Annotated in this window: 24 protein-coding genes and 1 pseudogene; 18 read left to right on the top strand and 7 right to left on the bottom strand. The window is 42.4% G+C overall.

Translation table 11 applies throughout. From position 1 onward, the window contains the following. Positions 1-250 precede the first annotated feature (250 nt). From EJN84_RS11355 to EJN84_RS11405, 11 genes are all read left to right on the top strand, one after another. Positions 251-1,045 carry a ThuA domain-containing protein gene (locus EJN84_RS11355; RefSeq protein WP_129595534.1) on the top strand — a complete coding sequence of 265 codons (795 nt, stop codon included), beginning with the start codon at positions 251-253 and terminating at the stop codon, positions 1,043-1,045. Positions 1,046-2,285: 1,240 nt separating this feature from the next. Beyond that, a complete protein-coding gene (locus EJN84_RS11360) occupies positions 2,286-5,366 on the top strand; it encodes a SusC/RagA family TonB-linked outer membrane protein (protein WP_165004306.1) in 3,081 nt (1,026 codons plus the stop codon). Further along, entirely contained in the window at positions 5,344-7,257 is a 1,914-nt protein-coding gene (locus tag EJN84_RS11365; protein WP_129595536.1) for a RagB/SusD family nutrient uptake outer membrane protein, read from the top strand. The genes EJN84_RS11360 and EJN84_RS11365 overlap by 23 nt, the downstream gene beginning before the upstream one ends. Before the next feature lie 193 nt (positions 7,258-7,450). Next, complete coding sequence (locus EJN84_RS11370; protein ID WP_165004309.1) at positions 7,451-8,983, top strand: Ig-like domain-containing protein; 1,533 nt, start codon at positions 7,451-7,453, stop codon at positions 8,981-8,983. Between the two features lie 23 nt (positions 8,984-9,006). Further along, positions 9,007-9,765, top strand: coding sequence for a 3-keto-disaccharide hydrolase (locus tag EJN84_RS11375; RefSeq protein WP_129595538.1), 759 nt, complete (start codon positions 9,007-9,009; stop codon positions 9,763-9,765). 144 nt (positions 9,766-9,909) lie between these two features. Continuing rightward, entirely contained in the window at positions 9,910-11,076 is a 1,167-nt protein-coding gene (locus tag EJN84_RS11380; protein ID WP_129595539.1) for a Gfo/Idh/MocA family protein, read from the top strand. Positions 11,077-11,116: 40 nt separating this feature from the next. Then, the gene (locus tag EJN84_RS11385; RefSeq protein ID WP_129595540.1) at positions 11,117-12,121 is read left to right on the top strand and encodes a sugar phosphate isomerase/epimerase family protein; all 1,005 of its coding nucleotides are present in this window, start codon (positions 11,117-11,119) and stop codon (positions 12,119-12,121) included. A gap of 24 nt (positions 12,122-12,145) precedes the next feature. Then, entirely contained in the window at positions 12,146-13,456 is a 1,311-nt protein-coding gene (locus EJN84_RS11390; RefSeq protein ID WP_129595541.1) for a Gfo/Idh/MocA family oxidoreductase, read from the top strand. 139 nt (positions 13,457-13,595) lie between these two features. Further along, positions 13,596-15,173 (top strand): SUMF1/EgtB/PvdO family nonheme iron enzyme, encoded by a 1,578-nt coding sequence (locus tag EJN84_RS11395; RefSeq protein WP_129595542.1) that lies wholly within the window; start codon positions 13,596-13,598, stop codon positions 15,171-15,173. Positions 15,174-15,212: 39 nt separating this feature from the next. Further along, positions 15,213-16,601, top strand: coding sequence for a Gfo/Idh/MocA family oxidoreductase (locus EJN84_RS11400; protein WP_129595543.1), 1,389 nt, complete (start codon positions 15,213-15,215; stop codon positions 16,599-16,601). Positions 16,602-16,716: 115 nt separating this feature from the next. Continuing rightward, the gene (locus tag EJN84_RS11405) at positions 16,717-17,634 is read left to right on the top strand and encodes a sugar phosphate isomerase/epimerase family protein (RefSeq protein WP_129595544.1); all 918 of its coding nucleotides are present in this window, start codon (positions 16,717-16,719) and stop codon (positions 17,632-17,634) included. A 197-nt stretch (positions 17,635-17,831) separates the two neighbouring features. Here EJN84_RS11405 and EJN84_RS11410 read toward each other — a convergent pair whose 3' ends face one another. Next, positions 17,832-20,813: a PEP/pyruvate-binding domain-containing protein gene (locus EJN84_RS11410; RefSeq protein ID WP_129595545.1), complete on the bottom strand. Its 2,982-nt coding sequence runs from the start codon at positions 20,811-20,813 to the stop codon at positions 17,832-17,834. Between the two features lie 218 nt (positions 20,814-21,031). On the opposite strand from EJN84_RS11410, the gene EJN84_RS11415 reads away from it, so the two are divergent. The 3 genes from EJN84_RS11415 (at position 21,032) to tpx (ending at position 25,533) form a co-directional block, all read left to right on the top strand. After that, positions 21,032-22,009, top strand: a complete 978-nt coding sequence (locus tag EJN84_RS11415) for a lytic transglycosylase domain-containing protein (protein WP_129595546.1) — start codon at positions 21,032-21,034, stop codon at positions 22,007-22,009. Between the two features lie 76 nt (positions 22,010-22,085). Further along, positions 22,086-24,914 carry an excinuclease ABC subunit UvrA gene (uvrA, locus tag EJN84_RS11420; RefSeq protein WP_129595547.1) on the top strand — a complete coding sequence of 943 codons (2,829 nt, stop codon included), beginning with the start codon at positions 22,086-22,088 and terminating at the stop codon, positions 24,912-24,914. Positions 24,915-25,032: 118 nt separating this feature from the next. Further along, on the top strand, positions 25,033-25,533 hold the full coding sequence (gene tpx, locus EJN84_RS11425) for a thiol peroxidase (RefSeq protein ID WP_129595548.1): 501 nt from the start codon (positions 25,033-25,035) through the stop codon (positions 25,531-25,533). A 318-nt stretch (positions 25,534-25,851) separates the two neighbouring features. Here tpx and EJN84_RS11430 read toward each other — a convergent pair whose 3' ends face one another. The 6 genes and pseudogenes from EJN84_RS11430 to EJN84_RS11460 form a co-directional block, all read right to left on the bottom strand. Then, positions 25,852-28,698 (bottom strand): SPOR domain-containing protein, encoded by a 2,847-nt coding sequence (locus tag EJN84_RS11430; RefSeq protein ID WP_129595549.1) that lies wholly within the window; start codon positions 28,696-28,698, stop codon positions 25,852-25,854. Between the two features lie 111 nt (positions 28,699-28,809). Then, positions 28,810-29,388 carry a DUF4402 domain-containing protein gene (locus tag EJN84_RS11435; protein ID WP_129595550.1) on the bottom strand — a complete coding sequence of 193 codons (579 nt, stop codon included), beginning with the start codon at positions 29,386-29,388 and terminating at the stop codon, positions 28,810-28,812. Beyond that, the gene (locus tag EJN84_RS11440; protein ID WP_129595551.1) at positions 29,373-30,176 is read right to left on the bottom strand and encodes a fimbrial biogenesis chaperone; all 804 of its coding nucleotides are present in this window, start codon (positions 30,174-30,176) and stop codon (positions 29,373-29,375) included. Before EJN84_RS11440 ends, EJN84_RS11435 begins: the two co-directional genes overlap by 16 nt. Before the next feature lie 140 nt (positions 30,177-30,316). Then, positions 30,317-30,829, bottom strand: a complete 513-nt coding sequence (locus tag EJN84_RS11445; protein ID WP_129595552.1) for a DUF4402 domain-containing protein — start codon at positions 30,827-30,829, stop codon at positions 30,317-30,319. Positions 30,830-30,883: 54 nt separating this feature from the next. After that, positions 30,884-31,408 (bottom strand): DUF4402 domain-containing protein, encoded by a 525-nt coding sequence (locus EJN84_RS11450; protein ID WP_129595553.1) that lies wholly within the window; start codon positions 31,406-31,408, stop codon positions 30,884-30,886. A gap of 453 nt (positions 31,409-31,861) precedes the next feature. Then, a pseudogene (locus tag EJN84_RS11460) lies at positions 31,862-32,403 on the bottom strand (DUF4402 domain-containing protein). A 2,063-nt stretch (positions 32,404-34,466) separates the two neighbouring features. On the opposite strand from EJN84_RS11460, the gene EJN84_RS11465 reads away from it, so the two are divergent. From EJN84_RS11465 to EJN84_RS11480, 4 genes are all read left to right on the top strand, one after another. Next, the gene (locus EJN84_RS11465) at positions 34,467-37,007 is read left to right on the top strand and encodes an FtsK/SpoIIIE family DNA translocase (RefSeq protein ID WP_129595556.1); all 2,541 of its coding nucleotides are present in this window, start codon (positions 34,467-34,469) and stop codon (positions 37,005-37,007) included. Between the two features lie 99 nt (positions 37,008-37,106). Beyond that, positions 37,107-37,751 carry a LolA family protein gene (locus EJN84_RS11470; RefSeq protein WP_129595557.1) on the top strand — a complete coding sequence of 215 codons (645 nt, stop codon included), beginning with the start codon at positions 37,107-37,109 and terminating at the stop codon, positions 37,749-37,751. 186 nt (positions 37,752-37,937) lie between these two features. Beyond that, positions 37,938-38,879, top strand: coding sequence for a thioredoxin-disulfide reductase (gene trxB, locus EJN84_RS11475; protein ID WP_129595558.1), 942 nt, complete (start codon positions 37,938-37,940; stop codon positions 38,877-38,879). 308 nt (positions 38,880-39,187) lie between these two features. Further along, positions 39,188-40,843, top strand: a complete 1,656-nt coding sequence (locus tag EJN84_RS11480) for a SusC/RagA family TonB-linked outer membrane protein (protein WP_129595559.1) — start codon at positions 39,188-39,190, stop codon at positions 40,841-40,843. Positions 40,844-40,886: the final 43 nt, after the last annotated feature.

The following is a 40,886-nucleotide window of genomic DNA, read 5'->3' on the forward strand; positions in this document are numbered from 1 at the left end:
CTTTACAGTGTTTGGAATTACTATAAAGATACTGATAATCAGCTACTTAACCTTATTTTCTATGTTAAACTTTGTTACATAAAACATTGAATATTAATTAGTTAATTGAATATTTACCGAACTATTGGTATATGTATAAATCATTAAATATACGAATTCTTAAAAGCATCATAAAATCGTTTACATTCTCTTATTGGGTTTGTAAACGATTTAATGGTAACTTTTTCAAAAAAACATGTTATAATAAGTTATGAACATACACAAAAGATTAATAGTTGACTTTTCCCTGATAATCGTTGGACTTTTTATCTCTTCTTCAATCTTGGCACAAAAAACGTCAAACCCTTTAAAAGGGAAGAATATATTGTTTGTTTATGGCGGCTGGGAAGGACATGATCCGGTTTTAACCAGGGATATTTTTGTACCATGGATGCGGTCGGAAGGAGCCGAGGTCGTCGTATGCGACAATTTGGATTGTTATACTGATTCAACTTTAATGAGTAAGACCGATCTGATTGTTCAAACATGGACCATGGGTGAAATCACCAATGAGCAGGAACGAGGTTTATTGAAAGCTGTAAGGCGTGGCGTTGGACTGGCAGGCTGGCACGGAGGGCTTGGTGATGCATTCAGAAACAATGTCGAATATCAGTTTATGGTAGGTGGTCAATGGGTTGCTCATCCGGGCGGTGTTATTCCATATGATGTACATATTGTTGATCATAGAGATGAAATTACAAGCGGATTAAAGGATTTTCACATGAATTCGGAACAATATTACATGCATGTGGATCCGAGCGTAAAAGTTTTGGCAACAACAACTTTTAATGGTGATCATGCCTCATGGATAGACGGATGTGTTATACCTGTTGTTTGGAAGAAAATGTATGGTAATGGTCGGGTATTTTATTCTTCACTTGGTCACGTAGCTAAAGATTTTGATGTCCCAGAAGCATTGGAAATAATGAAACGAGGTATCAGATGGGCGGCGGTGAGTTTATATGAAGAGCCGGAGCCATGGATCAATCCGGTGTATGCTGATTAAAAAAATTTCCGGTAAAAATATTCGCTAAAAAAAGAAAGTGAATTCCACTCGGAAATTCTCCCTAAGGGTTTATTTTTACGGTTGCAAAACAAAAAATAATCAACACGCGCAAAGGTACAAATTTGAGCGGACAGCAGCTTAAACAGACAGGATATGAAGCGAAGCGGATTTACATCACAGATTTGACTTCGATAGCGTTGTTTAGGAACATCTCGAAGGAAGAAGGTTGGCGTCAAAGTCCATACCGTCATGCGTTAGGAAGATAACCGGCACTGTTTCATCCGTTAAGCGGAGGCTGAAAAACATAATCATCTTTTGCCAAAAAAGATAAATCTTCCCAAGATTTTATCTTCATCGCGGATGACGCTGATTCAGGGTTCCGGAAAGATGAGCAGATCGATCTGGTTTAAAGCAGCTGAGGCGGAACTTTCCCTTTGAAGAGCTAAAGGGTCGCCGGAAAGGAATGACCGACCGATATTCGCCTCAACGGGAAGAAGTGGTTTGCTTTTAAAAACTCACGAAAAACGGAGCTGAAATCTTCTTAAATCGCAACTACAAAAATAAACTGCCGGTTTACCGGACAACAGCGAAAGTTAAAAAGTGTCTATAACACTAACAAAAACTGTCAACTTTTTTCAGGACGAGACAGTTGTTGGTTTCTGTCTGGACTGTACCCTTTGTTATGGCTGTTGCCATCCTGATCGGGTTTGTGGTATTATTCCAAGAAAATAAGAAAAATGAATCTGTATAGTACACATGTATAACACACATCTTTAAATACTTTTTGCCTATGGATATATAAGTCAAGGAACTTCTTCAACTTCAAAAGGTGTAATAATTGTCATTGAGAACTTTTTTGTGAAATTAATTAAATCATTGAAAACATGAATAAAACATTAACTGCGAAAGAAATAAAAACTTACCGAGGAAAATTGTACTTCTAAATTGAACTTAAGACAAAACATCAAAAGAGAGATACGCATATTGAGGCATTTTATAGAAAAGTTCTTCACTACACCTTAATTTAAATTTTTAAAGCAAATTTAGTTTAAACTCAATTATTAATCTTACTTAAAACAAAAGAGTTATGGAAAACAATTATTGTAAAATTATTCCTGTTTTACCAAAAATCAGGGAATTAAAATCCTGTAAAAAAAGGATGAGGATAGGATTGTTTTTTCTAATGTTCAGCATTTCTTATTCCTTTGCGTTAGTAACTCATGCAACAACCTCAAGTCCAATGATGAACACAGAAAATCAACCTATTCAGAAAGCTTGGGAAATTGTTGAAGAAAAAAACATCAACCAACAACAGCGCACTATTTCCGGCAAAGTAACCGACCAAAACGGAGAACCACTACCTGGTGCAACCGTCATAATAAAAGGTACCACCCAAGGAACAGTAGCTAACGCTGAAGGAGAATACACTCTCACAAACATTCCCGAAAATACCACTTTAGTGTTTTCTTTTGTCGGAATGAAAACTCAGGAAATAAACGTTGGGAACCGCACAATTATTAATGTAACTATGGAAACCGAGGCCATCGGTCTTGAAGAAGTGATCGCAGTAGGATATGCTACCCAAAAGAGAGTGAATGTAGTAGGTTCTATAACTTCTGTAGGAGGAGAAAAAATTGAAGCAATTCCCGCTGCCGATATAACAAATACTCTCGCAGGACGTTTGGCGGGCGCTGTTATCATTCAACCCTCAGGAGAACCGGGACAAACTGCAGCAAGAATTTTAGTTCGTGGTCGGACTACGTTAGGGGATAATACCGGTCCTATGGTGGTTATAGATGGTGTACCCGGACGTTCGTTAAGCGATATTGATCCTGTAGATATTGAAAGCATTTCGGTATTGAAAGACGCTTCTGCAGCTATTTATGGCGCCACTGCAGCTAACGGTGTAATATTGGTAACGACAAAAAGAGGACAAACGGGCAAACCGCGCTTAAGTTATCAATTCTATCAAGGGTATGCCTCACCTTCTCTTCTTCCAAAGGTAACCAATGCGGGAGATTATGCCACAATGCTAAGCGAATATCAAGACTATGAAGGAAAACCACGAACATTTTCCGACAATGATATCGAATTATTTTATAGCGGTAGAGACCCTTGGGAACATCCCAACTCCGACTGGATGGGAGACTTGATAGCCAAGTGGAACGGCATAACTAAACATAATATTACTGTCGATGGTGGAACTGACAAAGGGATCAACTATTTTGTTTCGTTTGGCTATAAAAGTGAAGATGCAATTTATAAACAAGAATCGACTAAATATACCCAATATAATCTACGCGCCAATCTTGATATTCCCATAACGGAGTGGTTAAAAACAACCGTTCAATATGGTGGTTTTCTTAACAATGAACTCTATCCCGTAAAAAGCGCAGGGGATATTTATGGCCAAGCGACCCGATTATTGCCTACCCAATGGTCATTCTGGCCTACCGGTGAACCGGGTCCGGACATTGAATATGGTGATAATCCTGTAGTAACCTCAACTTTAGAAGGAGGGTACGATGATCAAAAATCTTACATTAATCAATTATCATTTAGCGGAACCCTTACTCCTCCGATGATTGAAGGACTATCAATCGGCGTGTCTTATAATTACGATGTTACAAATTGGCACAGAAAAAGATTTTGCAAACCATGGATACTTTACTTTCCCAAATGGGAAACTGCAGTCCGGGATTCGGAAGGATTTATCACAAGTATGGAGCTCGTTCCGACCGAAAGAGGATTTGAGGCACCCGAACTCAATGAAGAATATAATCGTAGCAGCAGAGAACTTCTCAATTTAAATTTTAACTATTCACGTGATTTTGGGGATCATACCATCAATCTGTTCGGAGCATTTGAGCAAATTGACGAAAATGGAAATAATTTCGGTGCATTTCGCAAGCATTATATCTCAGACGTAGTTCAGACTATAGATGCTGGTGGGGATACCGATAAAAATAACTGGGGAGGCACATGGATATATGCCCGTGAATCCTGGATTGCGCGTTTCAATTACGATTATCAAGATAAATATTTGTTAGAAGCTATTTTCCGAAGAGATGGTTCACTTAAATTTCCCCCAGACAGTCGATGGGGTAATTTCCCTGGTTTACTCCTTGGTTGGCGAGCGTCGGAAGAAGATTTTTGGAAAGAAAATCTCGGGTTTATTAATTATTTTAAATTGAGAACATCTTATGGCAAAATAGGAATGGATCCGGGAAATCCTTTTCAATATCTAAACAAATATACAAAAACAAGTGGATTAACGCTTGGTACCTCAAAAACGGTAGAGAGTGTCGTTCGACGTGAAGGGGTGGCTAATCCCAACATTACGTGGGAAAAACAAACCACGTACAATATCGGATTCGAGTCGCAACTTCTCAATAACTTGTTTTCTCTCGATGCAGACTTATTCTACAACAAACGTTCCGATATACTTGCAAAAAGAAATGCATCCGTTCCGGAGTTTACCGGACTAACACTGCCTGATGAAAATATTGCTGAAGTTGATAATCGAGGTGTGGAAATTGTAGCCGGATATCATAAAACAATAAGCAGCGATTTCCGCTTTGATATTTCGGGCAATTTTTCCTATAACCACAACGAGGTAGTGTTTATGGATGAACCGGAACGGTCAGTTCCCTGGCAACGGCAAACAGGTCACTCATATGGCGCAACATTGCTCTATAAGGCTATAGGTATTTTCCCCGACGAAGAGGCAGTGAATTCCTATCCTCATTGGGATGGGGCTAAAGCGGGTGATGTTATTTTCGAAGATGTCAGCGGGGACAAAAAAATAACCAGTGATGACCGAATTCTTCTCGATAGAACCGATGCTCCAGAGATATTCTACGGTTTATCGCTTGATGCTATGTATAAAAATTGGACATTGTCACTACTTTTCCAGGGACAAGGTACTTATTATCGCATAAGTACGCAAGATGACCGTCGAGGTGAAGCAGGGAACTATTTCCAATGGCATTTTGATAACCGATGGACTCCGGAAAACACAAAGACAAATGTTGCCAGAGCATACAACCGTAATGATCAGTACTGGGCATTCAGTGTAAATAACAGTACCTACTGGTGGGATAACATGGCTTATTTCCGATTGAAAAATGTAGTTATCGCATATGATATTCCTACTTCCTTTGTACAAAAAATCGGGCTGAAAAATGCAAATGTTTACTTTTCGGCAAACAATCCCCTATTAATTTACTCGGCCCAACGAAACTTTGATCCCGAAGTGGGAGCACCTATGACCTATCCTACTACTAAAACTTTTGCAATTGGCGCAAAAATTACGTTTTAATTTATTAAATGACGATAGAAATATGGAAAATTTAAAAAAATATTCAGTAATAATCGGGGCACTTTTATTCCTCACCATATCATGTCAGGATGTACTCGATCAAAAATCGGTCGATTCTTTCAATGAAGAATCTATTTTTGAAGACATTAATCTAACGAAAGCCTATTTAGGCAGATGTTACGATTATATTGGGGTAGACGATAACTTAGTACTGGGCCTTCGTGAAGATATACTTGCAGCTGCCACAGATGAAGTATTATGCATTCACCGCCCCGCATCTTTTACCTTTGTAAAAGGCACCTTGAGTCCTGATTATTTAGGGCACTTTGGGGATTGGCAATTCAATTGGATTTCTTGGTCATTATACAAAAATATCCAAAATGTGAATGTCCTCCTTGCAAATATTGACAATGTGCCTACACAAACTGCAACCGACGAAGCATTGCTATCAAGAATGAAAGGAGAAGCTTATTTTATCAGAGCATTCGATTACGCTAATCTGATGCGTTCATATGGTGGTCTTATTCTTATTGACGAACCTTTTGAGTTAGATCAGGATTTTTTGTCGATACAACGCTCATCAATTGATGAAACACTTGCATTCATTGTTGCCGACTGTGATAAAGCAATAGAACTTTTACCCACAAAAGATGGAATTGAACAAGGGCGTGCAACTAAAGGAGCAGCAGCAGCATTAAAATCGAGAATCTTAAGTTGGAGTACCGGAATCCTAATGAACGGGGGATACGAACCGAATAATCCACTGGTATCATTTCAAGAAGGAACGAGAAAAGAAAGGCTTATTGCTGCAAAACAAGCGGCGAAAGATATAATCGATGGGAAATATGGGAACTATGAACTTGCCGGAACCACTGCTGATCCACCAGCGAATATGACGGAAGAAATAATCATGCAATATGCCGATAATTTTTTCAATATTTTTACTCAAAAAGGAGAATGGAATGATGAAGTTATTTGGGGTATTCAGTATTTACAATCGCAAGGGAATGCGACCACACAAAATCGATGGTGGGGACCCAATGGTTATCATAACTGGGGTAATAACGGACCCAACGAATCTGTAGTGAGAAAATTTGAAATGGCAGACGGTACACCTTTTATTTGGGATAAATATGATCCCGGCAACATGTACGTTCGTGATTTTACTGCAACCCAATTAGAGGAAGACCCTGAAAAAAATCCTTATGTAGGGCGTGAACCGCGATTCTACGCTACAATTCTATTTGATGGAGCAAAATGGCAAGAACGTCCAACTGATGCCCAAGCAATTGATCCGGAAGGGCGTATACAAACGGGTTACTATATAACCGCCGCTGGCGATACAACAGCAGGTCTCGATACCCGCCAGAGTTTCATTGAATCGTGGAACGGTACGAAAAACGGTTACTATCTCAAAAAATATCTTGACCCAACTGTTGTAGGTCAACATTATAATAATGAAAATTCATGGATTGAAATGAGATATGCCGAAGTCCTTTTAGACTTTGCGGAAAATTGTATAGAACTCGGAGAAATTCAGGAAGGCTTAGACGCCCTTAACATGGTGCGCAATCGAGCAGGGCTTCCCGACAGAGTTACGAACGATCAAAATCAAGCAAGGGAATGGTGCAGAAAAGAGCGACAACTCGAATTCTTTGCTGAAGGAGATCGATGGTATATGATACGCAAATGGATGATTGCTGACGAAGTAATCGAAAATGTGTATCTCATGAAAATATATCATTATTCCAACGGAAGAACTAAATGGGTTTATGACACCACAAAAAGTGTCGACGACAGGAAATGGAATCAGGCAAATTATTGGTTACCTATTAAAAGAACCGAAATTAACAGAGCACCCCAATTACAGCAAAATCCGGGTTATAACTAACTTGCAATATTTTTAGATTCAAAGAGAGTGGCCCACGTTCAATATGGGTCACTCTCTTTTAAAAAAAATGCCAAAATTATTCATAGCTCAATGTATTTCCCTAATGAAAAATTGTCACAAACGAAATCAAGCCACCCTATATGTAAGCAAAACTTATTCCAAAGGCAAAAAGGTAATATACGTTATGCTTTTTATGGCTTTAACAATAATCTTCGGTTTTCCCCGGCCTCTAATTACAGCCAATATTTACGTATATGATTCACAGCAGCTTGCTGCCATTGTAATTTCCAACGATGTTGCCGACAAAACCATGAGTTTGGTCTCGGATAACATCTCTATAGTAACCATGGATAAGAATGGGCCGGTAACAGATATTTCGCAAGGTAACGCTAAAACAACAGCAACTACCCGAGAAAACTGCCAGAAAGCGAGTTGCACAGTCACGGTCAAACCATGTGAAGAAAACATCATTCCGGTTACTGCAGCTATTCCCGTTAATGACTTTTTGAACAGCATCGGGGCATGTTCCGCCATATCCAGACGTGGGGAAAATTTACAAAGCACCATAGCCTGTGCAAAATATCTGGGTATCCGCTGGTTTAGAGCAGGCTACGAAAGCGACATCCCTGTGTCTGACCTTATCGAACTCCATCATCAGGCCGACGTTTGCTTCAGCTATGGACTGGGAAGCGGAGGCAATGATTTGCAAAGGCTGCTTGATGGAGCAAAGCAGTTGGCTTCGGCAGGGGCATTGCTTGCCCTGGAAGGAAACAATGAACCGAATAACTGGGGGGTTACCTACCAGGATGAAACAGGCGGAAGAGATTTATCGTGGGTGCCAATAGCTAAATTGCAGCGTGATTTATACCGATCGGTAAAAAACGATCCCGCTTTAAAGGATTATCCGGTCTGGAACATCTCTGAAAGTGGCGCTCAAACCGATAATGTAGGCCTTCAATTCCTGACTATTCCGGAAGGAGCAAATACTTTCATGCCTGCTGGTACCGTGTATGCAGATTACGCAAATTGCCATAATTATATCGTCCATCCCAGCTGGCAGGGAATCCATGATAACCAGACATGGATTGCCTCTGATCCCGGTCCGGAATGTAAGGTAGATGGTCTGTACGGAAACTACGGATTGACATGGCTGAATAAATATCCCGGTTATTCAGTTTCAGAACTTATGACGCTCCCCAGAATTACAACTGAAACGGGTGTTGCCATTGATACCTATGGTGTAGACGAAGAATTACAAGGCAAACTTTTTATGAATTTATATTTATCTCAATTCAAACAAGGTTGGAGCTACACATCTATATACTTGCTCAGGGATCGTACCGACGAGAGTGGTAATCAGCAATATGGTTTCTACAAACCCGATTATACTCCACGCCAAGCAGCACACTATCTTCACAATCTGACCACAATCTTGGCTGATGCTGGTTCAATCTCATCACCCGGCGTTCTTAATTATTCCATACCCCGCCAACCAGTTACCGTGCATGATATGCTGTTGCAGAAAAGCAACGGAAAGTTTTACCTGGTACTATGGGGTGAACAATATTCTGGCGGTTCAAACAATGTCAGCATCAACTTAGACGCCACGTATTCCTCTATAAATATTTATGATCCAACCATCGGAACATCAACGGTTCAGACCTTAAACAATGTCAGTTCGGCAACAATAAGCGTAACCGATCATCCTTTAATAATTGAAATTTAATTTAAAGAAGAAAGGGATATAAAATGAAAAAAATTAGCATTTTAGCGTTCACCTTGTCAGCCATTGCTTTAAGTGTGTCCGCACAAACAAAACAGCCTATGGAAATGAAACCGGAAATGACCGAAATCTGGGAACCGGAAGTTCCTGTCGTTACTCCCGGTCGAACTGCAGCTGATGCTCCTTCGGATGCCATCATCCTATTCGATGGCAACGACCTCTCCAATGAATGGACAAATGCCGAAGGCGGCCTGCCCGGATGGAAAGTAGCCGACGGATGCGTTACCGTTGTCAAAGGAGCCGGGATCATCAAGACAAAAAAAGTTTTTGATGATTGTCAGTTGCATATCGAATGGCGAACACCGACCAAAGTTGAAGGCGAAAGCCAAGGTCGCGGAAACAGCGGCATATTCATGCAGGAACGCTATGAGGTTCAGGTGCTCGACAGCTATAACAACCGAACTTACAGGAACGGTCAGGCAGGAAGTATTTACAAACAATACGCGCCGCTGGTTAACGTTTGCAAAGCGCCCGGTGAATGGCAATCATACGATATCATCTACACTGCACCCCGTTTCAACAACGATGGCACTTATTTTACCCGCCCTGCTATTACCATCTTGCAAAATGGCGTTTTGATTCAAAATCATGTCGAATTGCGCGGTCCCACGCAATATATCGGAATTCCGGAATATTTTGTCGAAAAGCACGGTGCAGCCGGTATTGTTTTGCAGGATCACGGCAATCCGGTAAGTTTCAGAAACATCTGGATCAGAAAATTATAAAAGCTCATTTTAATAAAATAGAAAATTCTCAAAAAATTTATCGAAATTCAAGCTTATTTTTAGGAGGAAAGTTGTTTTCCTTTAAAAGAATAACTAATTTTAGAGCCGAAAATATCATCAACAACACTAAATGTACCTTGTATCATGAACAGAAAACTCAAAATGGGAATGGTAGGTGGGGGAATCAAAGCATTTATCGGTGCCGTTCATCGTCATGCCGCTTTAATGGACAATCACATTGAACTGGTATGTGGCTGTTTCAGTTCAAACCCCTCCATTTCTAAGGAATCGGGGAAACTTTACCATCTCCCGGATAACCGGATTTACGAAACTTATCAGGAAATGTTTGAAAAGGAAGCGCAACTTCCGGAAGGTGAAAAAATGGATTTTGTTTCGATTGTTACACCTAACTCCGTGCATTTTGGACCGGCTATAATGGCACTGGATAACGGATTTCATGTGGTAATCGACAAACCCATCACATTTACGCTCGAAGAAGCGCTGAAACTGAAGGATAAAATCGAAGAAACCGGACTTATCCTGGCACTTACCCATACCTATTCGGGATACCCTGCCGTAAAACATGCCAGACAAATGGTAGCAAATGGCGAGCTCGGAAAAATTCGCAAAGTATATGTAGAATATCCACAAGGTTGGCTTGCAAGTGATGTTGAAAATCAAGGTAATATCCAGGCAGCGTGGCGTACCGATCCAAACCGATCGGGAAAAGCAGGGTGCATGGGAGATATAGGTACTCATGCCCATCATTTGGCTGAATACATTACCGGCCTGAAAGTAACCGAGATATGCGCCGAACTTTCTATTTTTGTACCCAACAGAAAACTCGATGACGACGGTGCAGCTCTCTTGCGTTTCGATAACGGGGCTACAGGAGTCTTAATGGCAAGTCAAGTAGCCGCAGGAGAAGAAAACGCCCTCAAGATACGAGTTTACGGCGAAAAGGGAGGCCTTGAGTGGTTGCAACACGATCCAAACTCGCTTATCGTAAAATGGACAGACAAACCCTTGCAGGTACTGCGTGTAGGCACCAGCATGAATAGTTCTGTAGCCCTTCATAATAGCCGTACACCCGGAGGTCATCCCGAAGGTTACATCGAAGCTTTTGCCAATATCTACCGAAACTTTGCATTAACGCTAATGTCCAAAATGGACGGAAAAGAACCCTCACCGGAAATGCTGGATTTCCCCGGAGTGGAAGATGGTGTCCGGGGAATGCAATTTATCGAAACTATGGTAAAAGCCGGTTACGACGATACAACCAAATGGGTGAAATTTCCTGATTTACAGTAAAGAAATTATATAGTACAACATTTTTAAATTTTCAATCGATATGTCAAGACCCGTAACACTATATACAGGACAATGGGCTGATCTACCCATCGAAAAAATGTGCGAGAAAGCCAAATCATTCGGCTACGAGGGACTCGAACTCTGTACATGGGGTGATCACATGGAAATTAACAAAGCCGACCAGGCTTATTGCGACAAGAAAAAAGCGCTCCTGAAGAAATATGGACTCGAACTATACACTATATCCACCCATCTGGTTGGGCAATGTGTGTGCGATGCTATCATCGACGAACGTCACAAGGGTATTTTACCCGATTATATCTGGGGCGATGGGAATCCCGAAGGAATTCGACAACGTGCGGCACAGGAAATAATCAAAACTGCCAAAGCAGCCAAAATGCTGGGGATAGATACGGTTGTAGGTTTTACCGGCAGCCCTGTCTGGCACATGCTATATTCTTTCCCTGCTATTCCTGACGGCATGATCGAAAAAGGATATAAAGAATTTGCCGAGCGCTGGATCCCTATCCTCGACGAATTTCAAAAACTTGGCGTAAGATTTGCGCTTGAAGTCCACCCCACAGAAATTGCTTTTGATATCCATACTGCACATCTTGCCTTGCAAGCCATTGATAATCACCCGGCTTTCGGTTTCAATTATGACCCCAGCCATCTCGGATATCAGCACGTCGATTATGTCCGGTTCATTTACGAATTTTCCGACCGCATTTTTCACGTTCACATGAAAGATGTCTATTGGAGCGATGTCCCGATGGGAATCGGCGTTTACGGTGGTCATGCCGATTTTGGTGATAACCGTCGATATTGGAATTTTCGAAGCCTGGGTCATGGAAAAATTAATTTCGAGAATATTATTCGTGCACTTAATGATATTGGTTATAAAGGCCCATTATCGGTAGAATGGGAAGACAGTGGAATGAACCGCGAAGCAGGGGCTATTGAATCCTATCGTTTCGTAAAAAAAGTTGACTTCGACCCATCCGATGTGGCATTCGACAAAGCCATGAAAAAGCGTGAGGAGTAAGATCAATTACTAAAAACCGAAAAAATGGACAGAAGATCTTTTATCAAACATTCAGCTTTAGCTACAGCGGGACTGGGTTTAGCTTCATCAATGCCCCGCGCGATGAATTCCTACCGACGAGCCAATGAAAAACTGGTTTGCGGCGTTATCGGCGTAAACGGAATGGGGTTTTCCGATCTTGAGGCATTTTTAAACCAGCCCGATACCGAATGTGCCGCACTCTGTGATGTGGACGAAAATGTACTCAATAAACGCATTGCAGATGTCGAAAAAATTCAAGGGCGCAGAGCCAAAGGTTTTAAAGATTTCAGAAAATTACTGGAAGAACCGGGAATAGACGTCATCATTATCGGAACACCCGATCATTGGCACTGCCTGCCTTTTGTTTACGCGCTACAGGAAGGGAAACACATCTATTGCGAAAAACCTTTGGCCAACTACGTCGAAGAAATCAACCTTATGGAACGAGTTGCTCACCGTTATAATGGTGTAGTGCAGGTCGGTCAATGGCAACGAAGCGATAGACATTGGCAAGATGCGGTTAACTTTGTTCATTCGGAGAAACTGGGTAAAATACGTACCGTCCGAACGTGGTCCTATCAGGGATGGATGAAATCTATCCCGGTTGTTCCCGACAGCAATCCTCCGGCAGGTGTTGATTACGACTTTTGGTTGGGCCCCGCACAAAAACGCCCTTTCAACCAAAATCGCTTCCATTTCAATTTCCGCTGGTTTTGGGACTATGCGGGCGGATTGATGACCGACTGGGGAGTCCATATTATCGATTACGGTCTCTTTGGGATGAATGCCAAAGCACCTAAATCGGTAATGGCTATGGGCGGTAAATTCGCCTATCCGGATGATGCCGCCGAAACACCCGATACAATGCAGGCCCTTTATGAATTTGACGATTATACGATGCTGTGGGATCACGGAACAGGTATTGACGGAGGTTATTATGGTCGTTCTCATGGAGTTGGATTTGTTGGCAATAATGGGACTCTGGTGGTAGATCGCACCGGATGGGAGGTTATACCCGAAGGCGGAAATGATCCCAAAATGGAGCGCATAGATTTGAGAAAAGGCGATGGTCAGGGATTGAACAATCATATGAAAAACTTTATCGAATGCATCAAAGATCGCGATAAAACTCCAAATGCGAATATAGAAATTGCAGCCAATACCGCTCGAGTATGCCACTTGGGGAACATAGCACTGAAGTGTGGAAGAAGGCTATATTGGGACGCTAACAATACAAAATTTATCCGTGATGAAGAAGCTAACAGCTACTTAATTCCCTCCTATCGAGCCCCTTGGGAATTGCCTCAAGTGTAATTCTGTTGCAAAAATACATCGAGATAATTGCATTTTTATCTCATAATTTTTCGGAATCATAATAAAAATGACTATTTTTACAGCCAGTTTAAAAAAGTAAACAAGTTTTGACCTTCACATCTTCTTTCGTATCAAGGAAATGGCATTATCGGAAATTTCTGACAAAAAAAATAAGACCAAAAAAAAACTTCATCAACGAAAGGGTTTTTACATTCTCCTTGGTTTTTTAGTTGGTATCGTGGTTATAGCATCACTTTATCAAACTTCGGTTTATTTTTCCACAAACGAATCGTGCATGATATGCCATGTTCATCCGCATGCTACAGATTCATGGAAACTCTCCACCCATGTCAACAACGGAAGCGGGGTTATGACCAATTGCGTGGATTGTCATTTACCACCCAAGGAAAATACCTGGGAACATTACACGGCCAAAGCTGCACTCGGATTGCGCGACGTTTGGGGATATCTTACCAAAGATAGTGCCGATTTTGACTGGGATCGAAAATCGGAATTGGAGTATGCCGTCAAGTACATCCCGAACGAATCGTGTGTGAAATGTCATCAGAATCTGTTTCCTGAAGGAGTAACCGACGATGCGGTTACAGCACATCTGTATTATGAAGAGAACGCAGAAAAGCTCGATTTACAATGCATCAGTTGCCACCTCGATGCAGGGCACTATAATCCGAACTACGTTCATGGGAAAATGACGGGAATACCTACTGCGGCAAATCAGGTTTTGGATACCGGTAAGTTCTATAAAGAGCCTGCCATTGTAACCAGATTCGAAAATTTCATCGAACAGATACCCGGAACGGCCGTTTCTTTCAAAATGGTTGCTATCAAAGGGGGAAAGTTTAACATGGGAAGTCCCGAAAAAGAGCCGTTTCATAAACCGGACGAGTCGCCTGTTCACGAAGTAACCCTCAGCCCTTTTTTCATGGCCGAAGTGGAAACGACATGGGACGAATATTGGGCTTTCTACACCCAAACGATGAGCGAAGGACGCACACCTCCGGAAGTGGTTTATGAAAATAATCTGAAAGCCCTCGATGTAGACGCTATTTCGGGGCCAACGCCACCTTTCGGATTTCCTGACCAAGGATGGGGATCGGATGACAGACCTGCCATCACGATGACGCACTATGCCGCTGAAGTATTTTGCCAGTGGCTATCGAAAAAAACCGGGAAAAAATATCGCCTTCCAACCGAAGCCGAATGGGAGTATGCCGCTCGAGGTGGCACGCAATCGCCTTATTTCTTTAGCGGCAATCCGAAGCAGTTTTCCGATCACGGGTTCCTGAGGAATATTTTCAAACCTAAAACCGACAGCATCAGTTCGTATGTCATTTATGCAAAAAACAGCAACAATCGCACACAACCGCCTTCAGCCGTATTACCGAATCCATTCGGATTGAAAAACATGTTGGGCAACGTGATGGAATATTGTGCCGACAAATACGATCCGGAGGCCTATGGTAAGTTGGCCGGAGCTACAAATCCGCTCGTTACGCAGGGCGAAGAATGGGTTGTGCGTGGAGGAAATTATACTTCGGATGCAGCCGATGTGCGTTGTGCCGCACGTGATCACACAAGACACGATGAGTGGCTGAAGACCGATCCGCAACAGCCTAAAAGTATTTGGTGGTATTCGGACATCAAAGGCATCGGATTCAGAGTCGTTTGCGAACCGGATCCGTCCATTTTAAAATAATAGACAAAATAATTTCAATATTTTTATAATTTAATTCTTATGAAAAAGGAACATAACTTAACCAGAAGAACATTTCTGAAAACATCTGCAGTTGCAGGGACTGTAGGTATGATTGGTACGGGAACTACAAGTTTTCTCACTTCCTGCAGTGGAGGCGAAACAGGGAAAAAAGCAGCCAATGTACCTCTGAAAGAACCCGGAAGCTACTATATCCCCAATTTGGTTGATATGGCAAACGACGGAAAAGAGTTGAAAGCCGGAGTGGTTGGTTGCGGCGGGCGTGGTTCGGGCGCTGCCTTTAATTTTTTGAATGCAGCCAACGGAGTTACGATTATCGCATTGGGAGATGTGTTTCAGGACAAGGTGGATGAACTGGCCGACAAATTGAAAAAAGAAAAAAACATTGATATTCCATCCGATAAACGTTTTGTGGGTTTGGACGCCTACAAACAGGTTATCGACAGTGGAATAGATATCCTGATCGATTGCACCCCACCATTCTTCAGAGCAGAACATTTTAAATATGCAGTTGAAAAAGGGAAAAATTGTTTTCTCGAAAAACCTCTCTTTGTTGATGCCGTCGGTTATCGAACCGTGATGGCTACGGCAAAACAGGCTCAAGCAAAAAATCTTACGGTGGTAACCGGTACACAACGCCATCATCAACGCAGTTATGTAGAATCTTACCAACAGATTATGAATGGAGCTATCGGCGAAATTACCGGAGGCGTTGTTTATTGGAATCAAAGTATGTTATGGTATCGCGATCGTCAACCCGGATGGAGCGATTTCGAATATATGATACGCGACTGGGTGAACTGGAAATGGCTTTCGGGCGATCATATCGTGGAGCAACATGTTCACAATATCGATGTATTCACATGGTTTAGCGGCCTGAAACCGGTGAGCGCCGTTGGGTTCGGTTCACGTCACCGCCGCGTAACAGGTGATCAATTTGACAACTTCAGCATCGATTTCGTCATGGAAAACGGCATCCACATGCACAGCATGTGTCGTCAAATTGATGGATGTGCCAATAATGTTAGTGAATTTATTCAGGGCACAAAAGGATCTTGGTCGAGTGCCGAAGGTCATGTCATCAAGGATTTGGCGGGTAATGTGGTTTGGAAATACGACGAAGAAGCCGAAAAAACAAAATTCAAACAAACGGATCCCTATACATTGGAACACGTCAATTTAATCAATTGCATTCGCTCTGGGAAACCCATCGAACAAGCCTCCGAGACGGCTGTCGCCAATATGGCTGCGTTGATGGGTCGCGAATCGGCTTACACCGGCCAAGAAACAAAATGGGAAACACTTACCGCCGCACAACTCGACTACACACCCAAAGATTTGAATATGGGGAAAATGGATATGTCGGGATTTACAGTTCCTGTTCCCGGTAAACCCCTTGAAAAGAAATGATCATCCGGTGGCTTGGGATTGGAGGTTAGAACTTGGCTATTCGCCATATCGATAGTTATTCGATCATTTTTATCGAGATATTTAATTATGCCTCAAATACTAAATTATTTAGATTATGACATTAGATAGAAGAGATTTCATTAAGACTTCACTTGTCGGAACTGCTCTATTATCCGCAGGAGGCCTTTCGCATATCGAAGCCGCAACAGTGGCCAAAAAGGATAAACCTTCCACGAAAGCCAAACTGAATCTTTCTTTTCAGGAAGGAATTCCTCCCGGACAAAATCTGAACGAAAAATTGGATTTCATGGAAAAGCATGGCGTTGTTGGTTTTGAACCCGGCGGACGTGGTTTGAAAAATCGGGTCAAAGAAATTCAGTCAGCATTGAAAGGTCGCACTATCAAAGTGAGCGCTATCTGCGCCGGATTCGACGGTTTTATTCTTTCAACCGATCCGGCCATTCGAAAGCAATGTCGCGACACGATGGAAGAAATCATCGCGGCTGCAGGCGAATTGGGGTCAACGGGCGTAATCATTGTCCCGGCTTTCAATAATCAAGTCCCTGTAATGCCTCACACGCAAGAAACACGCGACTTTTTATGCGAACAGTTCGAAGAAATGGGCAATTTTGCCCATCAACATGGAACGACAGTGATTTTCGAGCCCCTCAACCGAAAGGAAGCATTCTATCTCCGTCAGGTAGGAGACGCCGCGTCCATTTGTCGCGACATCAACAATCCGGGTGTGCGCTGCATGGGCGACTTCTGGCACATGACATGGGAAGAAAACTCCGATATGGGCGCTTTTATTTCGGCAGGCGAATATTTGCAGCATGTGCATATTGCAAGTCGCAAACGGCGCAGCATGCCCGGCGAAGACGGTGAAGCCGACAATTACGTGAACGGATTTCGAGGGTTGAAGATGATCGGGTACGATAAATACGTCAGTTTCGAGTGTGGTTGTCAGGGCGATCGCAATACGGTCGTTCCCGCAGCGCTTGAATTGCTTCGCAAACAATGGGATGAAGCATAATTTGCAATTTATCGCTATCAATTCTTTGATGAGAATGGGTGAAAGATTTTTCTTTTGCCCATTTTTGTTTGAAAGAAGAATGACTTGATCGTGCCACAACAGGGGGGTGAAATCAGGTGACGGAACATCGAGAATGAAGCGTATAAGTCAAAAAGCAGGTTGAAATCATCTGAAAGATCAAATATGATTTGATTCGCTTATTCCGGTTTCATCACCACACCTATTTTTTTCCTTCCACTGATTTTGATCACAATCGGCTTGTCGAAATGGACATGACGGATAAATTCGGTTTCATTGGCCGCCGGAAACTTTTCAAGAAATGATTCATCGAAAAATCCATCGTTCTGCAGATAAGGATTGACGGTGAAATATCCAACACCGAACGAGGTAAGGTTTTGAAAAAAATGAGTTCCCTGACTGGGTTCGATACGATAGTGCTCCAAACCGCACTCCACGATCACTCTGGCCTGGCTGATGTGTGGCCATTTCACAGGGATACCGAGCCACGGATCGGAAGACCCCCACCTACCGGGTCCAACCAGAACATAATTCTGATCTTTTTCCAAAAAGGTTTTGTTTAGCTCCTCTATCTGACGTGCTATCAACGAATTGTTGGCAGCACTAAAAGAAGGTGTTTTAATATAAATAATATCGTGCACGTCATTAAAAACACCATTTCCCAATGCATTGTCAGAATAAAGTATGGTATCAGCCGGATCGATTCGCGACAAGTCGTCGGAAACAACTTCGCGATTATCCACAATAGGTCGGATTTGCAGCAGATAAAACTCGCCTTCGTTTTGATTCTTTATGTTTGCGGCAAACTCAATTTCAACCGGTCTGCCCATTTCTTCCTGTCCCGTTTTCAGTACTTTATCGAGAATTTCAGCAAGAGGGAACATGTTGTGCTGCAAGATATTTGCAAACGAAATGATTTTTCTGCCTCCCGGATAATATCCATCGCGGATAATCTGATCCACAGGATCGTACGTCGAAGACACATAACGCAAAGTCCCGTCCGACTCGGCTTCTTTTAAACTCAATTTGAGAAGATTGAAACCATCGTCGATGGAAAAATTATTATTTGTTGCATTCAGATCGAGTGCAAAAAATCGTGTTTGCGTGTCTTTCAATGCCAAATCAAGGGTACTCATCTGCAAAATATTTGATGGGTGAAGTGGCGAAAACCTCAAACCTATATTTCCATCCACAACATATTTTCCCAGTCCGAGTGCAATGGTCACGATGCCGTCCTCTGTTTTTTCGTTCCCGATGGGATAATAATTAATGGAACGTCCCACGCCCGAAATAGTAGGATAAAAATGCGAACCGTACTTCGATCCAACAACTTCCTGTAGCACAATTGCCATTTTTTCCTGATCTATCAGATTTTGCGTAGCCGCCATGTAGGCTTTGCTGTCTTTGTAGAAAACGGAAGCATAAACACCTTTGATGGCATCACTCAGCATGTGCACCATTTCGAGTTTATCGTCGGTATTGGGGATCATGTAGGTGGAATAAATTCCCGCAAAGGGCTGATACCTCGAATCTTCGAGCATACTCGACGATCGAATAGCGATCGGGCCGTTGATAGCGTCAAAAAAAACCAGAAAATCGCTAACCAATCTTTTGGGCAGTTTCCCTGCCAAAAAATGCTTCAGAATGTCTTCATCCGAACGATCCGAAAGTGCAATTTCGTAAAGATTATTTGCGTCCATAAATTCGTCGAAAATATCGGTACACAGCACCACGGTTCGCGGAATATAAACCGGAAAATTCTCATACACATTAAACTCCTCGTGCATTTTCACCATTTGCCCCATAAAAGCCAGCCCCCGTCCTTTGCCTCCCAACGAACCTTCTCCGATGCGTGCATAATTCGAATACTGGTCAAACCGATCTTTTTCGAAAACGGCCACCACTCCCGTATTTTTCATCCGGCGATATTGAACGATAGCCGTATAAATCAGTTCGCGGGCATCGTTCATATTGACATATTCCGATACATCTATTTTTTTGAGCATTTCGGCCACAGGGAACATGGCCCGCGAATAGAAAAAACGCGAAAAATGATTGTGCGCGAGATGGTAATAAAGAGAGTCTTCGGGTATTTGTCGGATATTGGTTTGAAGCTCCTTCAGATTTTTGATGCGGAAAATTTCCTGTTTGGTAGCAGGATCGATAATGATAAAATCGCCGAACCCCAAATTATCCTTTACTGTCTTGCGAAGATCTTGCGGAAAGGTTTTCGAATTCTTATCGATAAACGAAGCTTTCATTTCGTCGGCATATTGTCGGTTGGAGGTTTCGGAGGAAGTAAAAATCAAGGGAATATATTTATCCTGAGAGCGAATCCATTCACCCAGTTTTTTCCCGGCCAACTTGTCTTTCGTTCCTTCGCGATTGAAACTCATATCGCTGATAACACCCAACATATTATCACCATACTTCGAATACAATTCAATTGCTTCTTCGTAGTTTCGAGCGAGCAAAATTTTTGGTCTCCCCCGCATTCTGAGCATTCGCAAATGATCATTGAGTGCTTCTTTCGAAAATTCTTTCGATTCGTACAAAACAAATTTGTATAACATCGGCAACATCGACGAATAAAACCGCACCGAATCTTCCACTACCATGATGGTTTGCACACCCACCGTTTTCACATCATGCTCCACATTCATCCGATCTTCTATCAGTTTGATGATAGCCAAAAGCAGATCGGTATCGCCCAACCAGCTAAATACGTAATCGATGCCACTAAGATCTTCTTTTTCGAGTATTTTGGTTACTTCTTTCGAAAAAGGAGTAAGTATAACGATAGGAATTTCGGAATATATCTTTTTTATTTTTTTTGACAGTTCAAATACTTCACTATTATCCATATTGGGCATACAGATGATCAACTCATAACGATTGGTTTTGAGCTCCTTCATCGCATCGTCGCCATTGCTCACCTGTGTAAAACGAGGCGGGTAACGTAAATTCAAGGAAGTATATTCGTTAAATATCTGTTCATCGACGCGGCCATCGTCTTCGAGAATAAACATATCATATTTCGAAGCAATCATCAACACATTATAGATGCGCTTGTTCATGAGTTGAACAAAGGGAGTGTCGCGAAATTGGAAATGACGGATATCATGAGCCGTGAGGGCTAATCGTGGTGATTCTGATTTCATCTAAATGTATTTATTTGGATATTCTTCAGGACAAATTTACATGATAATTTTCAATCGACACGCAGGTTAGTGAATTTAATGATATGGTGATAAAACAAACAACCGCTATTTCCCAACCGTCCGAATTCCTTAACGGTTCAGTAACCGATACGAATCGTGATTTCAAAAATTCCGAAATTGTTCGTATATTTGATTTTTCAATTTCGAAAAGCAAAAAAATGAAAAAGCCTTATACTTTGATTGTTGTGTCTTTGCTGGCAATATCCGCAGGCATTATTCTTTTTTTATTCATCTCTGCAAGCAATATAGAGCAAACCGAATCGGAGAGACCTTTGGTGCTTTCGATGACAGCGTCGGTGGACATACCCGATCGAATGATTTTTGCGGGAGAACCCATTCGGTTCGATCGTTACGATCTGCGTGAGCGTATGGACAGGGAAATAAACTCATTCACTTATTTCCATTCCACCACTTTGCTCTTGTTGAAACGGGCAAATCGAATCTTTCCCCTTATCGAACCCATCCTCAAACAACAAGGTGTTCCGGATGACATCAAATATTTGGCGGTCATCGAAAGCAGTCTCGACACAAGAGCCGTTTCACCGGCTCGCGCCGCAGGATTGTGGCAGTTCATGGCAAGTACGGCACCCCGATATGGATTGGAAGTTTCGGCCGAAGTGGATGAACGGTTTCATATAGAAAAATCGACTGTTGCTGCCTGCCGTTATCTGAAAGAGGCTTTTGCCAAATACGGATCGTGGAGTGCAGCGGCCATGTCCTACAACGGAGGACAGGCGCGCATTACAAACGAATTATCGAAACAACTTGCCAGCAATGCTCTCGACTTGTGGCTCGTAGAAGAAACCCAGCGCTATTATTTCAGAATGCTTGCCATCAAGCAAATTTTCGAAAATCCCCGCCGGTACGGATTCGTTTTGCGTGCCGATCAACTCTACAAACCTATCGAATGCGACCGGATAAATATTTCATCCTCCATTCCAAACCTGGCCGATTTTGCAAAGCAAAACGGATTGACTTACGCCCAGTTAAAAGATTTTAATTCGTGGTTGCGTAGCGACAAACTAACCAATAAAGCCGGCAAGACCTATTCGATTCTTATTCCCAAAAAGGAAAGCCTGTATTATAAAAGCGGTGAAAAATTCAAAGTACACGACAAGCGATGGGTCACGCCCTGAAACGAAGTTTAGACACTTGCAACTTTGAAAATCAACTCAATTGAACTTTTGCTTTGATCAATCGTTTTAATAGGCTATGAATTCCGAAACAGACAACATACAGGTGTACGGTGCGCGCGTACACAATTTGAAAAATATCGACGTAACAATTCCCCGCGATTCGCTCACGGTAATCACCGGATTGAGCGGAAGTGGCAAATCATCATTAGCTTTCGACACAATTTTTGCCGAAGGACAGCGTCGTTATATCGAAACTTTTTCGTCCTACGCACGTGGATTTTTGGGAAAGATGGAGCGTCCCGATGTGGATAAAATCACCGGATTGAGCCCGGTTATCTCCATCGAGCAGAAGACCACCAACAAAAATCCCCGTTCCACAGTGGGAACCACAACAGAAATCTACGATTTTCTCCGATTACTCTTTGCCCGCGCGGGCGAAGCTTTTTCGTATATTACCGGCGAAAAAATGGTGAAATATACCGAAGAGCAATTGCTTGCGCTCATTCTCGAAAAATATATCGGACGAAAAATATACATTCTTGCGCCTGTAGTACGCAATCGCAAGGGCCATTATAAGGAACTTTTCGAACAGATCCGCAAGCGCGGTTTTCTGAACGTAAGGGTGGATGGCGAAATCAAAGAAATTCTTCCGGGCATGCGTGTCGATCGCTACAAAAATCACGACATCGAAATTTTGATCGATAAACTTGCCGTCTCCAATAAATTTGAAGAAAAACTAAAGGCCAGCATACGAACAGCGATGAAGCACGGATCGGGCTTGATTCTGATTCAGGATGTCGAGACGGGCGAAATTCGTCATTACAGCAAGAGCTTGATGTGCCCGACCACCGGAATTTCGTACAGTGAACCGGCACCACACAATTTTTCGTTCAACTCGCCGCAAGGTGCATGCCCCCGATGCAAAGGCATCGGTACTGTCGATCAGATCGACATGGGGAAAATCGTTCCTAAACCCGAATTGAGTATTGCCGCGGGAGGAATTGCTCCATTAGGCAAAGAACGCAGCAACCTGCTGTTTTGGCAGATTGCAGCTATTTGCGAAAAATATGGCGTTACACTCAAAACGCCCATCAAAGATATTCCGCAGGAAGCGATGGACGAAATCATGTACGGATCAAACGAACAACTCAAGATTCGCAACGAATCGCTTGGCAATTCCAATTACATGGTTTCCTACGAAGGCGTTGCCAAATATATCGAAATGCAACAGGACGACGAAGCGTCGGCTACGGCTCAAAAATGGGCTGATCAGTTCATCACCACTTCCGTGTGTCCCGAATGTCATGGACAAAGGCTCAACAAAGAAGCATTGCACTTCAAAATAAACGAAAAAAACATTGCCGAGCTTTGCGAGATGGATATACGAGGGCTTTATGAATGGATGAACGACCTGGACAATCACATTTCGGAAAAACAACGTGCCATTGCCGAAGAAATTAAAAAAGAAATTCTCTCGCGATTGCAGTTTCTTCTCGATGTGGGATTGGGGTATCTGTCGCTTTCGCGTGCCTCTGCTTCGTTATCGGGAGGCGAAAGTCAACGCATCCGGTTGGCTACACAAATAGGTTCACAACTCGTAAATGTACTCTATATTCTTGATGAGCCCAGCATCGGGCTTCATCAACGCGATAATCATCGATTGATCGATTCGCTTGTCAAACTGCGCGATTCGGGCAATTCTGTCATCGTGGTGGAACACGACAAGGACATGATGCTCGCTTCCGATTACATCGTGGACATGGGGCCTTTTGCCGGTCGCAAAGGCGGTGAAGTGGTGTTTGAAGGGACACCCGAAGAAATGTTGAAAAAAAACACGCTCACATCCAATTATCTGAACGGAAAATTGGAAATCTCCATACCTCAAAAACGCAGAAAAGGAAATGGCAAGACGTTGGTGATTGAGGGGGCAACGGGCAACAACCTGAAAAACATCACCGTTACTTTTCCGCTGAGCACGCTCATCTGCATTACCGGTGTTTCTGGAAGCGGAAAATCGACATTGATCAACGAAACGCTTCAACCCATTCTGAGTCAGAAATTCTATCGTTCGCTCAAAGATCCGATGCCCTACAAAGCCATTCATGGCACAGACAACATCGACAAGATTGTGAGTGTCGATCAGTCGCCAATAGGGCGCACACCCCGATCCAATCCTGCAACTTATACGGGAGTTTTCGGCGATATCAGAGCGCTTTTTGCCGATATGCCCGAAGCCAAGGTTCGAGGCTACAAACCCGGCCGTTTTTCGTTTAACGTGAAAGGCGGTCGTTGCGAAACCTGCGGCGGCAATGGCTACAAGACGATCGAAATGAATTTTTTGCCCGATGTGATGGTTCCGTGCGAAACCTGTCACGGCAAACGATACAATCGGGAAACACTCGAAGTTCGTTTTAAAGGAAAATCGATAGCCGACGTGCTGGATATGACCATCAACGAAGCGGTCGAGTTTTTCGAAAATGTTCCTGCTATTCTTCGAAAAATTGAAGTGTTGCAAGAAGTTGGCTTGGGATACATCAAACTCGGGCAGTCGTCAACTACCCTTTCGGGTGGCGAAAGCCAGCGCGTGAAGCTTGCCACCGAATTGGCACGTATCGATACGGGCAATACGCTTTATGTGCTTGACGAACCCACAACCGGTCTTCACTTCGAAGATATTCGCGTATTACTCGGCGTACTCAACAAATTGGTAGATAAGGGAAATACCATTATCGTTATCGAACATAATCTCGACATCATCAAATGTGCCGACTATATCATCGATTTGGGCCCCGAAGGAGGAGCAGCAGGCGGACAAATCATGGCAACCGGCACTCCCGAACAAATTGCATCCGATCAAAACAGTTATACGGCTCAATTCTTGAAAAAAGAATTGTTGCGACAATAATAAAAAGTTAAAAGTGCGCATTCATTGAACTTTTATAAATCGCTGGCGTTTAGCAGTGGAAGGAAAGAAAAGTATTTTTCGATATCACCTATATAAAAAAGAAACATTTATAAAAATTATGGCAACAGTTACATTCAAAGGATCACCTGTCAACACTTACGGCGATTTGCCCAAAGTAGGGACCAAAGCTCCCGATTTTACATTGGTAAAAAGCGATTTATCGGAAGCCAAATTATCGGACTTCAAAGGCAAGTATGTCGTTCTAAACATATTTCCGAGTCTCGATACAGGTGTTTGTGCTACTTCGGTACGAAAATTCAATCAGGAAGCTGCCAACAAAGCCAACACAGTGGTATTAGGTATTTCAGCCGATTTGCCATTTGCCGCAGGACGTTTTTGCAGCACCGAAGGAATCGAGAACGTAATTACACTTTCTACTTTCCGCGATGAATCGTTTGGAAAGGATTATGGTGTATTGCTCGTTGACGGGCCGATGAAGGGTTTGCTGGCTCGTGCGGTGGTAGTTGTCGATCCCGAAGGAAAAATCATATATGAGGAACTGGTTTCTGAGATTGCACAGGAGCCGGATTATAATTCTGCAATCAAATCGATAGTGTAGTTTGTTTCATGAAGATTGTGTTAACAAGAAAAGTCTGCGAAGGGATTCGCGGGCTTTTCGCATTTTAGAATATGTGGTTGGCGATGCAATGATGAAACGATTTGAGGTATCCAATCATCTCCACCTTCCTGCGAAAATTAGCGAGAAATAAATCGGCGTTGATCTGCGAGAAAAAAATTGAAGCAGATAATCGCAGATGGGCACATTTGTAACGCCCATTTCTCATTCCCGACTTCTTCTCTTCCCATTTTTCTATTTTTAACTTGAACGAGTCTTGGATGACACGGATAAATATCTGCATCGGCAGTTAGCAAAAAACTATTTTTTCTTCAAAACAGGAAAACCCTCGAATCCCTTTTCCCATACCGATCTTCTGAATTCATCAACGGCTTCGCGATCAGCAAATTTCCCCATCCTCACTTTGTAGAGTTTGTTTTCGTAATCGACCCATACGGGCAGTCCGAAGCGATATTTCAACATATCGGCAAATTGTTCGGCATAGGTTTGGTTTCGGAAAGAACCCATTTGAAGAGAATAGAACTCTTCCGCGACGGTTTCTGAGATATCGGTTATCGTGGAGACTTGTAGTTGCTGCGTCTCAGCAACTTTTTCCCCTCCTTGCCTGTCGGCTTCGATATCCTTTTCTTTTGCTGGCTTTTCCACGAACAATTGAAGGTCATACACGATATCTCCCAACACATCCGGTTTTATTTCGAAAGGAACATCCGCAACCGAAGCTGTCATACCAAGCCTCGCCAATTGAAGCGAATCCACTTGTGCCAAGTAATGTCCGGGCGCAAGCCCCAGATAAGTAAATCCTCCGTCGGTTTCGGTTTGTGTCGAAGCTACTTTTTCACCATTTTCCGCATAAAAGTTCACAAGCATCCGCTCCTGACCTTTTCGACCGTTTTTTTCTTTCATAAATACCCAACCGTTAACTTCTCCCATAGGAAGAATGGGAACATCGATTTTTCTAAATCCATTAGGGCTGACAAAAACGCGTATATTTTTGTGAACGATGCGATACGAAATCTGTTCGAGACTTTTATCATCGAGCGTCAAAAGATAGTCGGTATAAGGTTCGAGGCCGACAATGCGGATGAGCGAATCCTTCGAATTTTGGATAATTCGCCCTCCGCTTAATCTGACGGCAAGATTTGGAGCCAAAGGTTCATTGTCCTCTCTTTTTCCATTATGATCGATATCTACAAAAGGAACGATGGTCAACCCTCCCGTACCTACCGATGGACGATCGGTGGTATGCACATAACCGTTGCCACTGCCGAAGCCGAAACTTCCCTGAGCACCCTCGGTGGTCATGAAATCGTTATTGGATAGGCGGGTGGACAGGTTAACCTGCGAGAAAGGCAAAGTCCATCTAAAGGCGAGAGTAAGCGCCCGATAATCGGACTGAAAATTATTTTCACCGACAAGAGACAGGTAACCTTGTTGTGAAATTCGTTTCTCAAATTCTGCGCGTAATGTGACAACATTCTGATTTGTAAAGTCGAATTGACTTTGTAGCCTTGTTGTCAATCCCCACCATGTAGGCAGACCGAGTCCGAAATTGCCATAAATATTCGGATCGTTCCCATTCATCCAATTGGCATAGGCGCTCAGATTCAAGTTAACGCGTCGGATGTAGGAAGTGAGAGTAATATCGGCATTATTATAAGTAAAAGATGTGTAAACGTTCTGCCGAAACGAAAATCGTGAAAATACATTAAAATTCGATGAACGCAGAGGCAAAGAAAGGGTTGCTTTCCTTTCCTCCTGATAGGATACCAAAATGGCTTGTTGTCCCGGCGTATAACGCGTATAATCCAATTCCATTGACAAACCCGAAGGAAGTCGATAACTTGCGAGTGCATTTGTGCGAACACCTTTAGCATATTCTGCACTGACAAGAAAATTTCGAAACGGGGCAATCGATGCGTTAAGGAAAGGAATTTCCTTACCCGAGGTGATCGAGGACAGATACTCCAAGCCTCCGCCTACAGTTAGATGCCGTGTTACTCCATATCGTGCTTCGGCTTTGGCAAATTGCGATCGGTCCGTATTGAGAACGGTACCATAGCTCACATTATATTCCAACTCACCTTTCGGCAGAAAGTTGAAAGGAATGTTCAAATATTGTCGTTGAATGCGTTCTTCACCGTAAGGACCGTAGAATTTCAGCATCACCTCTGTAGATCCATACACAAGCGGAACATTAAAAATGTATAAGCCAGATGCGTCCGCCGTCTGATAATCCACGATGACATTGTTCACATAGAGTTCCACCGTCCATCCTGGCTCGGTATAATTTGTAATGGTATATTCGCCGAAGGAGCGTCGATAACGGGTTGAAGCATTCGTCACGCTGATCCCGTCAACGGGATCGTAAATGGAAGAAATGGATGACGGAGCAATCCGTCCTGCCCTCACCTGACGAACAGCCTTTTTTTCATTATCTACCCAACGCCAATAATAATCGAGGTTACGACTGCCGAAATCGGTTGTTGTGGAGTGATAGACTTGCATATTGGCTTCACCTCCCAACAACTGCGCACCGGTTCGCAACCACAATTGTGTATTATCGCTGCCGGCAGTGCTTTGTGTAGAATTGAAAGCCCAGTCAACCATGCCGAAACGCCAAAGGTTGTGCTCCTGATTTAAGGTCGTATCGGCCTGTATTTGTCCTTTCAGTTGGTCGATATTTTTCCGATACTGTTGAAGCTTCATTTCGCGTATGGCAGGTAGCTCGAAGCTCGGTTTCATGGTTACCGACAAACTTCGGAAATTAAATTGGCAATTCAGTCCGAATATTTCGCCAAATAACCGGGTATCCATGAAGAGATCGGTGCCCGTCGTCATCAATTGATTTTGGTTTACCGGATAATCCTTTCCTGCAAAAGAAATCTTCTTGTTGCGATTGTCAATCACATAATGATTTTCTTCCTTTACCAAAAAACCGCTAATGGAATCGAGCGAAGCCGACGGAACTGCCTTTATTTGCAGAAAATTGAAAAATTCCGTTACAGGCAGGAGGAGATTTCCTGTTTCGTATTCGTACAACGAATTGAGCGTGACACCTCCCATTCGTTCGACACGCACATTTATCGGAATTTCTTCCAATTCACTTTCAATACTATTCTGTGCAGATATCTTAACCGAATTCTGCATGAAAAACGAAAATAGTAACGAACATCCAATTCGAAGCAGTAGAAACTTTTTTTTATGTAAGGATAGTATGAGCAATAGACGTAATGTAAGAGATTATCGTATTAAAAAAAATTACTCATAAGCAAATATTACCGAAAAAGTTCCTGTGTATTTGCCGGGAGGATTAATGGATGAACTTTGTACTTTTAATTTACCTCCTACATTCACAGGATTAATAAAGGGATTTCCCCTGACTGTCACGAAAGCATTGTTAGCTTTATCGGAAGTAAAGTCTGTTACAGTCATATTCGCTTTGCCTTTAGAATGAGTTAAAGTGGCATGTGTCGGTAATATGATATGAACGATTCGATTCGGTGTCGATTTAACTTCAAATATCGCAGGGGTAGGAGTAACATCCGGAAAAATAATGATCGATCCATTAACAGAAAGTATTCCCTGTGGCGAGATAGTGATTTCTCCACCAAGAGTTCCATTTGAAAAAGAGCCAAATGATAACTGCTGAGTCACATATACTTCCATTTGGCTTGAAGGGGACGAGAATGAAGCTACCTGAGCCTGAATTTCGGTAAAAGGAATATCAACTATCCCCATTCCAACTGCGAATGTAAAATAAAAGCGAACCCTGTTTTTTTTCTTTGCGGTGTAGAATTTTAAATATTTATTCATAAAGAATTTTAAGGGAACGTCCATTCTTTTTCATCGAAAAGTTGAGGTTTAGCTTCATTTGCATCGGTAAACCGTATGACTAATTTTCCTCGATCAAATTGTACTCCTTCCGGAGGCGTTAACGGGATAGAAATCTTGCGAATGGTATTGGGTGTATAAACTGCAAGACCTCTTACAAGCCCAACATTCGTTCGCTTGCCCTGCGCATCCGCGTAATCGACCGAAATATCTCCGTAAACCGACTTTGAGCCTTGTCTGTTGAGCACAAACTTCAGTGTCGGCGGTTGACCCTCGTTGGGCTCTAAAGACACATCGCTAATGGTGCACGAAGCTGTCAGATTGCCAATTCGTACGATCACCGGGATGGAAATCCCATAAATGGGGATAAGCCGGATACCTATACCGGTAGTATCGGCTGACGCTTCGTTGCCTAAAGGTTCTTGTCGGGGCACACCTCTGAAATAGAGATGCGATCGGTACTCGCCCTCTTCCTGATTAGGCATTCTTCTTACCTGCACACGCACTACTTGCGATTCGTTGGGTGCAAGCTCTATGGATCGAGGAAAGTAACGCAGGATAGGCGAAGCAAATTTTTGTCCCGGCATGGGTTCGGTTATTTCCTGCAGACTGCCGTCATCCGTCATTCGGTATTCGATCAGGGAAATAGAGTAAAAAGCCGTATCAAGACCGATATTGGCAACCATGATTTCTTCGATTTGCTTGTTGCCTTCGAGTACCACCCGATGCGGAGTGATCAACAAATCGCCCTGTGCCTGTATGATAAATGGAAAAAATAAAAGAAAAAGAAACACATACAACTTTTTTTGATGGCCATTATCTCTATTTACCGACAACATATTTCAAATTTACGAGTTTATTATGTCCATTCTTTATCTCTATAAAAACGGGCAGTATAAACTGCCCGCTACTTGAGATCAAACGAGTTTCTTTCTCAATTATAAGCTGCGGTTACGGAAAACGTACCTGCATATTCACCTGCAGCCTGATTTGCGCCTACATTCAGTGTTGCTCCCACATTAAATGTTTCTTCACCTGAAGCACTCAATGTACCGGTAGCACTGTGGACAAATCCTTCAATTGTCATTGGATCAGATCCTGTAGGGCCCGTAAGAGATACACTTGAAGGAAACGATAAATAATAAGTCGCATTCGGCGAACCGATAGTTTTGAAAGCAGCTGCCTGATGATCACTTCCCTGATTGAAAAGAACTACATCGCCGGCAGCAATTGTTCTGCTTCCATCCGTTTGAATTTGAACCTGACCTGCTGTTGAGCCAGCAATGATTTTACCGAACTGAAGATCGGCATTTTTTTCGATCGAGATGGATTTTACGATCGTAGCCGTTGCATTGGCAGATACACTCGCCTGATTTTGAGCATTCACACGTTGCGTTGCAAGCACCATTACGAAAAGGCTTGCCAATAAAAGCACTGTTTTTCTCATACTTTTTTTGTCTTTAAAAGTTAGTAAATGAATAATATTTTTTTGGATATTTTTTTAGTTGTATGCTACGGTAATTTTCAGATCGGTAGTATTTTTATAAATGCCTACCGCCTGATAATTATAAACATGAAGGGTTGCCCCGACCTTAATCGTCAGATTGCCATTTCCATCGAGAGTAGAAGGTGATGTGATGTTATTGTACGTAAAATTATCCACCAACATGGTTGATCCACTTCCATCTGTATTGGTTACGTTGAAAGAATAAGGGAAAGTAATCGTAAAGGTGGCATTCGGTTGGCCAATGACTTTAAATTGTGCAGCCGTAATAGCCTCTCCGGCTACCGTTGCCAATTGAACGCCCGTAGCGGCACGTTGATTATTTACATCTACGGTAACAGTACCGCCTCCATTTTTTGGAGAAAACATACTTCCGAAATTCAAATCGGCCTCTTTGGTGATTTGAAGTCCGGTAACGATTTTAGCTGTGGTTTCTGCTGTAGCACTCACTTGTGCATTCATTTTTTGGGTTGCAACTGCCATCACGGCAAGCAAAGAAATAAGAAAAAGTAATTTGCGCATAGAGATCTAATAAATTATTTATTTTTTTGAATAGAAAAATTATATATCTTCCGGAATTTTGCACAAAGATACTACCGGAATCTTACATATCAAATTTTTCCAGATCTTTTTTTGTCAAAAATACATAAAATCAACACTATCTATTATGCCATAATAGAATCTATAAGTCAGATAGTTGCTCCAGGAAACGGTTTTGCAAATTTCGGACATTCATGCGGCATCGGTTAACTCATTTTGATTTTTAATCAGAAAGAAAATAAACAAACGTTAATGCTGATTCCGAAAAGCCATAAAACGCTTTTCTAATTGTGATGATTCTTCAGGGTGCGGTTTCATGGAAATTTAAAACGAGTTGACAGGTTTTCCACAACTTGTCAACTCGTTTGTAAGCGGACACCTAAAAATCGGATTCGATAGAAGATTTCACCGTATTCTTCATATAAACAATATCGACTACTGATAAGAAACGGTTACACTAAGGCCTTCGGGACTCTCATAAATACCGATAGGCTGATTCTCTTCCAAGTGAATCGTTCCACCCACAGTTACGGTTTGTTCTCCTTTATTCGATAATCGACCCGACTCGGATGGCGTTGATTGAATTTCGTCCATAATCAGAACTTCGGATCCACTTGCCTCGTGAGTATGAGAGACGGAGGCACTACGATCGTGTAGGTGGCATGAGGCGATCCCGTAACCAAAAATTTGGCAGCAGAAACCGACTTGCCATTTGACGGACCCAACGAAACAGCTCCACGCAACAAAATACTGTTCTCTGCTTCCACCCTCACAGCTCCTTTACCCTTTCCACCGATTATGTCTCCAAATATCAGATCGGATTTTTTCTCTATTCTTATAGGATTTACAATCGTTACCGTCACATTGGCAGTTGCAGAAGCACTCTTCTCCTGCGCACAAATCTCAATTCCCCATAAACAGATCACAGACAAAAAGCCGATCCATAAAAAGAACTCAATGTTTTCCATGTTTTTCATAACTCCAAAGTATTAAACATTCATATCCCCAATTCAATAGAACGTTTACGTTCACACCAAGAGTACAACAAAGATGCCTTACATTTTGTAAAGATAGGAAATTAATTCGAAGTGCAAAACTTTTCAGTAAAAAATGGAATACAAATCGGAAAAATTTTTCTTTACACCCACAGTGATAAAACAATTTTGCAGGCTATAAAGTTGATGCTACGTGAGAAATACTATCGGATTGTCGGTTAGTGTAGCGTATGAATATCTGAGGTTCTGCCTTTCAGGCAGGTTTCCGATGCTGATCCACCCCGCAGAATAAATTCTGCGGTTATGAAATTTCGGCTTTCCAAGCCAAAAACATCCTCGAAAACAAAAACCCATCGCAGTCGAGACCTTCAATTCTCCACCCTACCTTTGCCTGAAAGATAATAACCTCCATAATCATAGGTCACGACTCGTAAACAAAAAAGATAAAAGACTTTGCCTGAAAGGCAACAACTTTCATAACCGCAGGTCACCGACCTGCGGACAATAACACCACTACCCACCCCTGCCTGAAAGGCAGAACTATTGCCGCTGAAGTGAGAATATCTGCACCCGCAAAAAACCAAAATTCGTAATTGGTAATTCTTATTTGTTACTTCTCCACTTCTTCTCAATTCTCCATTATCCATTATCAATTGTCAATTATCAATTAATTCATAACCCTTTCGTGTGGTACTGCATTAGTGTAACCACGATTGAATGAAACTTTAATTCATAAATCTAGCAGATGAAATGGATTTTGTCCCGTAGGGACAGCCTTTTGGTAGAGAAAGAGACCGAACCAAAACACAAAATCCCTCACGCTGCCGCACGAATCCTTTCGTGTGGTACTGCTTTAGTAGAACCACGATTGAATGAAACTTTAATTCATAAATCTAGCAGATGAAATGGATTTTGTCCCGTAGGGACAACCTTTTGGTAGAGAAAGAGACCGAACCAAAACACAAAATCCCTCACGCTGCCGCACGAATCCTTTCGTGTGGTACTGCATTAGTGTAACCACGATTGAATGAAACTTTAATTCATAAATCTAGCAGATGAAATGGATTTTGTCCCGTAGGGACAGCCTTTTGGTAGAAAAAGAGACCGAACCAAAACACAAAATCCCGTAGGGATGACCCCACGCTGCCAAACCTTGCTCCTATCCTTCATTTCAATCCAATCCATCCATAACCCTCCTACGCTATAGCTCCGACATAGCTCCGAGGCAACTCCATGTTTCCTCCATGGGTGCTCCATGTTTCCTCTAATCCACTTCGCAGCCTGCCATCATTATTAGTATAAACCCCGCTGCCGCACGAATCTTTTCATGTGGTATTGCATTCGTGGAAGCACAATTGAATGAACCCATAATTCATAAATCAGTCGTATGAAATGGATTTTGTCCCATAGGGACAACCTTTTGGTAGAAAATGATGCCGAAACAAAACACAAAATCCCGTAGGGATGACCATCCGATAACAATTTCAGGATTAAAGGATGGTCGCCCCGACAGGGCTTTATAAAATGGTTGCGTAAATTATTTTCTACCATAGGTATGCTCCTACGGAGCATATGTGTAATATGCAATATGAAATGGACATTGTCTCCATAAGATAAGGGGACAAGTCCTGCCGCCAGACAGTGCAGGGGTTATGATAATCAAATAAGTTCATAAAGTTAGAAGTTTGTTTAGTTCAACTTTTTCCCCTTTTGCCTGAAAGGCAACAACCTCCATAACCGCAGGTCAACGACCTACGGACAAAGACACAACGACAATCCCTTCCTGAAAGGCAGAACCATTGCCGCTGAATGGAGAATATCTGCACCAGCAAAAAAACAAACAAAAATTGAAATTCGTAATTTCATAATCGTGCGGGAGCAAATGGAGACGGGAAACATTTGAAGTCAGACGAAATTGAGGCAAACATAGAATTTATCTTTTCAACTGCATTACCTTTTTTATTACATTTGCAAATATTTGTACTATAGAAATCATTCGATATTCGAAAGACATTTCGAGAAAACAGAAACAGGCAAAACATAGAATGGCTAAGAAAAGAAAGAGAAGAATAAATAAAAAAAACCCCGCCGCAAGTAAACGCAAAAACGGGATTATGGTTTTTTTCCGTAGCGAACGTGTACGCTTCGTGCTGGGTGTTATCATCGCTTTTGCAGGAATATTCGGATTCATGGCTATGGTTTCGTTCTTTTTTACCGGTGCTGCCGATCAGAGTATTATCAGCAACAGATCGTTCTGGGAACTGATAAACGACAAAACGGTTCACGTGGAAAATTGGACAAGCACCGGTGGAGCTATCCTGAGCGAAAGATTGATCAATGGCGGATTTGGCATTTTTTCGCTTCTCATCCCCCTCTTTGCAATATATCTGGGACTGCGGTTTATGGGAGTTACCCGTGTTTCGTTAGCCAAAGTATTTTTTCTGACTGCTTTCGCCCTTATTGGCGGATCTATCGCAAGTGCATTCATCCTCGGGAAACTTTTTCCGAAAAGCCACATCATTTGGGGAGGCAGTCACGGAAATCAGATAGAAATGATGCTCGAAAATACTATTGGATGGCCGGGAGTGATTTTGGTAATATTACTCTTTATTCTGGTTTTTATGGTTGTGGTTCGACGTACTTCAGTTCGGAAGATACAACAATCTATCCTCAACAATGCGCCTAAATTTCAATCTTTGTCCCCTGAAAAAGAGATCGAATTTTCAATCGAAGAAAATGAATCAGATATCGATACCGATGAAGCAGAATCTAAAGTAAAAGAGAAACATTCTTTTTTCAAAAAGATCTTTAAAAAGAGAGAAAGGCCCGACGACCTGAGCGGTATCGAAATAATGAGCAACGATACGGCTATCACGCCGGATACCGTGAAAGACAATGAAAAAATTTTGACTGCCAATTTTGAAACTTCGATGAATGTTGTCAAGGAATCTTCCCTTAAAAAAGACTTCGAAGTAGTAGTGCCTAAAGAAGAATCGGCCATAATGGATAAAACCCCCGACGACATTTCTTCGAAAAATACACCGGAGATTTCCAACGAAAATCCACAGATAACGGAGATGGAAGATTATGATCCCAAAAAAGATCTGTCGGACTATAAAGCCCCATCACTCGATTTGCTGAAAGTGTATAATTCAACAGGAAAGGATGTGGATATGCAGGAACAAACTGAGAACAAGGACAAAATCATACGAACATTACACAACTACGGCATCGAAATCACTTCCATCCGAGCAACCGTCGGACCTACCATCACACTCTACGAAATTGTGCCGCAGGCCGGTGTCAGAATTTCTCGCATCAAAAATCTCGAAGACGATATCGCGCTTAGTCTCTCGGCTCTCGGCATCCGCATCATCGCGCCCATGCCCGGAAAAGGAACCATCGGAATAGAAGTTCCTAACAAAGATCCACAAATTGTTTCAATGCAATCGGTCATTGCCTCCAAAAAGTTTCAGGAGTGCTCTTATGATCTTCCTGTAGCCTTGGGGAAAACGATCACCAACGAAGTGTTTATTTTCGACCTCACCAAAATGCCACACTTGCTCGTGGCCGGTGCTACCGGACAAGGAAAATCTGTGGGATTGAATGCTATAATCACCTCGCTGCTTTACAAAAAGCATCCCTCGGAAATGAAAATGGTGTTGGTTGATCCCAAAATGGTGGAATTCAACATCTATCAAACCATCGAACGGCATTATCTGGCCAAGCTCCCGGATGAAGAAAAGGCGATCATCACTGATGTTTCGAAAGTGACCAAAACGCTCAACTCGCTCACCAAAGAGATGGATGACAGATACGAATTGCTTATGCGCGCACATGTGCGTACCATTAAGGAGTATAACGAGAAGTTCGTCAAACGCCGCCTCAATCCCAATAACGGACACCGATATTTACCTTATATCGTGGTGGTCATCGACGAGTTTGGCGACTTGATTATGACTGCCGGCAAAGAAATAGAAATGCCGATTGCGCGTATTGCCCAAAAAGCCCGTGCCGTGGGCATCCACATGGTAATTGCCACGCAGCGGCCGACAACCAATATCATTACGGGTACGATTAAGGCCAATTTTCCGGCACGCATGGCATTCAGAGTTACTTCTCAAATCGACTCACGAACCATTCTCGACATGAACGGCGCCAACCAGTTGATTGGCCGTGGCGACATGCTTTTCTCGCAGGGAAGCAACCTTATCCGCATTCAATGCGCTTTTGTGGATACGCCGGAGGTGGAAGAGATCGCTCAATACATCGGAAGTCAGCGTGGTTACGAAGCTGCATTTGCTTTACCCGAAGTCACTTCGCCCGAAGAGGAAAATCGCGAAGCGGTTGACATAAACGATCGCGATCCGCTTTTCGACGAAGCCGCCCGATTGATCGTCGTCCACCAGCAGGGATCGACTTCGCTTATTCAAAGGAAATTCTCCATCGGATACAATCGTGCAGGCAGACTGATGGATCAGCTGGAGGCTGCGGGCATCGTAGGACCTGTTCAGGGAAGCAAACCCCGCGAGGTGTACATCTCCGACGAGTATTCGCTCGAAAAGCTCCTCGATTCGTTAAAATAGGCTCAACCCTATTTTTCCCTCTATATTCCTCCCGATTAATTAAACGTTCTGAATAAACGGCCGTCCTACAAAGGATGAATGATGAAAAAAGGATAGATTATGAAAAAAATTGCAATTCTGCTTACCGCCATTCTCTCTGCCGGCATTCTGTCGGCGCAAAACTCCATGCAATCGAGGTCAATTCTCGATAAGGCCTCTGCGACATACGAAAAATCGAATGGAGTGAGTTTTACCTTCAGTGTCACCACAATCGAGGCTAATGGACAAAGCTATCCCTCTCAATCGGGAAAAGCAATGGCAAAGCATAACAAATTCAAACTCGAAATGCCCGACATGGAAACATGGTTCGATGGAAAAACACAATGGGTGTGGATAAAAAGCACCAACGAAGTAAACGTGAGTGCACCCTCGAGCAACGAAATTGCATCTATCAGTCCGTTAGCACTCCTCAATATCTACAAAACCGGATTTTCGCTACGAGATCCAGTTTCGAAAAAAATAAACGGAAAAGATGTTTCCGTCATTCTACTTACTCCTACTGAGAAACAAGGTAATTTCAAGCAAATAGAAGTAGCTATCGATCAGAAAACAAATTCGATCGTACAAGTGAAAACCATTTTGACCAATAACATAAAAAATGTAATTGATATCAACAATTACAACACAAACTATCATTTTGACGATTCGATTTTCGTCTTTAACTCCGCCCTGCATCCCGAAGCCGAAATTGTGGATTTGCGTTAACACGGCTCGAAGGCTGTGCGGAAAGATATCAAAAGAGGATCGTCCTACCGGATGTAAAAAGACCTCATTTACTGCAAATAGATAATTATGATAACTGTTTTAGGAACAGAAGAATAGTAATACCTTTGCATCGATTAAGCGCAAATTCGCTTTTTATATAAAACGATTTTTTAAAGCATTCAAAATATGAGAGACAAAGTAAGATGTTTGATCATCGGATCAGGACCGGCAGGCTATACAGCGGCCATTTACGCTTCACGCGCCAATCTCGAACCCGTTTTATTTGAGGGATTGCAACCCGGAGGACAATTGACTACCACCACCGAAGTAGAAAATTTTCCAGGATATCCCGACGGCATAAGCGGCCCCGAGTTGATGGAAGATTTAAAAAAACAAGCACAAAAATATGGAACGGAAGTTTATCCAGGACGAGCTACAGCGGTGGATTTTTCGGTTCGGCCCCTAAAGGTTACAATCGACAACGAACACATCATCGAATCTGACACGGTGATTATCTGTACAGGTGCCTCAGCAAAGTATTTGGGGATTCCCGACGAAACAAAATATGCAGGACAAGGCGTTTCGGCGTGCGCCACTTGCGATGGTTTTTTCTATCGTAAAAAGAAAGTTGCCGTAGTTGGTGGCGGCGACACTGCCTGCGAAGAAGCTCTTTACCTTGCCGGATTGGCCGACAAAGTCTATATGATTGTAAGAAAGCCCTATTTGCGCGCTTCTCAGATTATGCAGCAAAGGGTGATGAATAATCCCAAAATCGAAATTTTGTTCGAACACCAAACCGAAGGTTTATTTGGCGAAAACGGCGTTGAAGGAGCCCATTTAGTGAAACGCAAGGGACAGCCCGACGAAGAAAAAGTGGACATCGTCATAGATGGTTTTTTTCTTGCCATAGGACATCAGCCGAACACCGACATATTCAAAGAGTTTCTCGAAATGGATGAAGTCGGATACATCAAAACTCAGCATCCAACCACAAAGACCAATATCGAGGGTGTTTTTGCCGCCGGCGATGTGGCCGATCCTATTTATCGGCAAGCCGTTACCGCAGCAGGAGCCGGCTGTCGCGCCGCCATCGATGCCGAGAGATATCTTTCGGAAAAGGGATTGTAGCTCAGATGCCCTTGTGCCGTTATCAAAAGATAATCAGATAAAATCATTTTAAATATTTTTAAAAAAAATCGCTCCATCAGGAAGCGATTTTTTTGTTAATAAATTTTTCAGATAAATAAAAACCCCATATATTTGCCGTCAAAATGAAACCACCGGTTTATCACTTTGATAGATTATTGATAGAATACAAAAGATTATGCCATTTTCGCATATATATTTTTAAATATATATAATTCATCTTAATAAACAAATCGTTCTTATCTTTATTAAAAAATGCACCTAATTTAATTTAATTAAAATTTGAGAGAATGAAAAGAGTGTATCAATTTAGACCAAAAGGCCTATTAACACTCCTTCTGAGTGTTATTGCCTTCTCTGTTTCAGCACAGAGCATCACAGTGCGTGGTACGGTTACCGACCAGAACAACGAGCCTGTAATTGGGGCAACTGTAGTTGTGGAAGGAAACACCAACCAAGGTACCGTAACCGACGTTGATGGCAATTATGTATTGAGTAACGTACGAAGCGATGCAAGACTTGTTTTCAGCTTCGTAGGAATGAAAACGCAGACCGTTCCGGTGAACGGACAGTCGCGGATCGACGTAACATTAAGCGAAGACACAGAAATGTTGGAAGAAGTAGTTGTTACGGCGTTAGGAATGAAGCGCGAGCAAAAAGCACTCGGCTATGCGGTGAAAGAGCTAAAAAGTGATGAATTAATTTCAAATGTAATAAACCCTGTAAATGCGCTGCAAGGCAAAGTTGCCGGAGTCGAAATATCTCAATCAGACGGGGGAATGTTCGGTTCAACAAAAATATTAATTCGCGGCGCTTCCACTTTGGGGAAAAACAATCAACCCATTTATGTCGTAGACGGAGTAATATTAGACAATGCTATAGCAAATGCCGGAGATGCCGATTGGAGTCAAGCATCAAACGATTACGGGAACGAGTTAAAAAACCTCAATCCTCAGGATTTCGAAACAGTCTCGGTATTGAAAGGTGCTGCGGCTACAGCTCTCTATGGCTCAAGAGGTTTGAATGGAGCCGTAGTAATTACGACTAAAAGTGGACAGGCTCGTAAAGGTATTGGTGTTCAATTTTCTCAAACGTTTGGAGTGGATTACGTTTATGCACAGCCGCATATGCAAAATATATACGGAGATGGAGCATTTTCCGGTTATGTAGATTATGGCACAACCAACGCTAATGGAGAATATTACATGTTCGACAATCAGCGGCAGTTCATGCTCAATGCTGACGGCAAACCTACTTTGATGGGAGATTGGCAAGGTACCGGATTTGGCCCCAAGTTTGATGGAAGGGAAATAGAATATTATGATAAATCGTATAGAGCATATTTGCCTGTAAAAAACAATTTTAAAGACACTTATGAGTTAGGATTCAATACAAACACCAATGTTGCTATCAGTGGAGGCAATGATAAAACCACCTTTTACACTTCGTTGGGTTATTTGTATAGTGAAGGAACATTGCCAAATAACAGCTTCCAAAGACTTTCACTCCTAACCAAAGCAGATCATGATATAACAGATAAGATAAATTTGGAAGCAACTCTTTCTTTTGCGAACTCAATGCCTCGTAATGCTCAGCCAAATATTGGAGAATTATATATTGACGGAACTTGGTCTAGATCGTATGATCCTGATTTATTAAAGAAAAAATATAAAGGTACGCATGGAGGGTTAGCTAATTCATCGTTCGGAGATCAATATGGTACAGTTCCCGGCCGAGGTATGTGGTGGAATATCTATGAAAACGATTATTCAAGAAAGGAAACCTCAGTGAGACCGGGACTTATTTTGAGGGCCAAACTCAACGATTGGTTAAATTTTACGGCCGAAGGAAATTATAACTACCTAAAGTTTCGCACTTCAGAAAGGGCTGAAAATAAAGGAGAAAAAAGAGATAAAAAAAGAAAAAAAGCAGCATATTTTGTCTAATATATCATTAAAAATGAGTATATTAGCTGCATAATTACCAAAA

It is taken from the genome of Seramator thermalis, from assembly GCF_004138125.1.
Lineage (GTDB): Bacteria > Bacteroidota > Bacteroidia > Bacteroidales > Dysgonomonadaceae > Seramator > Seramator thermalis.

Bases quoted from the DNA above. Each gene is read 5' to 3' on its own strand.
- EJN84_RS11430 (WP_129595549.1), bottom strand. From the start codon at position 28,698: ATGCAGAATTCGGTTAAGATATCTGCACAGAATAGTATTGAAAGTGAA.
- EJN84_RS11470 (WP_129595557.1), top strand. From the start codon at position 37,107: ATGAAAAAAATTGCAATTCTGCTTACCGCCATTCTCTCTGCCGGCATT.
- EJN84_RS11435 (WP_129595550.1), bottom strand. From the start codon at position 29,388: ATGGACGTTCCCTTAAAATTCTTTATGAATAAATATTTAAAATTCTAC.
- EJN84_RS11395 (WP_129595542.1), top strand. From the start codon at position 13,596: ATGGCATTATCGGAAATTTCTGACAAAAAAAATAAGACCAAAAAAAAA.
- EJN84_RS11370 (WP_165004309.1), top strand. From the start codon at position 7,451: ATGGCTTTAACAATAATCTTCGGTTTTCCCCGGCCTCTAATTACAGCC.
- EJN84_RS11355 (WP_129595534.1), top strand. From the start codon at position 251: ATGAACATACACAAAAGATTAATAGTTGACTTTTCCCTGATAATCGTT.
- EJN84_RS11415 (WP_129595546.1), top strand. From the start codon at position 21,032: ATGAAAAAGCCTTATACTTTGATTGTTGTGTCTTTGCTGGCAATATCC.
- EJN84_RS11360 (WP_165004306.1), top strand. From the start codon at position 2,286: ATGATGAACACAGAAAATCAACCTATTCAGAAAGCTTGGGAAATTGTT.
- trxB (WP_129595558.1), top strand. From the start codon at position 37,938: ATGAGAGACAAAGTAAGATGTTTGATCATCGGATCAGGACCGGCAGGC.
- EJN84_RS11375 (WP_129595538.1), top strand. From the start codon at position 9,007: ATGAAAAAAATTAGCATTTTAGCGTTCACCTTGTCAGCCATTGCTTTA.
- EJN84_RS11450 (WP_129595553.1), bottom strand. From the start codon at position 31,408: ATGCGCAAATTACTTTTTCTTATTTCTTTGCTTGCCGTGATGGCAGTT.
- EJN84_RS11380 (WP_129595539.1), top strand. From the start codon at position 9,910: ATGAACAGAAAACTCAAAATGGGAATGGTAGGTGGGGGAATCAAAGCA.
- EJN84_RS11390 (WP_129595541.1), top strand. From the start codon at position 12,146: ATGGACAGAAGATCTTTTATCAAACATTCAGCTTTAGCTACAGCGGGA.
- EJN84_RS11445 (WP_129595552.1), bottom strand. From the start codon at position 30,829: ATGAGAAAAACAGTGCTTTTATTGGCAAGCCTTTTCGTAATGGTGCTT.
- EJN84_RS11410 (WP_129595545.1), bottom strand. From the start codon at position 20,813: ATGAAATCAGAATCACCACGATTAGCCCTCACGGCTCATGATATCCGT.
- EJN84_RS11480 (WP_129595559.1), top strand. From the start codon at position 39,188: ATGAAAAGAGTGTATCAATTTAGACCAAAAGGCCTATTAACACTCCTT.
- EJN84_RS11385 (WP_129595540.1), top strand. From the start codon at position 11,117: ATGTCAAGACCCGTAACACTATATACAGGACAATGGGCTGATCTACCC.
- tpx (WP_129595548.1), top strand. From the start codon at position 25,033: ATGGCAACAGTTACATTCAAAGGATCACCTGTCAACACTTACGGCGAT.
- EJN84_RS11465 (WP_129595556.1), top strand. From the start codon at position 34,467: ATGGCTAAGAAAAGAAAGAGAAGAATAAATAAAAAAAACCCCGCCGCA.
- EJN84_RS11400 (WP_129595543.1), top strand. From the start codon at position 15,213: ATGAAAAAGGAACATAACTTAACCAGAAGAACATTTCTGAAAACATCT.
- EJN84_RS11405 (WP_129595544.1), top strand. From the start codon at position 16,717: ATGACATTAGATAGAAGAGATTTCATTAAGACTTCACTTGTCGGAACT.
- uvrA (WP_129595547.1), top strand. From the start codon at position 22,086: ATGAATTCCGAAACAGACAACATACAGGTGTACGGTGCGCGCGTACAC.